Annotated in this window: 40 protein-coding genes; 18 read left to right on the forward strand and 22 right to left on the reverse strand. The window is 66.7% G+C overall.

What is annotated here, in order from left to right:
- Nucleotides 1-94 precede the first annotated feature (94 nt).
- The 3 genes from HB724_RS15900 to HB724_RS15910 are packed head-to-tail and all read left to right on the forward strand — an operon-like array spanning nucleotide 95 to nucleotide 2,517.
- Nucleotides 95-304, forward strand: coding sequence for an SPOR domain-containing protein (locus HB724_RS15900; protein WP_256731564.1), 210 nt, complete (start codon nucleotides 95-97; stop codon nucleotides 302-304).
- A gap of 28 nt (nucleotides 305-332) precedes the next feature.
- On the forward strand, nucleotides 333-1,496 hold the full coding sequence (locus HB724_RS15905) for a D-alanyl-D-alanine carboxypeptidase family protein (RefSeq protein ID WP_213981927.1): 1,164 nt from the start codon (nucleotides 333-335) through the stop codon (nucleotides 1,494-1,496).
- A gap of 43 nt (nucleotides 1,497-1,539) precedes the next feature.
- Nucleotides 1,540-2,517, forward strand: coding sequence for a DNA polymerase III subunit delta' (locus HB724_RS15910; RefSeq protein ID WP_213981928.1), 978 nt, complete (start codon nucleotides 1,540-1,542; stop codon nucleotides 2,515-2,517).
- On the opposite strand, the gene HB724_RS15915 is transcribed toward HB724_RS15910, so the two are convergent.
- The 8 genes from HB724_RS15915 to HB724_RS15950 all read right to left on the reverse strand — a co-directional run bounded on the left by HB724_RS15915 (nucleotide 2,518) and on the right by HB724_RS15950 (nucleotide 10,633).
- On the reverse strand, nucleotides 2,518-4,110 hold the full coding sequence (locus HB724_RS15915; RefSeq protein ID WP_213981929.1) for a pectate lyase: 1,593 nt from the start codon (nucleotides 4,108-4,110) through the stop codon (nucleotides 2,518-2,520).
- A 77-nt stretch (nucleotides 4,111-4,187) separates the two neighbouring features.
- The gene (locus tag HB724_RS15920; RefSeq protein WP_213981930.1) at nucleotides 4,188-5,186 is read right to left on the reverse strand and encodes an ATP-binding protein; all 999 of its coding nucleotides are present in this window, start codon (nucleotides 5,184-5,186) and stop codon (nucleotides 4,188-4,190) included.
- A 61-nt stretch (nucleotides 5,187-5,247) separates the two neighbouring features.
- Nucleotides 5,248-5,460 (reverse strand): hypothetical protein, encoded by a 213-nt coding sequence (locus tag HB724_RS15925; protein WP_213981931.1) that lies wholly within the window; start codon nucleotides 5,458-5,460, stop codon nucleotides 5,248-5,250.
- A gap of 64 nt (nucleotides 5,461-5,524) precedes the next feature.
- Nucleotides 5,525-6,778 carry an N-succinylarginine dihydrolase gene (locus HB724_RS15930; protein WP_213981932.1) on the reverse strand — a complete coding sequence of 418 codons (1,254 nt, stop codon included), beginning with the start codon at nucleotides 6,776-6,778 and terminating at the stop codon, nucleotides 5,525-5,527.
- A 116-nt stretch (nucleotides 6,779-6,894) separates the two neighbouring features.
- On the reverse strand, nucleotides 6,895-7,908 hold the full coding sequence (locus HB724_RS15935) for an arginine N-succinyltransferase (protein ID WP_213981933.1): 1,014 nt from the start codon (nucleotides 7,906-7,908) through the stop codon (nucleotides 6,895-6,897).
- Complete coding sequence (locus HB724_RS15940; RefSeq protein ID WP_213981934.1) at nucleotides 7,905-9,116, reverse strand: hydrolase; 1,212 nt, start codon at nucleotides 9,114-9,116, stop codon at nucleotides 7,905-7,907. The genes HB724_RS15935 and HB724_RS15940 overlap by 4 nt, the downstream gene beginning before the upstream one ends.
- 71 nt (nucleotides 9,117-9,187) lie before the next feature.
- Entirely contained in the window at nucleotides 9,188-10,075 is an 888-nt protein-coding gene (locus HB724_RS15945; protein ID WP_213981935.1) for a DUF481 domain-containing protein, read from the reverse strand.
- Nucleotides 10,076-10,153: 78 nt separating this feature from the next.
- Nucleotides 10,154-10,633 carry an RNA pyrophosphohydrolase gene (locus HB724_RS15950; RefSeq protein ID WP_213981936.1) on the reverse strand — a complete coding sequence of 160 codons (480 nt, stop codon included), beginning with the start codon at nucleotides 10,631-10,633 and terminating at the stop codon, nucleotides 10,154-10,156.
- Nucleotides 10,634-10,678: 45 nt separating this feature from the next.
- Here HB724_RS15950 and HB724_RS15955 point away from each other — a divergent pair, with 45 nt between their 5' ends.
- From HB724_RS15955 to HB724_RS15975, 5 genes are all read left to right on the forward strand, one after another.
- Nucleotides 10,679-11,593: a histone deacetylase gene (locus HB724_RS15955; protein ID WP_213981937.1), complete on the forward strand. Its 915-nt coding sequence runs from the start codon at nucleotides 10,679-10,681 to the stop codon at nucleotides 11,591-11,593.
- A gap of 81 nt (nucleotides 11,594-11,674) precedes the next feature.
- Nucleotides 11,675-13,618 carry a 2-oxoacid:acceptor oxidoreductase subunit alpha gene (locus HB724_RS15960; protein ID WP_213981938.1) on the forward strand — a complete coding sequence of 648 codons (1,944 nt, stop codon included), beginning with the start codon at nucleotides 11,675-11,677 and terminating at the stop codon, nucleotides 13,616-13,618.
- Between the two features lie 94 nt (nucleotides 13,619-13,712).
- A complete protein-coding gene (locus HB724_RS15965) occupies nucleotides 13,713-14,747 on the forward strand; it encodes a 2-oxoacid:ferredoxin oxidoreductase subunit beta (RefSeq protein ID WP_213981939.1) in 1,035 nt (344 codons plus the stop codon).
- Nucleotides 14,748-14,807: 60 nt separating this feature from the next.
- A complete protein-coding gene (locus HB724_RS15970; RefSeq protein WP_213981940.1) occupies nucleotides 14,808-16,043 on the forward strand; it encodes a cyclopropane-fatty-acyl-phospholipid synthase family protein in 1,236 nt (411 codons plus the stop codon).
- Nucleotides 16,043-17,212, forward strand: a complete 1,170-nt coding sequence (locus HB724_RS15975) for a serine hydrolase domain-containing protein (RefSeq protein ID WP_256731562.1) — start codon at nucleotides 16,043-16,045, stop codon at nucleotides 17,210-17,212. The genes HB724_RS15970 and HB724_RS15975 overlap by 1 nt, the downstream gene beginning before the upstream one ends.
- A gap of 6 nt (nucleotides 17,213-17,218) precedes the next feature.
- On the opposite strand, the gene HB724_RS15980 is transcribed toward HB724_RS15975, so the two are convergent.
- Entirely contained in the window at nucleotides 17,219-17,929 is a 711-nt protein-coding gene (locus tag HB724_RS15980) for an SDR family NAD(P)-dependent oxidoreductase (RefSeq protein WP_213981941.1), read from the reverse strand.
- A gap of 22 nt (nucleotides 17,930-17,951) precedes the next feature.
- The gene (gene purF, locus HB724_RS15985) at nucleotides 17,952-19,409 is read right to left on the reverse strand and encodes an amidophosphoribosyltransferase (protein WP_213981942.1); all 1,458 of its coding nucleotides are present in this window, start codon (nucleotides 19,407-19,409) and stop codon (nucleotides 17,952-17,954) included.
- A gap of 129 nt (nucleotides 19,410-19,538) precedes the next feature.
- On the opposite strand from purF, the gene HB724_RS15990 reads away from it, so the two are divergent.
- The 5 genes from HB724_RS15990 (at nucleotide 19,539) to HB724_RS16010 (ending at nucleotide 23,111) form a co-directional block, all read left to right on the forward strand.
- Nucleotides 19,539-19,787 (forward strand): Rho termination factor, encoded by a 249-nt coding sequence (locus HB724_RS15990; RefSeq protein ID WP_213981943.1) that lies wholly within the window; start codon nucleotides 19,539-19,541, stop codon nucleotides 19,785-19,787.
- A 70-nt stretch (nucleotides 19,788-19,857) separates the two neighbouring features.
- Nucleotides 19,858-20,220 (forward strand): phosphoribosyl-AMP cyclohydrolase, encoded by a 363-nt coding sequence (hisI, locus tag HB724_RS15995; RefSeq protein WP_213981944.1) that lies wholly within the window; start codon nucleotides 19,858-19,860, stop codon nucleotides 20,218-20,220.
- The gene (locus HB724_RS16000; protein WP_213981945.1) at nucleotides 20,217-20,711 is read left to right on the forward strand and encodes a hypothetical protein; all 495 of its coding nucleotides are present in this window, start codon (nucleotides 20,217-20,219) and stop codon (nucleotides 20,709-20,711) included. The genes hisI and HB724_RS16000 overlap by 4 nt, the downstream gene beginning before the upstream one ends.
- 158 nt (nucleotides 20,712-20,869) lie before the next feature.
- The gene (locus HB724_RS16005) at nucleotides 20,870-21,298 is read left to right on the forward strand and encodes a MerR family DNA-binding transcriptional regulator (RefSeq protein ID WP_213981946.1); all 429 of its coding nucleotides are present in this window, start codon (nucleotides 20,870-20,872) and stop codon (nucleotides 21,296-21,298) included.
- 10 nt (nucleotides 21,299-21,308) lie between these two features.
- Nucleotides 21,309-23,111, forward strand: a complete 1,803-nt coding sequence (locus tag HB724_RS16010) for an acyl-CoA dehydrogenase C-terminal domain-containing protein (protein ID WP_213981947.1) — start codon at nucleotides 21,309-21,311, stop codon at nucleotides 23,109-23,111.
- A gap of 15 nt (nucleotides 23,112-23,126) precedes the next feature.
- Here HB724_RS16010 and HB724_RS16015 read toward each other — a convergent pair whose 3' ends face one another.
- The 7 genes from HB724_RS16015 to HB724_RS16045 form a co-directional block, all read right to left on the reverse strand.
- A complete protein-coding gene (locus tag HB724_RS16015; protein WP_213981948.1) occupies nucleotides 23,127-24,503 on the reverse strand; it encodes a cell wall hydrolase in 1,377 nt (458 codons plus the stop codon).
- A 165-nt stretch (nucleotides 24,504-24,668) separates the two neighbouring features.
- Nucleotides 24,669-25,589, reverse strand: coding sequence for a cysteine synthase A (cysK, locus tag HB724_RS16020; RefSeq protein WP_213981949.1), 921 nt, complete (start codon nucleotides 25,587-25,589; stop codon nucleotides 24,669-24,671).
- On the reverse strand, nucleotides 25,586-26,908 hold the full coding sequence (locus tag HB724_RS16025; protein ID WP_213981950.1) for an MFS transporter: 1,323 nt from the start codon (nucleotides 26,906-26,908) through the stop codon (nucleotides 25,586-25,588). The genes cysK and HB724_RS16025 overlap by 4 nt, the downstream gene beginning before the upstream one ends.
- Before the next feature lie 66 nt (nucleotides 26,909-26,974).
- Complete coding sequence (locus tag HB724_RS16030; protein ID WP_213981951.1) at nucleotides 26,975-28,348, reverse strand: MFS transporter; 1,374 nt, start codon at nucleotides 28,346-28,348, stop codon at nucleotides 26,975-26,977.
- Nucleotides 28,349-28,769: 421 nt separating this feature from the next.
- Nucleotides 28,770-29,408, reverse strand: a complete 639-nt coding sequence (locus HB724_RS16035; protein ID WP_213981962.1) for a Bax inhibitor-1/YccA family protein — start codon at nucleotides 29,406-29,408, stop codon at nucleotides 28,770-28,772.
- 90 nt (nucleotides 29,409-29,498) lie between these two features.
- On the reverse strand, nucleotides 29,499-29,720 hold the full coding sequence (locus HB724_RS16040; RefSeq protein ID WP_213981952.1) for a YdcH family protein: 222 nt from the start codon (nucleotides 29,718-29,720) through the stop codon (nucleotides 29,499-29,501).
- Nucleotides 29,721-29,982: 262 nt separating this feature from the next.
- Nucleotides 29,983-30,507, reverse strand: a complete 525-nt coding sequence (locus tag HB724_RS16045) for a glycine zipper 2TM domain-containing protein (protein ID WP_213981953.1) — start codon at nucleotides 30,505-30,507, stop codon at nucleotides 29,983-29,985.
- Between the two features lie 206 nt (nucleotides 30,508-30,713).
- Here HB724_RS16045 and HB724_RS16050 point away from each other — a divergent pair, with 206 nt between their 5' ends.
- A complete protein-coding gene (locus HB724_RS16050; RefSeq protein ID WP_213981954.1) occupies nucleotides 30,714-31,073 on the forward strand; it encodes a WYL domain-containing protein in 360 nt (119 codons plus the stop codon).
- A 503-nt stretch (nucleotides 31,074-31,576) separates the two neighbouring features.
- On the opposite strand, the gene HB724_RS16055 is transcribed toward HB724_RS16050, so the two are convergent.
- The gene (locus HB724_RS16055; RefSeq protein WP_213981955.1) at nucleotides 31,577-31,723 is read right to left on the reverse strand and encodes a type II toxin-antitoxin system prevent-host-death family antitoxin; all 147 of its coding nucleotides are present in this window, start codon (nucleotides 31,721-31,723) and stop codon (nucleotides 31,577-31,579) included.
- Nucleotides 31,724-32,486: 763 nt separating this feature from the next.
- Nucleotides 32,487-34,796 (reverse strand): UvrD-helicase domain-containing protein, encoded by a 2,310-nt coding sequence (locus HB724_RS16060; protein ID WP_213981956.1) that lies wholly within the window; start codon nucleotides 34,794-34,796, stop codon nucleotides 32,487-32,489.
- Between the two features lie 87 nt (nucleotides 34,797-34,883).
- Here HB724_RS16060 and HB724_RS16065 point away from each other — a divergent pair, with 87 nt between their 5' ends.
- A complete protein-coding gene (locus HB724_RS16065) occupies nucleotides 34,884-35,078 on the forward strand; it encodes a hypothetical protein (protein WP_213981957.1) in 195 nt (64 codons plus the stop codon).
- Nucleotides 35,079-35,139: 61 nt separating this feature from the next.
- Nucleotides 35,140-36,780, forward strand: a complete 1,641-nt coding sequence (locus HB724_RS16070; RefSeq protein ID WP_256731563.1) for an inorganic phosphate transporter — start codon at nucleotides 35,140-35,142, stop codon at nucleotides 36,778-36,780.
- A 28-nt stretch (nucleotides 36,781-36,808) separates the two neighbouring features.
- Here the strand turns inward: HB724_RS16070 and HB724_RS16075 are convergent, their stop codons facing one another.
- A complete protein-coding gene (locus HB724_RS16075; RefSeq protein WP_213981958.1) occupies nucleotides 36,809-36,988 on the reverse strand; it encodes a hypothetical protein in 180 nt (59 codons plus the stop codon).
- An 84-nt stretch (nucleotides 36,989-37,072) separates the two neighbouring features.
- The gene (locus HB724_RS16080; RefSeq protein ID WP_213981959.1) at nucleotides 37,073-37,237 is read right to left on the reverse strand and encodes a hypothetical protein; all 165 of its coding nucleotides are present in this window, start codon (nucleotides 37,235-37,237) and stop codon (nucleotides 37,073-37,075) included.
- A gap of 147 nt (nucleotides 37,238-37,384) precedes the next feature.
- On the opposite strand from HB724_RS16080, the gene HB724_RS16085 reads away from it, so the two are divergent.
- Together HB724_RS16085 and HB724_RS16090 are read left to right on the forward strand one after the other, a co-directional pair.
- Nucleotides 37,385-38,650, forward strand: a complete 1,266-nt coding sequence (locus HB724_RS16085; protein ID WP_346344744.1) for an MFS transporter — start codon at nucleotides 37,385-37,387, stop codon at nucleotides 38,648-38,650.
- Nucleotides 38,651-38,711: 61 nt separating this feature from the next.
- Entirely contained in the window at nucleotides 38,712-39,866 is a 1,155-nt protein-coding gene (locus tag HB724_RS16090) for an aspartyl protease family protein (RefSeq protein ID WP_213981960.1), read from the forward strand.
- On the opposite strand, the gene rsmD is transcribed toward HB724_RS16090, so the two are convergent.
- On the reverse strand, nucleotides 39,863-40,402 hold the full coding sequence (gene rsmD / locus HB724_RS16095; protein WP_213981965.1) for a 16S rRNA (guanine(966)-N(2))-methyltransferase RsmD: 540 nt from the start codon (nucleotides 40,400-40,402) through the stop codon (nucleotides 39,863-39,865). The genes HB724_RS16090 and rsmD overlap by 4 nt on opposite strands.
- Nucleotides 40,403-40,415 lie beyond the last annotated feature (13 nt).

Raw genomic sequence — 40,415 nt, forward strand, 5'->3', positions numbered from 1 at the left:
CCCCACCCCCGCCCCCCCCGCCCCGCGGCCGACGCCGCCCGGCGCGGGCCCGGGCCCGCCGCGTGAGGCGGCAAAGGCCGCCCGTCCCGCCGCCATGGGCCGCTATTTCGTTCAGGTCGCCGCACTTTCTTCCGCGGCACGCGCGCAAGCGCTTGCCCAATCCATGAACGGGTTCGTAAAGGCAGGGGGCAGGCTCTACCGCGTCCAGCTCGGACCCTTCGCCACACCCGGCGAGGCCCAGGCGGCGCGAGGCAGGGCCGCCCGGGCAGGATATGGGGATGCGCGCATATTCACGGCCCGGTGAGAGTACACGCCGCGTTGGGACCGGAAATATGAAGAAGTTCGCTGCCGTTTCGTTGCTGGCGCTGGCCGTCGCCACACCGCTCACCGCTGCGAACCCGACGTTCGATACGCCCGCGCCGATCGCCTATATGGAGGATCTCTCCTCCGGCGCGGTGCTGTACGAGAAGGACGCCGATCGCCGCATCCCGCCCGCCTCGATGGCGAAGATGATGACGGTCTATGTCGCCTTCGATCTCATCAAGAAGGGCGAGCTCAAGCTCGACAAGCAGATCGAGGTGATGCCCGAGACCTGGAGGAAATGGCATTCGCAGGGCTCGACCATGTTCCTGGCCGTCGGCGAGAAGCCGACCGTTTCCGATCTGCTGAAGGGCATCGTCACGCTCTCGGGCAACGATGCCTGCGTGGTGCTGGCGGAAGGCGTCGCCGGCAACGAGGAAGCCTTCGCCAATCTGATGAACCAGCAGGCCAAGCGGCTCGGCCTGACCAACAGCAATTTCGGCACGTCGAACGGCTGGCCCGATGAAGGCCGGACCTATGTGACCGCGCGCGATCTGGCGCATCTCGCCGCCGCGACGATCCGCGACTTCCCGGACCTCTACAAGCAGTACTATTCGCTGCCGAATTTCACCTGGGGCAAGACGCTGGGCGCCGGTGCCGACATCAGCCAGGCCAATCGCGATCCGCTGCTGGGCAAGGTCCAGGGCGCCGACGGCCTCAAGACCGGCCATACCGACGAGGCCGGATACGGCTTCACCGGCTCGGCCGAGCAGGGCGGGCGCCGCCTGGTAATGGTCGTCGCCGGGCTCGATACCTATAATGGCCGCGCCGCCGAATCCGTGCGCTTCATGAACTGGGGCTTCGGCGCCTGGAAGGCGAAGCCGATCGTCTCCAAGGGCCGCAAGCTCGGTGAAGTGACGGTGCAGGGCGGCGATTCGAGCGAAGTCGGCGTCGTCGCGCCGCGCGACCTGAACGTCACCATCCCGGCGGGCACCACGCCCGATATGAAGGGCAAGATCGTCTATCAGGGGCCGGTCAAGGCCGGTTTCAAGGCGGGCGATCATATCGCCGATCTCGTCGTCGAATCGCCCGGCATGCCGGCGCAGATGCTGCCGCTGGTCGCCGAGAAGGATGTCGGCAAGGCCGGTTTCTTCCGCCGCGCCTGGCTGGGCTTCTGGTCGCTGTTCGGGGCATAAGCGCGCGTCCGCCCGAGCGGCGGAGCGGGGTGGGGGCAAGTCGTTGGCGGAACTGATCGGCAATATCCCCGCCCGCGAGGCGCTGGCCGCCGCCATGGCGAGCGGCTCGCTCCATCACGCCTGGCTGATCGCCGGGCCGGAGGGCGTGGGGAAGGGCCGCTTCGCCCGCATGGCGGCGCTGCGCATGCTCGCCGAGGCGGCCGAGCCGGAGAAGCTCCGCCCCGGCTGGGACGTGCTCGAGACGACGCGCACCTGGCATCTCTCCGAGGCCGGATCGCATCCCGATTTCCGCGTGCTGGCCCGGCTGCCCAAGGATCCCGAGAAACCGGATGAAGCGCTCGCCCGCTCGATCACGATCGCGCAGGTACGCGGCCTTCAGCCATTGTTCGCCACCAAGCCTTCGCTGTCCTCGCGCCGGGTGGTGGTCATCGATTCGATCGACGATCTCGAGCGCGGCGCCGCCAATGCGCTCCTCAAGAACCTGGAGGAGCCGCCCGCCGGCACGATCTTCATCCTTGTCAGCCATACGCCCGGCCGCCTGCTCCCCACGATCCGCTCGCGCTGTCGCTTGTTGCGCTTCGAGCCGCTGCCGCCTGCCGAAGTTGCGATGGTGCTGCGTGCCGAGCTGCCCCAGGCCAGCGCCGCCGAGATCGACGCGCTGGTGCGGGCAGGGGAAGGATCGCCTGGCCGCGCGCTGGGCTTTGCCGGGCTCGACATTGCCGCGCTGGAGACGGACATGGCTCGGCTTGCCGATACCGGCGATCCCGGCAACGCGATCCGCAGCCGCCTCGCCAGGCTGCTCGGCGCCAAGGCCGCCCAACCGCGCTACGAGGCGTTCTTGGAGCGCGCGCCGACCTTCATCGCCGAACGCGCCCGCAATCTCTCGGGCGAAGCGCTTCGTACCGCGCTCGACGCCTATGCCGCCGCGCGCGAGCTGGGCGGCGCGGCGATCGGCCTGTCGCTCGATGCCGGCGCCACCGTGTTCGAGATGAGCGGCCTCATCGCCCGGCTGGCGCGATAGCTATTTCCCCAGCGCGCCGATCAGCACCTTCATGTTCTCGATATAGGTGCCGGTCGAGATGCCGATCACCGGATGATCGGTGTCATAGGGCGAAGTGTCGCTGGGATCGCCCACCCGCGTCATGCTGAAATCGCCCGGGGGCGGCGTCGCGGGGCCGTCGCCGATATAGGGATTGCTGGTCGCCTTGAGCTCGGTCGGCCACCAGCCCTGGGCATTGAGCGTCTTCACCAGCGTCGCGGTGTCGCGCTTGCCCTCGGCAGTGTTCAGGTCCGAGGTCGAGAAATCCTCGACCAGGAAATAGCGCGGCAGCGCATGGGCCGGGCCGGGCATGAGGGGCGAATCCTTGGAGATCTCGGCCGGATCGGAGGCTTTCAGCGCCGCATATTCGCGGCGCAGCGCCGGCACGTCGATCGCCCGGGTCGAGCCGTAATGGACGATCGTGTTCTCCGGATTATAGTCGACATAATAGGCGCCGTTGACGACGTTCGAGCCGCGGCGATGGACGTAGAGCGGCCGATTGGTGCCGATCTCGATGAAGGTGGGATAGGCCTTGCCGCCCTTCACCTTGTCCGCCGGCAGCTTCACGGACTCCAGCCAGTCGAGCGCCTCGGGAACGCGTGCCAGGAACTTGCCATCGCCGGTCAGGCGATAGAAGCGCATGAGCTGCCGGATATTGGAGGCGGTAGTGTGCGTCACCAGCGCGGTCGGCTCATAGGTGCGCGCGCCGATCGGCTTGAGGTCCAGCGTATATTGCAGTCCCCAGCCCGCCTGGGGTGCGGCCTGCTGCGTCACGATGAAGACGTTCATGGCCCGGACGATCGCGTCATATACCCGCTGGTCGCCCCCCAGCGCCTGATAGCAATAGATCAGGAACTGGATGTTCTCGCCCGCGACATCGTCGTTGAAGGTGATGAAGCTGGTATAATCGGGCTTGCCGTGATGGCTGAACTCGCTCTTTAGCGGATAGCGTTGCGGCCAGCCTCCGATCGGATATTGGCTCTCCAGCACGAAATTCAGCGCCTTCCGGAGCGCAGGTAGGTATTTCGGATCGAGCTTCTCGACATAGAGGCGCAGCAGGAACTGCATGCTCTCGGACGTGCCGGCATCGTCGAAGGTCGCATTGCCCCAATAATGCTGGAATTCCTCGAGCCGCCACGCATTCCTGCCGATCGTCTCGTACCAGCGCTTCGTGGACGCCTCGCCGCCGAAATCGCCGAAATAATGCCAGCCGCCACTCTCCTGCTGGATCGCGATCAGCGCATCGGCGGCCTTCTCGGCGGCGGCCAGGTAATATTCGTCGCCGGTCGCATGGTAAGCATCGAGGAACAGATGGCCCATCGTCGCAGTACCCGGCGGCTGGACCCAGATCATCGTGGGATAGGCTTCCATCTCGCCCCAGCGGCGCGACATGTCGGGGAGGTAGGACCAGACATAGCCGCCATTGTTGGCGACCTTCTCGACCATGAAGCGCGTCGCGCGCTTCATCGTGTCCTCGATCTTCCGCCGGTCCTGCGCCGTCGCCGGCTGGACCATCGCCAGCAGCGCGAGCGCCGCGCACAGCCACGCCATGGCCCTTTGAAATGCCGATCGCATCCTCGCCTCCCTCGATTCTCTTCTTATTGGAAGCAGGCTTAGCAAAACCGGTATGACACCGGTAGCACCAACTTGGCTCAACTGGTCGGCGAACGGATCGGCAGCACCACGCTGACGCGCAACCCGCCGATCGGCGAGGCGCTCGCCTCCACGCGGCCATGATGCGCCTCCACGATCGCCCGGGCGGTCGCCAGCGCCAGAGGAGAAGCCACATTGTCGCCTCCGGCGCTGCGATAGAAGGGATCGAACAGGCTCTGCGCCAGCCCGACATCGACGCCCGGCGCGCTGTCGTCGACAATCAGCCGCCAGGCATCGCGCGCGCCTTCCAGGCCGATCGAAATCCTGCCGCCGGCGGGCGTATAGCGCAGGGCATTGTCGATCAGCGCGTCGAGCACCTGCGCGATCCGGGCCGCGTCCCATTCGACCGGGATCGAATGTTCGGGCAGTTCCGCCGCGATCAGCTCGACTCCCTGGGCCTGCGCGCGCGGCTGGTGATCGAGGACCGCATTATGGGCGAGCGCCCGGGCGTCGGTTTCCTCCGGCGTGATCGCGAACCGGCCGAGATCGGCGAGCGCGACCGCGTCGAGATCGTCGGCGATGTTGATGAGCCGGCGCGCATCTTCTTCGATCGCGTCGAGCAGTGCTTCGGGCAAAGGCGGGCGGAGCGCGCACAGTGCGATGAAATGCTCGCCGAAATTCACGGCCGGCCGCTTGAGCTCTTCCGAGATAGAGACGAGCCAGGTGCGCCGCGCATTCTCCAGCCTGTTGAAACGGCTGGCCGCGAATTGCAGGTTGCGCATCGTCGCTACCGTCTCGGGCGGGCCGATTTCCTCGAACGCCAGTTCCTCGTCGCCCTCGGCCGCTGCGCGGCTGAGGCGGTAGAGCTCGACATGCGGCCGCGTCCAGCGCCGGGCCAGGAGATTGGCGGCCACCAGCAGGATGGCAAAAATCCCGACAGCGGCTCCGGCGATGACGGTGGGGTGGCCCAGGATCGCGGGATAGCGCGTGGCACCGAAAAGAAGCCCCCCGATCGCCAGCGCGACCAGCAACGCCTGCACGGCGAGAGCCGAGAACATGCCCCTGAACAACTTGTCTGCCCCTCAAACCAGCGAACTGCCGGGGCCTAACCTCGCACAATCATTCGGGGATGTCGAAGCTGTCGATGATCTTGGAGCCGGCCATGAACACCGCGACCGGGCAGGCGGCGAACAGCAGCCAGCCGCCCCAGCCGGGATATTGCCCGAGATAATGGACACCGCGCTCCACCGCGCCGTTGGCAAGGCCGAAGATCACGAGGAAACCCTCGAACTTGGACTTGATGACGAAGAGGCGGCCGATGCGGGTGAGCATAGCCGCTATCAAGCAATTCCCGCACCAATGGCGGAAAAGCGCCATTCCACCTTAACGCTTATGGTTACCTGTCAATTAATTCGACAGTTCCGAGCGCTTCGAACAGCGCACGCCGGGCATCCTCGATCTGGGAGATCAACCCGGGATCGGCGATGGCCCCCGCCGGGATCTCCTCGGGCCAATGCGACGCCACCACCTCGGCGATACGATCCAGCCTGGCGCCATCGACCAGGAAGCGCGGATCGACCGTCGCCGGATCGGCCACGACGCGCAGCCTGAGACAAGCCGGGCCGCCGCCATTGGCCATGGACTCGCGCACATCGACCACTTCGAGCCGCCGGATCGGGCCGTTGCCGGCGACATGTTCCTCCAGCCAGTTCCACACGCCGGGCGTGGCGCGCGCCTCGCTGGGCAGGATCAGCGCCATCTCGCCCGAGGAGAGCGTCACGAGCTGCGCGTTGAACAGATAGGAGGAAATGGCATCGACCAGGCTCACCCGCGCGGCCGGCACCTCGACGATCTCGACTTCGGGCATGGCCCGGCGGAGCGCATCGTAGAAGCGCGCCTTGTCCGCGAAAGCCTGTTCGTGTGCGAACAGCACGTGCCCGTTGGCGACCGCGACGACGTCATTATGGAAGGCACCCGCCGCGATCGCGGCTTCGGATTGCTGGACGAACAGCGTGCGTGCCGGATCGAGGCCATGACGTCGTGCGACCGCGGCGCTGGCGTCGGGGTGCTGGCGAGCAGGGAAGGGACCGCCGGCGATGCCGTAGACGAAGATCTCGACACCCGGCGCGCCATGGTTCGGCGCCAGCCGCATGTGATTGGCCGCACCCTCGTCGCCGAACGGCGCGGGCACCGGCCCATGCACCGCAAAGGCCGGATCGGCAAAGGCCAGGCGGAGCTGCGCCAGCGTCTCGGGCCATTCATGGCTGCGATGCGGCATGGTGACGAGGTTGGCGACGCTCAGATGGCAGCGCCCATCGGCGGTGTCGGGCGCGGGCGAGACGGTGGCGGCATTGGCCGCCCACATCGCCGAGGCGGAAAGCGCCTGGGCCTGGCTGTGCGGCGGTGCATGATCGTAGCTGGTGCCAAGCGCCGCGAGCCAGTGGCGATCGGGCCGGGCATGGGGGAGGAGGATGCCCTGGGTCAGCCCGAGCGCGAGATTGGCGCGCATCTTGGCGATCCCCTGGAGCGCGGCGGCGCGCGGATGCGAGGTCTCGCCACGGTTCTTCGTCGCGGCAAGGTTGCCCGGGCTCAAGCCGGCGTAATTGTGGCTCGGCCCGATGATCCCGTCGAAATTGATCTCAGTAAGCATCTAGCCCCTCCCCTTTAGGGGAGGGGTTGGGGTGGGGCAGTAATTGCAGGCGAAGGGCTCGGTGAGACTTCCCCCACCCCAAAACCCCTCTCCTGAAGGGGAGGGGCTTATTGTCCTCACCGCGCGACATGCATCACCTCGTCGCCAATCCCCACACCCAGGGTTTCCGCCGCCACCGGATCGATCGTCACGCCGCCCTCGGCCACCTTCACGCGCCCCTGCGTCACCTGGAACTCGGCAAGATGGCCAGTCGCGATCAGCGCGGCCTCGCCACCCGCCTCGATCCCGACGATCTCTGCCGTCACCGCGTCGCGCACCGTTCGCACCTGATCGATGCGGGCGGTCATCGTCGGCCCGCCGTCGAAGATGTCGATATAATTCTCGAACGCGAAGCCCTCATTCTCCAGCATCCGCATCGCCGCGCGGCCCGAGGGGTGGGGCAGGCCGATCACGGCGCGGGCATGCTCGCTCAGCATCGCGGTGTAGACCGGGTGCTTGGGCATCAGATCGGCGATGAACTGGTTGCCATGGGTGGCGTTGAACTCGTCCGCCTGCTGGAAGCTCATCCCGAAGAAACGGCCGGCCACCCCGTCCCAGAAGGGCGATCCGCCCGCCTCGTCGATCACCCCGCGCAGCTCGGCCAGGATGCGATCGGCGAAGCGCGCGCGGTGGCGGGCGATGAACAGATAGCGGCTGCGCGCGAGCAGCATGCCCAGCCCGCCGGCCCGTTCGCCCGGATGGAGAAACAGCCCGCCCACCTCGCTGCCCCCTTCCAGATCGTTGACCAGGCTGAGGATCTCGGCGCGGAAAGTACGATCCAGCTCCTGGCTGTGCTTCGTCTCGGTGGCGATGCGATAGCTGTAGAAGGGCCATTTCTGGCCGACGCGCGTGAAGATCTGGCAGGTGCCGCGCACCTCGCCGGTCTCGGCATTCTCCAGGATCAGCACGAACAGATCGTCATGCGCCCCGCCGTCCTCGGGCCGTTCGAACGCGGCATGGCTGCGGACCAGCTTGGCGCGCAGCGCGTCCTTCTCGGGCGGCAGGTTGGTGAAGCCGCCGCCGGTGAGCTTCGCCATTTCGTAGAGATGCTGGAGATCCTCGTCGCGCGCGGCGCGGATGCGGAAGCTCATGGCCGGAAGCTCCCATCGGCGATGCGGAGCAGCGTGAGCACGGAGAGCGCGGCGCGCTCGGGCAGGCTTTCGGGGATCAGATATTCCTCCGCGGAGTGGATGGCGCCGCCGCGCGCGCCCATCGTGTCGACCACGGGCACGCCGCACGCGGCGATGTTGTTGCCGTCGCAGACGCCGCCGGTGGCCTTCCAGGCGATCGGGATGCCCAGATCGGCACCCGCCTGCTGCACCAGCGCGAACAGTTTCTCGGCGCCCGGGTCGATCGGCTTGGGCGGGCGATTGAAGCTGCCATGGACTTCGATGCGCACGTCATGTGCTGCCGACACAGCGGCGGCGGCGTCATCAAGCGCCGTCTGCGCGCGGGCGATCGACTCCGGGTCGCGGGGCCGGAAATTGACGTGCAGGATGGCGAGATCGGGGACGACGTTGTTCGGCCCGCCGCCGTCGATCCGGGCGGGGTTCACCGAAAGGCCGGGCGCCCTGGCATCGGCCAGCCGCACCGCCAGCGCGGCCGCGGCGACCAGCGCATTGCGGCCCTCCTCGGGATTGCGGCCGGCATGGGCGCTCCTGCCGTGCACGACCAACGAGAAATTGCCGGTGCCGCCGCGCGCGCCGGCCAGCGTGCCATCGGGCAGGGCTGGCTCATAGGTGAGGGCGGCCGTCTTCCCCCGTGCCACCTGCTCGATCAGCACGCGCGACGAGAGTGAGCCGGTCTCCTCGTCCGAATTGATGAGCACCTCATAGCCCAGCCGGGCGGCAAGCGGACTCGCCTCGACCGCCTCCAGCGCCGCGAGCATCAGCGACAGCCCACCCTTCATGTCGGCGGCGCCGGGTGCGTTGAGGTTGCCGTCCTCCAGCCAGCGGCCCTGCTGGAAGGGATGATCGGCACCGAACACCGTATCCATATGCCCGGTGAGCAGCACCTGCACCGGCGCATCGGGGCGCACCGCCAGATGCAGGTGCCGGCCATGGCCGATCGCCTCGACACGGCCGTCGGCGGTGACGGTCTCCACCGGTGCGGGAGGCACCAGGGTCAGGCGGCCGGGAAGCGACGCGAAGGCGCCCGCCAGCATCTCCGCCATCGTCGCCAGCCCGGCCAGGTTGCGCGTGCCGCTGTTGATCGCCGTCCAGGCCTGGGTCCGTTCCAGCATCGGAGCATCCCGCGCCTGCTCGATCGCGGCCTGCTCGATTGCGGAAAACTTGGTCATGCTGGGGCTGGTAGCGCGGAAGGGCGGGGATTGAACACCCCCGGCCCGTTGCACCGCCTATAGCCACAAGCTCAGAAGTCGATGACGAGGCCGGCGCGGCTGATCGTGTCGGTGGTCTTGCGGCCGATCGGCGGCGTGCTTTCATACTGCATCGAATAGCTGAATTGCGCGGAAAGCGGCCCAATCAGTTTCGCGAGCAGCGCGGACTTGGTCGAAACCGTGCTGTTCGCTTTCTCGACATAGGCGGAGGCATTCTGCGTCACCGACAGGCCGCGCATGAGCTTCCACCCGAAATCGAGCGATCCGCGCGCGGCGACATTACTCTCGACAGTCTGGTCGATGAAATTGGTGTGGCGGAATGCCGGCCCGAGCTCCAGATCGAGCTTCATCGCCTGCGACTTGATCGCGCTATAGCCCGCCCCGGTCGAGATCGAGAAGCGATCGGTGAAGCCGGAGAAGCGATCGCTCTCGAATTGCGCGGCGCCGTAGAGATAGGCGCGGTCGTCGAACTTCCAGTTGGGCTCGTAGGCGGCGAGGTAGCGTTCGCGCGTCGTGACGCCCAGGCTCTCCTGGTAATCGGCCTGGAACCGCAGCTTGTGGCGCCATTCGATCGCCTCGCGCTTGATCTCGATCGCGGCGGACAGGCCGATATTTTCGGTATTGCCGGTCGAGATATAGCCGCCAAGCTCGGCATGGCCCTTCACCAGATCGAGGAAATCGGCCTCGCGCAGCTTGCGCTGGGCGGTCTGCTGGCGGTCGCTGCGCCACGCGGCCGCGATCTTCATCACCTGGTCCGCGCTCGCCGGATCGGCGGTCTTGGCGTATTTCACGATCGTCGCGACATCGGATTCGCTGCCCGATTGCATCGCCGCATCCAGCATCGACTTGATCGTCGGCGGGATGGTCGGATCCTCGGCATTGGCGAGGAGCAGCGGCAGGGCGAGAAGCAAGGCGCGCATGAACAAGTCCTAAGCCACAGTTTTTTGGCGTCAAAAAGGCAGCGTATTTCCCCGTTGTAACAATTCCGGAGCCCCCGGCTATGCCAGTTCCCCGGCGAAGACACGCAATATCTCGCGATAAAGCTCGCGCTTGAACGGCACGATCAGTTCGGGAAGGTCCGCCGGCTCGGCCCAGCGCCACGCGCGGAACTCGGGCTCGGCGGTGGCGATGTTCACGTCGCCGTCCTCGCCCAGGAAGCGGAACAGGAACCAGCGCTGCCGCTGCCCGCGCCACCGGCCCTTCCACACCTTGCCGATCAGCTCGTCGGGCAGGTCATAGGTCAGCTCGTCCGGCGCCGAGGCAACCAGCTCGACATGGTCGCGGACCACGCCGGTCTCTTCCCACAGCTCGCGATAGGCGGCGTCGAGCGGATCCTCGCCCGGATCGATCCCGCCCTGCGGCATTTGCCACGCCTCCAGCGTCGAATCGAGCCGCTGGCCGACGAACACCTGGCCGTCGCGGTTGAGCAGCATCACCCCGGCGCAGGGGCGATAGGGGAGGGAGGCGATATCGGTCATGACGCCCCTCTAGCTGCGCAGAGGCCGCGCGCCTAGCTTAGGCATGTGATACCCGTCGTCCATCACCCTCGCTACGTCGCACCCGCGCCCGCGCGCAGCCAATATCAGTGGAACAAGAACGGCCTGGTCCGCGACCTGCTGCGCGAACAGGGCGACGTCTTCGCCTGGCACGAGCCCGAACCGATGCCGCGCCGCTGGCTGGAGGCGGTGCATGATCCGGATTATGTGGCGGAAGTGCTCGAAGCGCGCGTGCCGCCCCACAAGGCGCGCCGGATCGGCTTCCCGGTCACGCCCGAAGTCGCGGCGCGTGCCCAGGCCGTGCCCGGCGGCACCTGGCTCGCCGCGATGCTCGCGCTGGAGCATGGCTATGCCGCCAACAGCGCCGGCGGCAGCCACCACGCCCTGGCCGATACCGGCGCCGGCTATTGCGTGTTCAACGATCTCGCGCTCGCCGCCGTGCGGCTGGTGGAGGAGGGGACGGTGGGCCGCGTGCTGATCGTCGATTGCGACGTGCATCAGGGCGACGGCACCGCATCGCTCACCGCCGGCCATCCCGACATCGCGACCTATTCGATCCATGCCGATAAGAATTTCCCGGTACGCAAGGCACGCTCGACGCTCGACGTGCCGGTGCCCGACGGCACCGGCGACGCGGCCTATCTGGAGGCATTGGCCGAGACGCTCCCGCCACTGATCGATCAGTTTGCGCCCGATCTCGTGCTCTATCAGGCCGGCGTCGATCCCTTTGTCGAGGATCGTCTCGGCCGTCTCGCGCTCAGCTATGGCGGCTTGACGTCACGCGACACCTGGATCGCCGCCACGCTGCGCGCGCGCGGGATCCCCTTCGCCAGCGTGCTGGGCGGCGGATACGGCCTCGACGCGCTCGAAGTCTCGCGCCGCCATGTCGCCTCGATTCTCGCCCTGGGATCGGCGGCTGCAAAGCAACCGTTGCATGCCTGACGGCATTTTCTACTTTGGGTTGCGTGAAAGTGAGGCGTAGACCTCTCGTAACGATAGACAAACAGTGCAGGAGAACCGGCCATGGCAACTGCCGTCCGTCAGTTGACGCCCGAAGAGGCGTCGGCGCATCCGGTACCCGAAACGATTGTCGTCCGCTTTGCCGGCGATTCCGGCGACGGCATGCAGCTCACCGGCGGCCAGTTCACGCTCTCGACTGCACTGGCCGGCAACGATCTTGCCACTTTCCCCGATTTTCCCGCCGAGATCCGCGCGCCGCAGGGCACCTTGTTCGGCGTCTCCGCCTTCCAGATCAATTTCGGCTCGACCGAGATCGATACCGCGGGCGACGCGCCCGACGTGCTGATCGCGATGAACCCGGCGGCGCTCAAGGTGAATGTCGAGCAATTGAAGCCCGGCGGCCTCATCATCGCCGACGAAGGCGAGTTCGGCGAGCGCAACCTCGCCAAGGCCAAATATGACGCCGATCCGCTGGAGGATGGCTCGCTCGCCAAGTGGCATCTCCTCAAGCTCGACATCTCACAGCTCACCCTCGATGCCGTGAAGCCCTTCGGCCTGGGCAACAAGGAGGCACTGCGCTGCAAGAACATGTGGACGCTCGGCCTGGCGCTCTGGATGTTCGATCGCGACCGCCAGCCGCTGGTCGACTGGCTCAAGGCCAAGTTCGCCAAGGCGCCCGAGCTGGCCGAGGCCAATATCGCCGCATTGAACGCCGGCCATGCCTATGGCGAGACCGCCGAGCTCGGCGCGATGGGGATTTCGCAGCGCCATGTCTCGGCCGCGCCCTCCGAGCCGGGCCTGTACCGCACCGTCACGGGCGCCGAGGCGATCTCGCTCGGCCTGGTCGCGGGCGCACAGCTTGCGGGCCTGCCGATGTTCTTCGGCGGCTACCCGATCACGCCCGCCTCGGCGATCCTGCACCAGCTTGCCCGCTTCAAGGAATATGGCGTCACCACCTTCCAGGCCGAGGACGAGATCGCCGCGATCGCTTCGGCGCTGGGCGCTTCCTATGCTGGCTCGCTGGGGGTGACGTCATCGTCCGGCCCCGGCATCGCGCTCAAGGGCGAGGCGATGGGCCTTGCGATCATGACCGAGCTGCCGCTGGTGATCGTCAACAGCCAGCGCGGCGGCCCTTCCACCGGACTTCCCACAAAAACTGAACAGTCAGACCTATATCAAGCGGTTTATGGCAGAAACGGTGACTCGCCGATGCCGGTACTCGCTGCGCGCTCGGCCGCCGATTGCTTCGACGTCGCGATCGAGGCGGTGCGGATCGCCACCCAATATATGACCCCGGTGATGCTGCTGACCGACGGCTATATCGCCAATGCGGCGGAGCCCTGGAAGGTGCCCGACATGAGCACCTACGAGCCGTTCCCGGTGGAATTCCACACCGCGGTCCCGGCCGAGGGCGAGAAATTCCAGCCCTATGCCCGCGACGAGAATCTCAAGCGCCCCTGGGTCAAGCCCGGCACGCCCGGCCTGCTCCACCGCATCGGCGGCATCGAGAAGGCGCAAGGGTCAGGCAATATCGATTATTCGCCCGCCAACCACCAGGCGATGACCGACATCCGCCGCGACAAGGTGCTCGGCATCGCCATCCCCGACCAGAAGGTCGAGTACGGCCAGGAAGGCGGCAAGCTCGTGGTTGTCGGCTGGGGCTCGACCTATGGCCCGATCGCCCAGGCCGTCCGCCGTGCTCGCGCCAAGGGGCTCGACGTCAGCCATGTCCATATCCGCCACATCTGGCCGCTTCCGAAGAACTTAGGCATTCTACTCAAGAGTTACGAGCATATCCTCGTACCGGAAATGAACACCGGCCAGCTCAAGACGGTGCTCCGCGATCAGTTCCTCGTCGATGCCGTTCCGCTCAACAAGGTCTCCGGCCAGCCCTTCACCATCGCCGAGATCGAAGCCGCCATCACCCGCCACCTTGCCGGTGCGGGCGCCGAGGAGATCGGCCCCGACAATACGCAATTGCCCAGCCCGGAGGCGGTGAACCCATGAAAATCGAAACGCCTTCGCAGCGGAAACTTGCGCTCTTGTATCTCGCACTCTGTGCGGCGTTCGCTTTCCCCCTTCTTGGTTTGGTAATGTTCCAATGAACGAGATCACGACCATCCGCCCGAGCACCCCCAAGGACTGGGAGACCGACCAGGAGGTCCGCTGGTGCCCCGGCTGCGGCGATTATGCGATCCTCAAGGCCGTGCAGCGCACCATGCCCGAGATCGGCGCCACGCCCGAGAACACGGTGTTCGTCAGCGGCATCGGCTGCTCCTCGCGCTTTCCCTATTACATGGAGACCTATGGCTTCCACACCATCCACGGCCGCGCGCCGGCGGTGGCAACAGGGGTGAAGCTCGCCAATCCGGACCTCGACGTGTGGATCATCACCGGCGACGGCGATGCGCTGTCGATCGGCGGCAACCACACGATGCACCTGCTGCGCCGCAACCTGAACTGCCAGGTGCTGCTGTTCAACAACGAGATCTACGGTCTCACCAAGGGCCAATATTCGCCCACCAGCCACGAGGGCACGCGCAGCCCGTCCACGCCGTTCGGCTCGGTCGATCACCCCGCCAAGCCCTGCGCCTTCGCGCTTGGCTCGGGCGGCCGCTTCGTCGCGCGCGGGATCGATGTCCACAAGAACCTGCCATCGGTCCTGAAGGCCGCGCATGCGCACCAGGGCGCCGCGTTCATCGAGATCTTCCAGAACTGCATCGTCTATAACGACGATGTCTTCGAACCCTTTACCGCCAAGCCCAATGCGGTCGCCAACCAGCTCTGGGTCGAGCACGGTAAGCCGCTGCTGTTCGCGGGCGGCACCAGGGGCCTCGCGCTCGATATCGAGCGGCTGACGCTCAAGGTGGTCGATGTGACCGACGGCGACTGGGAAGCGGCGGGCGTGATCGTCCACAACGTCACCAATCGCGCGGTCGCCCATATGCTGGTCGAGATGCCGTTCGGGCCGTTCCCGATGGCGCTGGGGGTGCTCTACGACGATCCCGCACCGACCTTCGAAAGCGCCGTAATCGCGCAGAACAAGGCCGCGAGCGAAGGCAAGACCCCCGATCTCCAGAAGCTGGTCGCCCGGGGCCAGACCTGGATGGTCGAGAAGGAACCGCACGCGATCTGAGCGGCTTGCGGTGCGGAAAGCCCCTTGCCCTCGGCGCGGCTGCGTGCATTTAGCGCGATAATGAACGCACCGGCGCAAGACCAGGCCAGCGAAGGAAAACGCCGCTCCGGCGTCCTGCTCGCGCCGTTCGCATCGCTCTTCCATCGCCAGCTCGATCGTCTCGATACGGGTATCGTCGTGGGCGCGCTTGAAGTCATGACGCCGGACGGTCGGGTGCGGATGCTCGGCGGCCGCGCGCCGGGACCGGCTGCCGTCGTCGATCTCCGGAGCTGGCGCGCCCTGGTGCGGCTGGCGACCGGCGGCTCGGGCGGCTGGTACGAAGCCTGGGCGAAGGGCGAATGGGCCAGCCCCGATCCAGTCCAGCTCTTCGCGCTGTTCAGCCGCAATCGGGCCAGCCTCGCCGATCAGGCGCGCGCGACCGGTTTCTCGCTGCTGGCGCGGCGCTTCTGGCACTGGCTGCGGCGCAACCATCGCGGCGGATCGCGCAAGAACATCGCGTTCCACTATGATCTGGGCAATGATTTCTACCGGCCCTGGCTCGACGCAAGCATGACCTATTCGAGCGCGCTCTTCGCCGATCCGGCGCAGTCGCTGGAGCAAGGGCAGGCCGCCAAGCTCGAGGCGATGCTCGCCCGCACCGCCACCGCCCTCGGCGACGAGATATTGGAGATCGGCTGCGGCTGGGGCTCGTTCGCCGAGCTGGCGCTGGGGCAGGGGCGCCGCGTCCACGGCATCACCCTCTCCACCGAGCAGAAGGCCTGGGCCGAGGCGCGCACCGCCGGCCTGGAAGGCGCGCGCTTCTCGCTCACCGACTATCGTGACGTCACCGGCACCTATGACGCGGTCGTCAGCATCGAGATGGCCGAGGCGGTGGGCCGGGCATATTGGCCGGCCTATGCCGCCGCCATCGCCCGAGCCCTCAAGCCCGGCGGTCATGCGGCGCTCCAGATCATCACTTTCGACGATGCGATGTTCGACGGCTATGCCGCCAATGTCGACTTCATCCAGACCTATATCTTCCCGGGCGGGATGCTGCTCTCGGAGAGCGGTTTCCGGGAGATCGCCGCCGCGCACGGCTTGGCATGGCGCGATCAGGTCAATTTCGGCCTCGATTATGCGGACACGCTCAAGCGCTGGCGCGAGAATTTCGACGCAGCCGTCGCCGCCGGCGCGCTGCCCGCGCAGTTCGATGCGCGATTTATCGATTTGTGGCGCTATTATCTCATGTATTGTGAAGGCGGTTTCCGAGGAGGAGGCATAGACGTCATTCAAATGACGCTGACCAAGGAGGGGTGATGGGCAGGACATGGATGGCGGCGTTCGCCTTGCTCGCGAGCGGCCCGGCGGCGGCGCAGGCGGTCAATTCCCCCGACGTGCCGATCAACCCCCAGGATACCGCGGGGCTGCGGAAGGTCGGCGCCGAGGTGCTGTTCTGGAGCCAGGCCCAGCGCGACGCCAATTTCCCGCACATGGAAAAGATCTTCCCCGGCCACATCGTCAAGGCCGGCGGCAAGGTCCGTCCGCTGCCCGCCGGCAAGCCGCTCGCCATCGCCGACACCGATCTCGACGCGTTCATCCAGGCGCAGAACATCGCCGGCATCATCGTGCTTCAGGACGGCAAGGTGCGGCTGGAGCGCTATGCCCGCGGTTATGGCCCGGAGGGGCGCTGGACCAGCTTCTCGGTCGCCAAGTCGTTCACCTCCACGCTGGTCGGCGCCGCAATCCGGGACGGCTATATCAAGTCGATCCAGGAGCCCGTGACCCAATACATTCCGGAACTCGCTGGCAGCGGCTATGACGGCGTGACGATCCAGCAGCTCCTGACGATGACCTCGGGCGTCAAGTGGAACGAGGACTATACCGATGTGAAGTCGGACGTCGCCCGCATGTTCCTCGAGCCGGTGCCCGCGGGCGAGGATCCCACGGTCCACTATATGAAGAACCTGCCGCGTGACACCGCGCCGGGCAGCAAATGGGTCTACAAGACCGGCGAGACCAACCTGATCGGCGTGCTGGTGATGCGCGCCACCGGCAAGCCGCTCGCGACTTATCTCAGCGACAAGGTCTGGAAGCCGTTCGGCATGCAGCAGGACGCCTTCTGGATGATCGATCCCGCGGGCCATGAAGTCAGCGGCTGCTGCCTGTCGGTGTCGTTGCGCGACTATGCCCGGATGGGCCAGTTCGTGCTGGAGGGCGGCAAGGGCGTGGTGCCCACCGGATGGTTCGCCGAATCGACCAGCCCCCATGCCGACATCGGCGAGCCGGGGTTCGGCTATGGCTATCAATGGTGGACCTATCCGCAGGGACGGTTCGGCGCGCAGGGCATTTTCGGCCAAACGATCCGGATCGACCCGAAAACCCGGACGGTGATCGCCATCTCCGCCGCCGCGCCCAAGGCGACGGATGCCGATTATGGCAGGGCGCGGACGGCGTTCCTCAACAGGCTGTTCGAGGCGGCGCGCTAGTCTCGGTCAGTCGACCCGCGCGTAATGGCCGGTGTCAAATCCCGCCGCCATCAGCGCCGCGATCCGTTCCGCCACCACTTCGGGCACCTTCAGCGTCTGGGGATCCTCGCCCGGAAAGGCGCGCGCGCGCATCTTGGTGCGGGTGGCGCCGGGATCGAGCAGCCCCACGCGGACGCCGCTCAGATGGCGCACTTCCTCGCCATAGCTGAGGACGAGGTTCTCGAACGCCGCCTTGGACGCGCCGTACATGCTCCAATAAGCACGCGGCGTCCGCCCCACGCTGGAGGTGACCCCGAGCACGCGCGCCTGCCGCGCCTTGCGCAGCATCGGATCGAATGCCGCCAGGATCGCCGCCTGGGCGGTGACGTTCAGCGTCAGCACCTTGGCGAATTCCTTGAAGTCGATCGCCGCGACGGTGCTGAGCGTGCCGAGCGAAGCGGCGTTCAGCACCAGCATGTCGAGCGCCTGCCAGCGCTCGCCGATCGCTTCGGCCAGGCGGGCGACACTTTCGTTCTCGGCCAGGTCGAGCGGCGCGATCGTGGCCGAGCCCCCTGCGGAGAAGATCGCATCCTCGACCTCTTCCAACCCGCCGGCAGTCCGCGCGGTCAGGATCACATGCGCGCCGGCCTTGCCCAACGCCAGCGCGGTGGCCGCGCCGATGCCGCGGCTGGCACCGGTGACGAGCGCGACTTGGTCGGCGAAGGGCTTGTCGGTCATGCGGGCTCCGGGAAAGTCAGGGTCAGCCGACCCGTTCCTCCAGAAGCGCGAACTGGTCAACCGGCGCGAGCTCGTCCTGGTCGGTCAGCGTCGTCGGATAGTCGCCGGTGAAGCAAGCGTCGCAATATTTGGGGTGGATATCGGCGCGATGCACCTCGCCCAGCGCCTTGTAGAGCCCGTCGATCGAGACGAAGGCCAGGCTGTCGGCATGGATGAAGTCGGTCATCCCGCCCACATCGAGCTTGGCGGCGAGCAGCTTGGCACGTTCGGGGGTATCGACGCCGTAGAAGCAGCTATGCCGCGTCGGCGGCGAAGCGATGCGCATATGCACCTCGGCCGCGCCCGCTTCGCGCATCATCTGCACGATCTTGAGGCTGGTGGTACCGCGCACGATCGAATCGTCGATCAGCACCACGCGCTTGCCCTTGATGAGCTCGCGATTGGCGTTGTGCTTCAGCTTGACGCCCAGGTGCCGGACCTTGTCGCCCGGCTGGATGAAGGTGCGGCCGACATAATGCGAGCGGATGATGCCCAGCTCGAACGGGATGCCGCTCTCCTGCGCATAGCCGATCGCGGCCGGCACGCCCGAATCGGGCACGGGGACAACCAGATCGGCCTCGACCGGCGATTCGATCGCAAGCTGCGCGCCGATCGCCTTGCGCACCGAATAGACCGAGCGATCCTCGCTGATCGAATCGGGGCGCGAGAAATAGACATATTCGAAGATGCACGGCCGCGGCGCCAGGGGCGCGAAGGGCTTGTGCGACGTGATCTCGCCGCCCTTGACGATCACCAGCTCGCCCGGCTCGACATCGCGGACATAGTCGGCGCCGACCACGTCGAGCGCGACCGTTTCCGAGGCGAAGACGATCGTGTCGTCGAGCTTGCCCATCACCAGCGGACGGATGCCGAGCGGATCGCGGCAGGCGATCATGCCCTCGGGCGTCATCACGATCAGCGAATAGGCGCCCTCTACCTGCTTGAGCGCATCGATGAAGCGATCGATCAGCGTGCGATATTGCGAGGTGGCGACGAGGTGGATGATGACCTCGGTATCCGAGGTCGACTGGAAGATCGCGCCGCGCCGGACGAGATCGCGCCTAAGCCGCATCGCGTTCGAGATATTGCCGTTATGCGCCACCGCGAAGCCGCCGCTCGCCAATTCGGCATAGAGCGGCTGGACGTTGCGGATCGCGGTCTCGCCGGTGGTCGAATAGCGGACATGGCCGGCGGCGGTGGTGCCCACCAGCGCGCGAATCACGTCGTCGCGGTCGAAATTGCCGGCGACATGCCCCATCGCGCGATGGGTGTGGAACTGGTGTCCGTCCCAGCTCGTGATGCCGGCAGCCTCCTGGCCGCGATGTTGCAGGGCATGGAGCCCCAGCGCGACGAGCGCGGCTGCGCCCTCTGCGCCGGAAACGCCGAATATGCCGCACTCTTCGCGCAGCTTGTCATCGTCAAACGGGTGCGTGGTAAGCATCGGCCCTCAGGGGGGTTCGGTCTCGTTCGCGCCATATAGGGGCTTCGTCGCCATTTGTCGCCGGTTCGTCACAAAGAAAAGGAGCGTTTCCGTTTTTTGATGGTTTTTCAGTCGGAAAGGAGATTTTCGATGCCCGGACGCGACCATGGACCCCAGATCAAGAACGACGCGCTGTACGAGAAGCTGCGCGGCGACGGCGCCTCCAAGGAGAAGGCGGCGCGAATCGCCAATGCCAGGGAAGCCGGCACGCTCGATCACAAGGGACGGCTCGACAGCCGCAGCAAGCAGGATCTGTACGACGAAGCCAGGGAGATCGGCATTGAGGGCCGGTCGAAGATGGACAAGGAAGCGCTGATCGACGCGATTCGCCATCATTGAGCGCCCCCAATCGTCACTCCGGCACTTCGGCCGGGGTGACGGAAGGGGGCGGGCCAGCTAAACCCACCAGGTGACCAACGAACGCGAAGCGGGCACCACGCTCGATCCGAAATATGACGCCGCCGGCCTGATAACGGCGGTCGCGACCGATGCCGCCAGCGGCGAGGTGCTGATGCTCGCCCATATGAACGCCGAGGCGCTGGCCGCCACGCTGGAGACCGGCGAGGCCACCTTCTGGTCGCGCAGCCGCGGGCGGCTGTGGAAGAAGGGCGAGACCTCCGGCCATATCCTGCGCGTCGTCGAGGCGCGGATCGATTGCGACCAGGACGCGGTGTGGCTCCGCGTCGAGCCGCACGGCCCGGCCTGCCACACTGGCGAGCGGAGCTGCTTCTATCGGCGCATCGAAGGCGGCAAGCTGGTGCGCGAGGCGTGAGAGCGGCGCTGGCGCTCGCGCTGCTGCTGGCGGGGTGCTCCGGCAATCAGCCCCGCGAGAACGCCGCGCAGCCCCAGGATCTGGAGAGCGCCGCGATCGAACGCGGACTGGTCCGCGATCCGAAGGATACCGGGATCGTCGGCCTCTATGCCCGCGACACCGATCGGATCTGCATCGTGCCCGCCGGGGACGGATACCGGATCGGCGCCTATGTCGATTATGGCGAGCGCATCACCTGCAGCGGCGCGGGCAGCGTGACCAGGGTGGGGGAGGTGCTCCACATCCGGCTGGGCGACAAGGATGCGTGCAGCTTTGATGCGCGTTTCGACGGCGACCATATCCGCTTTCCCGGCGCCCTTCCCGAAGGATGCACGGCCTTCTGCGCGCGGCGAGCCTCCTATGCGGGCCTGGAAGTCTCGCGGCTGAGCGAGTCGACCGCCGAGGCCAGGGCGATGCGCGACGCGGCCGGCCGGCGCCTGTGCGGCGAGTGATCTGCATGCCGCTGGCAAAATAGGATTTGCCGCGCGATGGTCCGGCCATGCGAGCGTCCGACACGACCCGTCATCTCACGCGTGGAACCCATGACTTTTGTGACTTTAGGCACGCGCACCACGTTGACGTTCACGTAAAGGTAAAGTAGGAAAAGCGCATGACCGCTACCGCCTTTCCGATCGAGGCCCTGGCGCCGATCGAGCCGCGCCCCGACCGCGATGCCTTTTCCATTTCCGATCTCTGCGCCGAGTTCAGCGTGACGCCCCGTGCGCTGCGCTTCTACGAGGACGAGGGGCTGATCGCCCCCGAGCGTCGTGGCACAGCGCGCATCTATTCCCACCGCGATCGTGCCCGGCTCGCCTGGATCCTGCGCGGCAAGCGGGTCGGCTTCAGCCTGGGCGAGATCAAGGAGATGATCGATCTCTACGATGTCGGCGACGGCCGCCGCGTCCAGCGCCAGGTGACGCTCGAGCGCTGTCTCGATCGCATCCGGCTGCTCGAAAACCAGAAGCACGATATCGACGCCCATATCGCCGAGCTCCAGCAATTCGTCGGACTGCTAAAGAGCAGCGACTCCGAACACTGAGGAACCTGAAATGCCGCAATATACGCCGCCCGTGCGCGACACGCGCTTCGTCCTCGATCGCGTGATCGGGCTGGACCGCTATGCCAATCTGCCCGGCTTCCAGAATGCCACGCCCGATGTGGTCGATGCGGTGCTGGAGGAGGGCGGCCGCTTCGTCTCCGAGGTGCTGTTCCCGCTCAACCATTCGGGCGACCAGCAGGGCTGCACCCGGCACGACGACGGCAGCGTGACCACGCCCGACGGCTTCAAGGAAGCCTACAACCAGTTCGTCGAGAGCGGCTGGGGCACGCTCAGCGCGCCGGCGGAATTCGGCGGGCAGGAAATGCCGCACATCGTCTCCACCGCGTTCCAGGAATATATGATATCCTCGAACATGGCCTTCGCCATGTATCCCGGTCTCACGCACGGCGCGATCGCCGCGCTGCTGGTCAAGGGATCGCAGGAGCAGAAGGACAAGTACGTCCCGAAAATGATCTCGGGCGAATGGGGCGGGACGATGAACCTGACCGAGCCCCAATGCGGCACCGATCTCGGCCTGATCCGCACCCGTGCCGAGCCGCAGGCGGACGGGTCTTACTCGATCACCGGCACCAAGATCTTCATCTCGTCGGGCGAGCATGACCTGACGAGCAACATCATCCATCTCGTCCTCGCCAAGACGCCCGGCGCGCCGGAGAGCACCAAGGGCATCTCGCTGTTCGTGGTGCCGAAGTTCCTGGTGAACGAGGACGGTTCGCTGGGTGAGCGCAACGCGGTTTCGTGCGGCTCGATCGAGCACAAGATGGGCATCCACGCCAATTCGACCTGCGTCATGAACTATGACGGCGCCAGGGGATGGCTGGTCGGCGAGGAGATGAAGGGCCTCGCGGCGATGTTCATCATGATGAACGCGGCCCGGCTCGGCGTCGGCCTGCAGGGTCTCGGCATCGCCGAGGTCGCGCTCCAGAACGCCGTCCAATATGCGCAGGACCGCCGCCAGGGCCGCGCGCTCACTGGCCCGGCCGAGCCGCAGGAAAAGGCCGATACGCTGTTCGTCCATCCCGACGTGCGCCGCATGCTGATGGAGGCCAAGGCGCAGTCCGAAGGGCTCCGTGCGCTCTGCCTCTGGGGCGCGCTCCAGGTCGATCTCGAAACCGGCGCCGCATCGGAGGAGGAGCGCCAGCTCGCCGCCGATCTGGTCGGGCTGCTCACCCCGGTCATCAAGGGCGTGGGCACCGATATCGGCTATAAGATCGCCACCGACGCGCAGCAGGTCTATGGCGGCCATGGCTACATCGCCGAATGGGGCATGGAACAATATGTCCGCGATGCCCGCATCTCGATGATCTATGAGGGCACCAACGGCATCCAGGCGATGGACCTGGTCGGCCGCAAGCTGGCGATGAACGGCGGCCGCGCGGTCCAGGCGTTCTTCAAGGTCGTGACCGAGGAAGTCGCCGCCGCCAAGGCGGACGATAAGCTCAAGGGCTTTGCCGAGGCGCTGGAGAAGGCGCTCGGTCATCTCCAGGGCGCGACGATGTGGCTGGCGGCGAACGGCTTCCAGAACCCCAACCATGTCGGCGCGGGCGCTTATCCGTACATGCAACTCACCGGCACGGTCGCGCTCGGTCTGATGTGGCTGCGCATGGCCAAGGCGGCGGTCGATGCGCTGGCCGAGGGCGCCGAGGACGCGAAGTTCTTCGAGGCCAAGCTGGTGACGGCGCGCTTCTATGCCGAGCGCTTCCTGCCCGATGCCGGATCGCTCCGCCGCAAGATCGAGGCGGGCAGCGATGCCGCGATGGCGCTGGACCCGGAGATGTTCCGCGCGGCCTGAACGCCGCGCACCGGTTCAGTTCTTGGGAGAAGGCGTGAGGGTCGGCGACGGCCTGGGTGCCGGCAGCGTGAGGTTAACGGGCGGCTTGGCGATCGCCGGTGCGGGATCGCCCTTGCGGCGCACCCCGCTCAGGCCGGCCGGCCCCTCCTTGGCCTCGGGTGTTGGAGAAGGGCTAGGTGCCGGCATCGGCTCCGGCGCACCAAAGGCGATGCGCCGCATGCACTGGACCGGGCTAGGCCGCTTGAACTGGTCGCAGTTCCACAGCGCCTTGGCATAGGCGGCGCTGTCGTCGCGCAGGTAGCTGAACGACATCGCCGCCGCCTGTTCGCCGCTCGGCGGCAGCTTGGGCGGCTTCTTCGAAGCGTCGGACCAGGCCATGAACTTGCAATAGGGCCGCTCGCCGCAGGTCTTGATCGCAAGCGCCGGGAAATTGTCCGGCACGATGCCCTTGGGCAGGACGATCAGGAACACGTTCGGGTCGCCCGCCACCGATGCGGGGATCGCACTGTCGGGGATGGCGGCCAGATTGACCTCCAGCCCGGCCAAGTCACCGACTGCGATTGCGGGCGCGGGCGCCGCCCCGTCGCCGACATGCGAGGGCGACAGCCGCGCCATCAGCGGAACGTTCGGCTCGACGCCGGCATAGCCGCGGTTGAACGCCGGCGGCGTGCCCCACCAGCCGGCCCAGCGGAAGAAGAGATGGGTATGGACCTCGGTGATCTTGTCGAGGCTGGCGCTCCAATAGGGCACCACCCAATCGGTATGGTAGTGCGTCGCGTGGCCCACCGGGCGGAACACGGTGCCGCTCAGCGCCATCCGCGCCACTTGCCGGGCGCGCGTCCAGGCCGCTTCCGTGGGCGTGTAGCGCAATATCGCGCCGTCGCAGGTGAAGGTGAACTGGCAACCGGTGCTGCGCTCTGCCCCCTGGAACACGACGCCGCAGACCGTCTTGGGGAAGGCGGGGTGGCGCATCCGGTTGAGGATGACCTGCGCCACCGCACGCTGGCCGAGGCTATCGTCCCCGGCCTCGTAATAGACCGCCGCGGCGAGGCAATCGATCGCCCGAGCCTGGCTGTCCGCCGCGCCGGACAGATGGAAGGCCCGTGCCGCCGGATTGGGCGCGAGCGAGAAGGGGATCGAATCGTTGATCGCCCGGGCATCGTCGGGGCTCAGCGCCTGGAGCTCGACCGGCTCGACCGGCGGCAGCTCCTGCTGGGGCACGACGCGCTTGGAGAGCACCACCGGCGGGCGCTTATGGGCGACGATGTGCGGCGCGTTCGAGACCAGCAGGACCGGCACGACGATCGCCGCCAGCGCGATGACGCCCAGCAGCAGCCGCAATAGCGGGCTGACGCTCGGATTGCGCCGCACGGTCGCTTCGAGGGTTCCCATCAGCATGGCTTTCGCGACGCGCGGCTCAGCCTTGCCGCGACGCGGGCAGAAGGCGGAAAGAGGCAGTACGGCGAAAGGGCAAGATTTGCTCCATGGACAGGGTCGCCGCCCATAACGCAGATCTCACCAACTGGGAACCATCGGGCCGCGGCACGGCCCCGGTGCTCAGCTCTCCGGCAGGAAATCGGGAACGCTGAGATAGCGCTCGCCGGTGTCGTAGTTGAAGCCGAGCACGCGGCTGCCCTGGGGCAGCTCGGGGAGCTTCTGCTGGATCGCGGCCAGAGTCGCACCGGAGCTGATGCCGACCAGCAGCCCCTCCTCGCGCGCGGCGCGGCGGGCGAATTCCTTGGCGACCCCGGCATCGACCTTGATGACGCCGTCGATCGCATCGGTATGCAGGTTGCGCGGCACGAAGCCGGCGCCGATGCCCTGGATCGGATGCGGACCCGGCTGGCCGCCCGAGATCACCGGCGAAAGCTCGGGCTCGACGGCATAGACCTTGAGGTTCGGCCAGCTCTTCTTGAGCGTCTCGGCGACGCCGGTGATGTGGCCGCCGGTGCCGACGCCGGTGATGACCACGTCGATCGGCGTATCCGCGAAGTCGTTCAGGATTTCCTGCGCCGTGGTGCGGGCGTGGACGTCGACATTCGCGGGGTTCTCGAACTGCTGCGGCATCCAGGCGCCGGGCGTGGTCTCGACCAGCTCCATCGCCCGCTCGATCGCGCCCTTCATGCCCTTTTCGCGGGGCGTGAGGTCGAAGGTCGCGCCATAGGCGAGCATCAGGCGGCGGCGCTCGAGCGACATGCTTTCGGGCATCACCAGGATCAGCTTGTAGCCCTTCACCGCCGCGACCATCGCCAGGCCGACGCCGGTGTTGCCGCTGGTCGGCTCGATGATCGTGCCGCCGGGCTTGAGGTCGCCCGAGGCCTCGGCCGCCTCGATCATCGCCAGCGCGATGCGGTCCTTGATCGAGCCGCCGGGGTTCGAGCGCTCGGACTTGATCCAGACCTCGGCACCCGGGAACAGCTTCTGGACGCGGATATGCGGCGTGTTGCCGATCGTTTCGAGGATCGTGTTGGCCTTCATGTCGTCATCTCCTTGGGAGGAATCTCAAGATTGGCCGGTGGATCGAACGTGCGAGCCCGCCTCAGCTCGGGGAATAGCTTGGCCCATATCACCGTGACAAGCACCGCGCCCACGCCGCCGCCGACGACTGCGGCCACCGGCCCGATCAGCGCGGCGAGGAAACCCGATTCGGCCTCGCCCAGCTCGTTCGACCCCGAGACGAACAGCGTCGACACCGCGCCGACCCGGCCGCGCATCTCGTCCGGCGTATAGAGCTGGATCAGCGACTGGCGGACATAGACCGACACCATGTCGGCCGCGCCGAGCACGAACAGGGCGACCAGCGAAAGGAGCACCGCCGGCGCGAAGTCGCTACCCACCGCGCCGGGGCCGAGCGCGGGCAGCAGCAGCGGCGCGGACAGGCCGAACACCACTGTCGCCACGCCGAAGATGCCGACCGCCGTCAGCATCTTCTTGCCGACCTCGGTCCTGAGCGGGCGCCAGGAGAAGAAGATCGCGGTGACGACCGCGCCCAGCGCCGGCGCCGCGCGGAGATGGCCCAGCCCCGCCGAGCCGACCAGGAGGATGTCGCGGGCATAGACCGGCAGCATCGCCGTCGCCCCGCCGAGCAGCACGGCGAACAGGTCGAGCGAGATCGCACCCAGCACCAGCCGGTTGCCCCGGACATAATGGAGCCCGTCGATCATCTGCGCCCAGGGGCTGCCCACGAACTTGCGGGCGGGACGCGGCACCGGCGAGATCAGCATGAGCATCAGCAGCGAGAGCAGGAACAGTCCGCTTGCGACGGCATAAGCGAGCCAGTCCGCGGCGGCATAGAGATAGCCGCCCATCGCCGGGCCGATCACCGTGCCCGCCTGCCAGGCGAGCGAGCTGAGCGCGATCGCGGTCGGCAGGATCGCCTTGGGCACCAGGTTCGGCGCCAGCGCGCCGAGCGCGGGGCTGGCGAAGGCGCGGGCGACGCCGAGCAGCGCGGCGATGCCGAACAGCGAGGTCAGGCCGATCGTGTGGCTATAGGTCAGCCAGGCGAGGCTCAGCGCGCAGAACGCCTCGAGCGACACCGAGGCACGGGCGATCCAGCGCCGGTCGATACGATCGGCGACCCAGCCGGCGAACAGCGACAGGACAAGCAGCGGCAGGAACTGGGCGACGCCGATCAGGCCGAGCTGGAACGACGCCTCCTTCACGCTCATCGTCTTGCGGGCGAGATCATAGACCTGCCACCCAATGACGATGACCATCGCCATCTGCCCCAAAGTGGCGGCGAGGCGAGCGACCCAATAAGCTCTGAAATTGGGGACGGCGAACGGATGCGAAGCCATGGCCGGCCTCTTGGCGCGCCGGGGCCGCCAGCGCAACGGTCGATTGTCCCGGTCTATACGAAAGCGTTAGCGCACCTGGGCCGGCTGGACCTGCTCGGTCTCCTCGCGGCGCGGGTTGCGGATTGCGGGGTTGAGGCGGGCAAGGCTGCACGCCCCGGCGACCAGCGCCAGTCCGGCGGCGACCAGTGGCGGGACCGAGCCCGAACCGATGCCGAGCGCCAGCAGCGCCGCGACCAATGTGGCGCCCACGGTCTGTCCCACCATCCGCGTCGTCGAGATGAGACCGCCCGCCGCGGCGGCACGGTCGATCGGGGCCGAACCGATGATGAGGCGGGCATTGGGCGAAAGGAACATGCCAAAGCCCGCGCCGGTGAGCGACATGCGCCAGGCGATGTCGATCCAGCTCGGGTGGACGGGCAGAAAGGCGAGCAGCACCAGCCCGGTGACGGCGATCGCCATGCCGATGCCGCCCAGCGCACCGGCGGGGTAGCGATCCGAGAGCGAGCCCGCGATCGGCGCCACGAACATCGTCGTGAGCGGCCACGGGGCGATTACCGCGCCGACCTCGGACGGAGCGAAGCCGTAGCTGTGCTGGAGGCGGAAGGGGAGCGAGAGCAGCAGCGTCATCGTCGCGATGAAGGCAGTGAAGGCGCCGATCGTGGACAGCGCCAGCACGGGCCGGCCGAGCAGGTCGACCGGCAGGATCGGCTTCGGCTCGTGGCGCTCGCGGCGCACGAAGATCAGGCCGATGAACGCGCCCGCCACGACAATCGCGGCGGAGACCACCGGGCTGTCCCCATGGACGCCGCTTTCGAGACCGCCGATCACCAGCCCGAACATCGCCGCGCAGAGCAAGGCGCCGAGTATGTCGAACGGCGCGCTGCTGCGCGGCGTATCGGGCAGTGCGCGGCCGAGCGCCAGGCTCAGCACCGCAAAGGGAACCGCCGAGGCGAAGACCCAGGGCCAGGGTCCGAGGCCCAGCACCAGCCCGCCCAGCGTCGGTGCCAGCGCGGCGGCGCTCGACACCACCACCGAATTGAGGCCGAGGCCGCGCCCCAGATGCTGGGGCGGATAGACCTGGCGGATCAGCGCCGAGGAAACGCTGAGCGCCGCCGCGGCGCCCACTGCCTGTGCCGCCCGGACGATCAGCAGGAAGGGCAGGCTCTGGGCGAAGAAGCAGAGGATCGTGGCGATGGTGAAGACGATCTGGCCGCCCTGATAGAGCCGCTTGAGGCCGATCCGGTCTCCCAGCCCCGAAAAGGGCAGGAGCATCATCACCAGCACGAGCTGATAGACGGTCACCACCGCCACCGCCGCCGAGGAATCGACGTGCAGGTCACGGGCAATGGTGGGCAGGGCCACGGTGGCGATCGCGCCGTCGATCACCACCAAAGCGGTTCCGAACGAAATGGCGGCGATCGCACGGAGGCGGCGGGGCATGGGAAGGCCTTCGGTCACGAAGCGCTCATCGCTCGAACCGGCCCGCAGTTCCACCCCAAAGGAACCTGATCGCCGTCGGCTGGTTCGTATGTCCTGGAAATCAATCGGTTAGGAGAAAATCGAAATGGGCAAGGGTATCCTGTTGTGGCTGCTGGGGATTCCGATCCCGATCATCATCCTGCTGCTGTTGTTCTGGCACTAGGGACGGGTGCGCGGTGAAGTTGCCTGGTTCCTTCGTCACCCCGGCGGAAGTGCCGGGGTGACGGATAAGGGCCGGGCCGGTTGACCAAGTTGACTCGACTCGAGCGTCTTTCCACGCGGTTTGCCCGCACGTTTCCGGAATGCCGACGATGAGAAAGAGCCGGTCCTTCGCTCTGCTCTCAAATCCTATTTTGCAAGGCCGACGATCGCCACCGCCGGCTCATTCCTCGCGCTGGCCGATCAGTTGCAGCAGGAGCTGGAACAGGTTGATGAGGTTCAGATAGAGCGACAGCGCGCCCATGATCGCGAGCTTCTCGGTCCCCTGGGTTCCGGCATAGGCGAGATACTCGCTCTTCAGCCGCTGCGTGTCCCAGGCGGTGAGGCCGGTGAAGACCAGCACGCCGGCGACCGAGATCGCCGTCTGGAGCAGGCTCGATCCGATGAACAGATTGACCAGGCTCACCGCGATCACGGCGAACAGGCCGATCATCAGGAAGGTCGAGAAGCGCGAGAGATCGGTCTTGGTGGTGTAGCCCCACAGGCTCAGGCCCAGGAACAGCGCCGCCGCCGCGAAGAAGGCCGTGGCGATGCTGAGATCGGTGAAGACCAGGAAGATGCTGGCCATCGACACGCCCATCACCGCCGCGAAGGCGAAGAAGGCGGTCCGCGCGCCGGCGACGGTCATGCGATCGATGCGGAAGGTGAAGAAGAACACGAAGGCGAGCGGCGCCAGCATCGCCACCCATTTGAGCGGGGTGCCGAAGATCGGGCCGTAGAGCGCCGGCGTGCTCGCCACGAGCAGGGCGACCAGGCCGGTGAGGCCCAGGCCGAGCGCCATGGTGCGATAGATGCCGAGCATGTAGCGGCGCAGCCCCTCATGGAGCGCGGCGCCCTGGGCTTGGGACGACGGGACGCGATAGGATGCGGGTTCGAACAAGGCGGGTCTCCTTCAGATCCGGGCGGGACGGGCGCGGCCCAGCGCCAGGCGGGCGACGCTGCGCATCTCGGCGGCGTCGGGGAAATAGCGGAACAGCCGGTCCTTGATGGCCAGCCGCTCCTTCTTGAGCCGGTTCAGGCGGAGCTGGTCCGGCATGCGGCGGGCGAGCTCGCGCCGTATCTCGCGATTCAGGACGCGGTGGGCGGCGATCAGCCGCTCGATCAGGGTATTCATAAGCCTCTTTCCATCGATGTTGCATCGATCGAGCGGCTCGGCGGGGAGGGGCGGTTAGGGGGAAGGGCCACCGTCCTGCACCGAGCACGCTCGATGCGGTCCGACATCACGAGGGCTTGCTGTAAGCCCTCGCCAGAGGGGCCCGGTCCGCTCTTCGAGGATAGGGCGGGGGCAGGCGGGGTTCAAGGCGCCGCTTGTAACGAAATGTTGCTGTGGAAGCGATCGGGGTGCCGCCTTTTTCGGGTGGCACCCCGGGGGTTGGTTACTGGCAGGTGACCTGCTGGTTGTTGCGATCGACCGAGCTGCCGATCGCCGCGCCCGCGATCGCGCCGAGCAGCGTGCCGACGGTGCGCGAATGGCGGTTCGAGATGGCGTTGCCGAACAGGCCGCCCGCGGCGCCGCCGACGATCAGGCCGGTCGTGCCGTCGTTGCGGCGGCAATAATAGCGGCCGTCCTGCCCGCGATAGACGCGGTCCTCGGCGCCGAGCACGCGCTGGGGGCCGGGGCGATAATAGCGGGACGCATCGTAATCTCCCTCGTCGCGCTCGTCGTCATAGCCCGGGCGGGGCGGCGGGCCGTAATCGGCGCGGCTGGCGCGGAACTGGCGATAGCGCTCGATCGCGTTCTGGAACGCCTCATATTCGGCATCGAAGCGGCGCTGGGCCGCGTCGAACCGGGCCTCCTCGTCCTGCGGCCCCGCATAGCGCGTCGCGGTCTGCGCCGCGGCGGGGGCGGCGATGGCGAGGCAGCTCGCGGCCAGCGCCGCAAAGCCCATGACGTGTTTCATTGTCGTGCTCTCCTTCAGGTGCAGCCGGTACGGCTAGAGGCTGCGAAACGTTCCGGCAACATGCGTGAAGGGCGGCTGAATGACGGCCCCGGGCGAGCGAAAATCCTGCATCCAGGCCGGCGCGGGGCCGTGCAATGGACATCGCATAGTGGGTTAATCGGATTTCAGGCTTGCTGCATCGCAGCATCTTGCCCATAATTGTCTGTATGAAACTGAGCCTCGAACCCGATCCTGCGCCCGCGCCCGTGAACAACACGCCGACCGTGCTTGAGGGAATCGTGCGCCAGCGCTGCCTGTCCGCCACCTATAACCGCACGCGGATGATCCTGGCCCCGCACATTCTCTACACCCGCCACGGCGCGCTCTATGTCGACGGCGTGGTCGTCTCGCGCGAGGGCATGCTGCCGCGCGAGGAGAAGGTGGGAACGTTCAAGCTCGACGGGCTGAAGGATCTGACGGTGCTGGAGCGGGCGTTCGAGATCAGCACGCTGTACGATGCGGGGCTGGAGAAATACCAGGGCGAGACGCTGATGGCGGTGGAGCCGGGGGCGGCTGCGGCGAGCTGAAGGCAGGCGAGCTTGGCGAAATTGACTAAGTTCCTGGTAATGCGATTCATCTCGTAGGTTTCTTCCGAGGCAGTTCGGCGGTGTGGCGAGCGCGGCCAGCGCCATGCGGAAGTCCGGGCGGCGGATCGTGCCGATCTGCTTGCCGCGATAATAGCGCGGGATGGTGATGCCGTTAATCGCGTGGTCCATCGCTGCTCGAAGAGGTTGTCATAGCCCATCTGAAGCGCGCAGTCCCAAGCCGCGGCGAGGACTTCCGCGCCGGGGCGATCACGCAGCGCATCGGCGCGGCGGACTGCTTGCCCATCCCCATTGCACGGACGGCATGGGTGACGCTGCCGATGACGGCGAGCGCATGGATTAAGTCGCGCTGCCGGCGCGGCGTCCAGCTGTCATAGCGGGCAGACGCTGTGGGGACGGATGGGAAGGTGAGGGGACTCGCGCATCTGCGAGCGTATTTCAGGCGAAATCCTATTTTGGAAGGGCCGGTTCCCGGCCAAGGTTTCTCAGGTGGCAGAAGGTGTCGCGGGGATCAGCCGTGCCACGAGCTTTCCATTGCGCGTCAGGCCAATAACCTCTCCCGCTTCTACGCGATCAAGAAGCGTATCGAGCATCGCCGCTGCCTGATCGACTTCATAGAGCGCGATGCGCACCGTGCAGATCTCCCATCATCTTTGGAATAGAACTATGTTGTCGAGTTAAATGCACCCTTGAGCGGCTCGTTCCACCTTCCTATCCATACCAAGCATCGGTCCGGACTTTTTGTGCATCGTGATTGCCGATCCCGTGCCTCGCTCGTCAACATCAAGTACTATCACGGCATCTGACGTTTCGCCAAACGTAAATGCCGTTCCGGAAACTTTCGGTTGCGTGGACCAATATAGAGACTTGCTACCAGAGAGAGCCTCCGAAATACACCCAGACACCTGCTTCTCACTTTTTGGAGATTCCAGGATCAACGATGCAGGTTTTGCTCGCAACTCGCCGCTTGAAGCACAACTGCCAAGCACGAAGAGAAGAGCCATATTGAGAGCTTGGGCCAACTTCCCTTTACGCATCATTTTGTCCCTTCCATGCATTGCAATTTTGAAACGGTTCCATCGCCCGAAGCGGAGCTTTCACCGTGCTACCTGCTGCGGAAGATCCTTCAAACATGCACCGGCCCGAGCGTTGAACGATAATGCGCCGACGGCCCTCAGGATAGGGTTTGTTTGACCAAACCCAATGCCCATATGCGCAGTCCCGACAGTTTTCTGGAGGATAAGTTGGCATCCGCGAAACTCAAATAGCAGTGGTGAGCGCTGGGTATTTTCTTTGACAAGTCAATTCTTAGAGAATTTTCGAAAATACCGCAAATCGTTGACAGTCTTCCTTTAACGTTTTTCGTCCAGACTGCGCAAAAAAGTCGGGCTGTCTTCAGTCCAGGCTCACGAAACTGTCCATCACCCGCTTGCGCCCGGCGGTCTCGAAATCGATCTCCAGCTTGTTGCCTTCGATCTCGGCGATCAGGCCATAGCCGAACTTCTGGTGGAAGACGCGCATCCCCAGCGACAGGTCGCTGCGGGGCTTGGCGCCGAAGCTCACCGCCGAGGCGCGGCTTTCCAATACGCGCGCGGGTTCGCGAGTGAAGGTGCGGGGGGTGAAGCCGCCGCCGGGGTTCTTGGGGTCCACGCCCGCCGCGCGCTGCCAGCCAGGGCCTCGGCCGGTGCCGCGGCCGACATCGGCGAAGGGATCGGCGCGCTCCGACCAGTTGGCACGCCACAGGCTCTCGCCGCCGGACATGGTGCTTTCCTGCTCGGTGTGCTCGCCCGGCAGCTCGGCGATGAATCGTGAGGGCAGGCTCGACGTCCACTGGCCGTAGATGCGGCGATTGGCCGCATGGAGGATGGTCGCGCTGCGCCGGGCGCGGGTGATCGCGACATAGGCGAGGCGGCGTTCCTCCTCCAGCGACGCCAGGCCGCCCTCGTCGAGCGCGCGCTGCGAGGGGAAGATGCCTTCCTCCCAGCCCGCCAGGAACACGGTGTCGAACTCCAGGCCCTTGGCGGCGTGGATCGTCATGATCGTGACCTTGGGCTCCTCGGCATTGTTCTCATTGTCCATGACGAGGCTGACATGCTCGAGGAACGCGGTGAGGGACTCATATTCCTCCATCGCGCGGACGAGTTCGTTGAGGTTTTCGAGGCGGCCGGCGGCCTCTGCCGTGCGATCGGCCTGCCACATGGCGGTGTAGCCGGACTCGTCGAGGATGATGCGGGCCAGCTCGGGATGGGGGAGGGTGTCACCCATGCTCCGCCAGCGGGCGATGTCGCCGATCAGATTGCCTAGGCTGCGGCGGGCCTGGGGCGTCAGTTCGTCGCTGTCGAGGATGCGGGCGGCGGCGGTGGCGAGGGGGATGCCGGCCGCACGGGCATATTGGTGGACCTTCGCCAGCGCCTTGTCGCCCAGGCCGCGCTTGGGCGTGTTGACGATACGCTCGAAGGCGAGGTCGTCGGCGGGCTGCGCGACGATGCGCAGATAGGCGAGCGCGTCGCGGATCTCCTGCCGCTCGTAGAAGCGGAAGCCGCCGATGATGCGATAGGGCAGGCCGATCGCGATGAAGCGGTCCTCGAACTCGCGGGTCTGGTGCTGGGCGCGAACCAGGATGGCCGTGGCATCCAGCGAGAGCCCGCCGCGCTGGAGGCCCTCGATCTCCTCGCCCACGCGGCGCGCTTCCTCGGGGCCGTCCCAGACGCCAAGCACCTTGACCTTCTCGCCGACATCCTTCTCGGTCCACAAGGTCTTGCCGAGGCGGCCGCCATTATTGGCGATCACGCCCGACGCGGCGCCGAGGATGTGCGGGGTGGAGCGGTAATTCTGCTCCAGGCGGATCACCTTGGCGCCGGGGAAGTCCTTTTCGAACTTGAGGATGTTCTCCACCTGTGCGCCGCGCCACGAATAGATCGACTGGTCGTCGTCGCCCACGCAGCAGATGTTCTTGCGCTCCTGCGCGAGCAGGCGGAGCCAGAGATACTGGACGGCGTTGGTGTCCTGATACTCGTCGACCAATATGTAGCGGAAGCGCTGCTGATAGGATGCCAGCACCTCGCGATTGGTCTTGAGGATCGTGAGCATGTGGAGGAGCAGGTCGCCGAAATCGCAGGCGTTCAGCGTGCGCAGGCGATCCTGATATTGCGCGTAGAGCTTTTGGCCTTGGCCGTTCGCGTAGAGCTCCGACTCGCCAGCGTCGATGTCCGCGGGGATGAGGCCGCGGTTCTTCCAGCCGTCGATCAGCCCGCCCAGCTGGCGGGCGGGCCAGCGCTTCTCATCCAGGTCGGCGGCGGTGATGAGCTGCTTGAGCAGGCGGAGTTGATCGTCGGTGTCGAGGATCGTGAAATTGGATTGCAGGCCGACCAGCTCGGCATGGCGGCGGAGCATCCGGGCGCCGATCGCGTGGAAGGTGCCGAGCCACGGCATCCCCTCCACCGCATCGCCGACGAGTCGGCCGACGCGCTCCCGCATCTCGCGCGCGGCCTTGTTGGTGAAGGTGACGGCGAGCAGCTCGGACGGATAGGCCTTCCGCGTCCAGAGCAGGTGCGCGAGGCGCGCGGTGAGCGCAGCGGTCTTGCCGGTGCCAGCTCCCGCCAGGACGAGCACGGGGCCTTCGGTGGTGAGCACGGCTTCGCGCTGAGGGGCGTTCAGGCCCGCAAGATAGGGGGCGTCTTCAGGAGTGGGCGCGGGGAGACTCATCGGCGAACAGGTAGGGAACGCGAGCGCCGGGAGCAAGTTGCTTGCGCGCCCCGACACGGCTAGTCGGGCTGGTGAAGGAGCAAGGCGATGCAGTTGCGCAGCAGAAGGGTTCGGATCGCGGTCGTGCTGGCGCTCGCCATATTCGCGGCATTCCTCGCCTGGCGGACCAGCCAGCCCTCGGCGCGCAAGCCGGCCTGCGTGCCGGGGCGCCACGAGGAGAAGGATGCGAGCGGGAAGGTGGTGAAGATTACCCACACGACCTGCACGCCTTCGACGCTTTAGACGGCTTTGTAACGCAATTGTCATCATGCTGTCACAGGTCGGGGCCAGAGGCCCAAACATCATGGCCACACTCGCAATGGACCAAGCCCCGGCGGCTGAACTGCCCCGGAGCCCGCGATTCGACTATAACACGCATCCGCTAGCCAAGCTGCTGTTCGCCGCCATCGTGGTGGGCGGAATGGCCTTTGCCGGCTGGAGCGTGCTGACCGACACGCGGGGGGTCGGCGAGGAGCTGGCGCTGGGCGTGTTCGCCTTTCTGGGGCTGGCGCTGCTGATCGCGCTCGGCTTCGAGTTCGTGAACGGCTTCCATGATACCGCCAATGCGGTGGCCACCGTGATCTACACCAATTCGATGCCCGCCCATCTGGCGGTGGTGTGGTCCGGCTTCTTCAATTTCCTGGGCGTGATGGTCTCGAGCGGGGCAGTCGCCTATTCGATCATCACGCTGCTGCCGGTGGACCTGATCCTCAACGTCGGCTCCTCGGCAGGATTCGCGATGATCTTCGCGCTGCTGCTCGCGGCGGTGCTGTGGAACCTCGGCACCTGGTATGTCGGGCTGCCCAACAGCTCGAGCCACACGCTGATCGGTTCGGTGCTGGGCGTGGGCTTCGCCAACCAGCTCATCTCGGCCGGTTCGCGCGGCGGCACCGCGGGCGTCGACTGGAGCCAGGCGACCAAGATCCTCACGGGTCTCTGGATGGCGCCGCTGATCGGCTTCGGCGCGGCGCTGCTGCTCCTGCTCGTCATGCGGATGCTGCTGCGCAACCCCAAGCTCTACAAGGCGCCGATGGACAGCGCGCCGCCGCCCAGGGGCATCCGCGCGCTGCTGATCTTCACCTGCACCGCGGTCTCGTTCAGCCATGGCTCGAACGACGGGCAGAAGGGCATGGGGCTCATCATGCTGATCCTGATCGGCTGCGCCCCCACCGCCTATGCGCTGAACCGCACGCTGCCGGCGAGCGCGACGCCCGCCTTCGTCCAGACCGCGAACATGGCCAATGCGGCCTTCGATGCGCGCAGCGGCGGCCTGGCGATCGCGCCGGAGCAGGCGCGCGGCGTGCTGACCAATGCGCTCCAGCAGCGCAAGGCCGAGGGGCCGCAGGTGTTCGCGGCGCTCGACAGCCTCTCCAAGGATCTGACCCAGCGCGTGGCGAGCTATGGCTCGCTGAGCAAGGTGCCGGCCGAGGCGACCTCGAACGTGCGCAACGACATGTATCTGGTGCTCGACACCACCAGGCTCGCGATCAAGAAGCCCGAGGGCTATCAGCCCGCCGAGCTGAAGGCGCTGAAGGACTATCAGACGGACCTCGAGGCCGGCACGCGCTTCATCCCGATCTGGGTGAAGATCGTCGTCGCGCTGGCGCTGGGGCTGGGCACGATGATCGGCTGGAAGCGGATCGTCATCACGGTGGGCGAGAAGATCGGCAAGCAGCACATGACCTATGGCATGGGCGCATCGGCCGAGCTGGTGGCGGCGGGCACGATCCTGGCCGCCGACCACTTCGGGCTGCCGGTCTCGACCACGCATATCCTGTCCTCCGGCGTGGCCGGCGCCTCGGTGGCGAGCGGGTCGGGGCTCCAGGCGCGCACGGTGCGCAACCTGGCGCTGGCCTGGCTGCTGACGCTGCCGGCGGCGATGCTGCTCTCGGGCGGTCTCTACTGGCTGATGCTGACCGCGGTGAAGGCGTTCGGGCTGCACTGAGACGCGAACTGCCGGATTTCGGCGCCGTTCAGGCCAGTTGGACGAGCGCGGCGACGACCGCGATTATCGTGACCGCGCCGAGGATGAGGTTGAGCGGCTTCTGCGCGCCCAGCCAGTCGACGGCGGCCAACCACCAGCGCTTCAGGCGCGGCTGGGCAGGCCGGCCGTGGCGCGGGATGAGAAGATGATGGCGATGAGGGTCTATCATCCCGCCGATATGGTCCGGGCCGCCGTAAGGATTCGAGAGGGAAGGCGCCCGGTGGCGTGAGGATTCCGTAATGGTTCCGGGGCGCTACAGATCGTGCTCCACCAGGCGCAGGCTGTGCCTGAGGCCGTGGGTGTCGGCGTGGAGATCGGCCTTCACATGATCCACCGGATTCACGAACGCGACCAGCAGGCCGGCGAGCAGCGCGAACACGATGGCGAACAATAGGCGCCGTGCTGTCGGTCCGAGCATCGTCCGTCTCCCTCATGGCGGCGCTGTGTCGTGATCCTTTGATAGCCGCGCGCAACTGTCCTGCGGATGAACGGACTGGACCTTTTCCGACAATAGGAGAAGGAGAGCCGCTGCCCCGCGCCATCGGGGAGAGGGAGAGGGGAAACCGTGACCGTCCATACCGCACCAGCCGCATCGCATCGCCGCATCCTGTTCGCCAGCCTGGTCGGCACCTCGGTCGAGTTCTACGATTTCTATATCTACGCGACTGCCGCGGCACTCGTGTTCGGGCCGCTGTTCTTCCCGGCGCAGGAGCCGTGGCTGCAGCAGGTGGGCGCCTATGCCAGCTTCTCGGTCGCCTTCTTCGCGCGGCCGCTGGGCGGGCTGGTCTTCGGGCATTTCGGGGACCGGCTGGGGCGCAAGTCGACGCTCGTCGCCTCGCTGATGCTGATGGGGCTTTCCACCGTGCTGATCGCCTTCCTGCCGACCTATGCGATGATCGGCTGGGTCGCGCCGCTGCTGCTGTGCCTGCTGCGCTTCGGCCAGGGACTGGGGCTGGGCGGCGAATGGGGCGGGGCGAGCCTGCTCGCGGTGGAGAATGCCCCGCCGGGCTGGGCGAACCGCTATGGCAGCTTCCCGCCGATGGGGGCGCCGGTGGGCTTCATCTTCGCCAACGGCTTCTATCTGGTGCTGGGGGCGCTGCTCTCCGACGCGCAGTTCCGCGACTGGGGCTGGCGGGCGCCGTTCCTGGCGAGCGCGGTGCTGGTCGGGCTGGGGCTGTGGGTGCGCCTCAAGCTCACCGAGACGCCCGAGTTCGTCGCGGCGGGCGAGAAGGCCCCGCCGCCGGCCGTCCCGATCGGCGAGCTGCTGCGCGAGCATCCGCTCCAGACGCTGGCGGGAACGATGGGGACGATCGCCTGCTTCGCGCTCTTCTACATCTCGACGCTGTTCGTGATCGGATACGGCACCAAGGCGCTGCATTACGACCGCGAGACCTTCCTGGCGCTGGAGCTGGTCGCGATCCTGTTCATGGCCGGCGGCATCGCGACCGCCGGCATCTGGGCCGATCGGGCGAGCGCGGGGAAGATGCTGGTGCGCGGCTGCATCGTCACGATCCCGGTGGGGCTGACGATGGCGACCCTGCTGGTGCCCGGATCGCTGCCGAGCGTGTTCGCCTGGCTGGCCTTCGCGCTGTTCACGATGGGCTTCGTCTATGGGCCGCTGGGGGCATGGCTGCCGAGCCTGTTTCCGGCGCGGGTGCGCTATACCGGCGTGTCGGTGACGTTCAACATCGGCGGGATCATCGGCGGCGGGCTGACCCCGCTGATCGCCGAGACCTTGGTGAAGCAGGGCGGGCTCGCCTGGGTGGGCTATTACCTGTCCGGCGCGGCGCTGCTGAGCCTGGTGGGACTGGCGCTGGTGCGGAGGAAATAGCGTCTTTATCCGGTAATCTGGTTTGCCTAAAGTTTTCCTCTTGTTCACCGGGAAGGGCGGCATGATCGACAGGCGCAATCTGCTGGGCAGCGGCCTCGCCCTGGCTGCCGCGACGGGATTTCCACGCCGGGCTTTCGCGGACGCGGACCCGCCCGTGACCAATCCAATTCTGGTCGACAAGGGCCGGGTGTGGATCAGCGCGACGCTGAATGGCAAGGGCCCCTATCCATTCATCGTAGATACCGGCGCGGTGCTGAGCATCATCGATATAGACTTCGCCAAGAAGGCTGGCCTCTCGGCGACGACGGGAAGACCGATAGCAGGGGTGGGCGGCAAAGTGGCCTACCATAGCTGGTATATCGCCAAGGAAGTGCGGCTGACCAGCGGCATACGCTTCCAGAACACGCTGTTCGCTGGCATCGCCAAGCGCTTGAGCGCCGAAGCGGTGGGAACCTTCGGCGCGGGGCTGTTCACCACCTATGACAGCGACTTCGACTTCGCGAAGGGGGAGTGGCGCGCCTGGATCGACGGGCGGCCGAATTTCGACGGATTGACGCGCCTGCCGTCGCGCTTCCTGCGGGAGAGAGGGGGCCAGCGTCTCGTTGTGGAGGCATCGATCGACGATTTCGCGGGCGATTTCCTGATCGACACCGGTGCGCCGGGCTTGAGCCTGACCGGGCGCGCAGCCGATAAGAGTGGGCTGTGGGACAGCGACAAGCCCTATGCGCCGACACGTGCCCAGGGAATCGGCGACGGCGACGGCATCCCCGCGCGGATCTATCGCGCCGGGCGGCTGAAAATGGGGCGGTTCGTTTTCGAGAACTCGCTGGTGAAGCTGAACGAGCCGGGCACGCGCTCAGTCGGTTGGCAGGACGGCATCATCGGCCTCTCCACCCTATCCTTGCTCAATCTCAGCACCGACGTCTCGGAAGGGGCGCTCTACGCCACGCCCAACGGCCGCGCGGAGCCGAAGCTGGGCTATCCGCTCTCCGGCCTGTGGATCGACGAGGCGAAGGGACATGTGGTCGTCTCCGATGTCGGCATCGGCAGCCCCGCGGCGCAGGCCGGCGTGCGGAAAGGCGACGTGCTGCGGGGCGGCGACCTGCAGGCGATGATCCGCGCGATTACGGGCGGTCCGGGCAAGGAGGTGTCGCTCAAGATCGAGCGCGGCGGCGCCCAGCAGGACATGCGCTATACGCTGAAGCCCTGGTTCTAGCCCGCGCGCAGCAGCGTAAGCCGGGCCTTGCCGTGGACGCGGGTGACGTCCGCGGTGAAGCCGGCGACCTCGACCGTTTCGTCCTTCGCGGTTTCGATGCTGATCCAGGTGGCCGGCCCCGTCCAGCCGAGGCGCCCGAGCTTGTCGAGCGCCACCGCGCCGGCGCCGGTGCCATAGGGCGGGTCCATCAGGATCAGGTCGAGCGGCTTGGGGGCCGGACCCAGTGCCAGAGCGGAGGTCGCGCGGACTTCGGCACCGATGGCGCCCAGCTTTGCGATATTGGCCCGGAGCGCATCGAGCGCGGCGCGATCCTGCTCGACGAACAGGCAGGAGGCGGCGCCGCGCGACAGCGCCTCCAGCCCCAGCGCGCCCGAACCGGCGAAGAGATCGGCGACCGCCAGCTCCTCGAAGCTGCCGATGCGGCTGGTGAGCATCGAGAACAGTGCCTCGCGCGTGCGATCGGCGGTGGGGCGCGTGGTGTCGCCCTTCGGCGCCACCAGCGGGCGGCCGCGCCAGGTGCCGGCGATGATGCGCATTATTTCCGCGTCC

The organism is Sphingomonas sp. dw_22 (assembly GCF_018449795.1).
GTDB lineage: Bacteria > Pseudomonadota > Alphaproteobacteria > Sphingomonadales > Sphingomonadaceae > Sphingomonas.

What these genes read in the sequence shown, in the direction of transcription:
- HB724_RS15900 (WP_256731564.1), top strand. Translation starts at nt 95, where the DNA reads ATGGGCCGCTATTTCGTTCAGGTCGCCGCACTTTCTTCCGCGGCACGC.
- HB724_RS15905 (WP_213981927.1), top strand. Translation starts at nt 333, where the DNA reads ATGAAGAAGTTCGCTGCCGTTTCGTTGCTGGCGCTGGCCGTCGCCACA.
- HB724_RS15915 (WP_213981929.1), bottom strand. Translation starts at nt 4,110, where the DNA reads ATGCGATCGGCATTTCAAAGGGCCATGGCGTGGCTGTGCGCGGCGCTC.
- HB724_RS15920 (WP_213981930.1), bottom strand. Translation starts at nt 5,186, where the DNA reads ATGTTCTCGGCTCTCGCCGTGCAGGCGTTGCTGGTCGCGCTGGCGATC.
- HB724_RS15925 (WP_213981931.1), bottom strand. Translation starts at nt 5,460, where the DNA reads ATGCTCACCCGCATCGGCCGCCTCTTCGTCATCAAGTCCAAGTTCGAG.
- HB724_RS15930 (WP_213981932.1), bottom strand. Translation starts at nt 6,778, where the DNA reads ATGCTTACTGAGATCAATTTCGACGGGATCATCGGGCCGAGCCACAAT.
- HB724_RS15935 (WP_213981933.1), bottom strand. Translation starts at nt 7,908, where the DNA reads ATGAGCTTCCGCATCCGCGCCGCGCGCGACGAGGATCTCCAGCATCTC.
- HB724_RS15940 (WP_213981934.1), bottom strand. Translation starts at nt 9,116, where the DNA reads ATGACCAAGTTTTCCGCAATCGAGCAGGCCGCGATCGAGCAGGCGCGG.
- HB724_RS15945 (WP_213981935.1), bottom strand. Translation starts at nt 10,075, where the DNA reads ATGCGCGCCTTGCTTCTCGCCCTGCCGCTGCTCCTCGCCAATGCCGAG.
- HB724_RS15950 (WP_213981936.1), bottom strand. Translation starts at nt 10,633, where the DNA reads ATGACCGATATCGCCTCCCTCCCCTATCGCCCCTGCGCCGGGGTGATG.
- HB724_RS15960 (WP_213981938.1), top strand. Translation starts at nt 11,675, where the DNA reads ATGGCAACTGCCGTCCGTCAGTTGACGCCCGAAGAGGCGTCGGCGCAT.
- HB724_RS15965 (WP_213981939.1), top strand. Translation starts at nt 13,713, where the DNA reads ATGAACGAGATCACGACCATCCGCCCGAGCACCCCCAAGGACTGGGAG.
- HB724_RS15970 (WP_213981940.1), top strand. Translation starts at nt 14,808, where the DNA reads ATGAACGCACCGGCGCAAGACCAGGCCAGCGAAGGAAAACGCCGCTCC.
- HB724_RS15975 (WP_256731562.1), top strand. Translation starts at nt 16,043, where the DNA reads ATGGGCAGGACATGGATGGCGGCGTTCGCCTTGCTCGCGAGCGGCCCG.
- HB724_RS15980 (WP_213981941.1), bottom strand. Translation starts at nt 17,929, where the DNA reads ATGACCGACAAGCCCTTCGCCGACCAAGTCGCGCTCGTCACCGGTGCC.
- purF (WP_213981942.1), bottom strand. Translation starts at nt 19,409, where the DNA reads ATGCTTACCACGCACCCGTTTGACGATGACAAGCTGCGCGAAGAGTGC.
- HB724_RS15990 (WP_213981943.1), top strand. Translation starts at nt 19,539, where the DNA reads ATGCCCGGACGCGACCATGGACCCCAGATCAAGAACGACGCGCTGTAC.
- HB724_RS16005 (WP_213981946.1), top strand. Translation starts at nt 20,870, where the DNA reads ATGACCGCTACCGCCTTTCCGATCGAGGCCCTGGCGCCGATCGAGCCG.
- HB724_RS16010 (WP_213981947.1), top strand. Translation starts at nt 21,309, where the DNA reads ATGCCGCAATATACGCCGCCCGTGCGCGACACGCGCTTCGTCCTCGAT.
- HB724_RS16015 (WP_213981948.1), bottom strand. Translation starts at nt 24,503, where the DNA reads ATGGGAACCCTCGAAGCGACCGTGCGGCGCAATCCGAGCGTCAGCCCG.
- cysK (WP_213981949.1), bottom strand. Translation starts at nt 25,589, where the DNA reads ATGAAGGCCAACACGATCCTCGAAACGATCGGCAACACGCCGCATATC.
- HB724_RS16025 (WP_213981950.1), bottom strand. Translation starts at nt 26,908, where the DNA reads ATGGCTTCGCATCCGTTCGCCGTCCCCAATTTCAGAGCTTATTGGGTC.
- HB724_RS16030 (WP_213981951.1), bottom strand. Translation starts at nt 28,348, where the DNA reads ATGCCCCGCCGCCTCCGTGCGATCGCCGCCATTTCGTTCGGAACCGCT.
- HB724_RS16035 (WP_213981962.1), bottom strand. Translation starts at nt 29,408, where the DNA reads ATGCTCGGCATCTATCGCACCATGGCGCTCGGCCTGGGCCTCACCGGC.
- HB724_RS16040 (WP_213981952.1), bottom strand. Translation starts at nt 29,720, where the DNA reads ATGAATACCCTGATCGAGCGGCTGATCGCCGCCCACCGCGTCCTGAAT.
- HB724_RS16045 (WP_213981953.1), bottom strand. Translation starts at nt 30,507, where the DNA reads ATGAAACACGTCATGGGCTTTGCGGCGCTGGCCGCGAGCTGCCTCGCC.
- HB724_RS16050 (WP_213981954.1), top strand. Translation starts at nt 30,714, where the DNA reads ATGAAACTGAGCCTCGAACCCGATCCTGCGCCCGCGCCCGTGAACAAC.
- HB724_RS16060 (WP_213981956.1), bottom strand. Translation starts at nt 34,796, where the DNA reads ATGAGTCTCCCCGCGCCCACTCCTGAAGACGCCCCCTATCTTGCGGGC.
- HB724_RS16065 (WP_213981957.1), top strand. Translation starts at nt 34,884, where the DNA reads ATGCAGTTGCGCAGCAGAAGGGTTCGGATCGCGGTCGTGCTGGCGCTC.
- HB724_RS16070 (WP_256731563.1), top strand. Translation starts at nt 35,140, where the DNA reads ATGGCCACACTCGCAATGGACCAAGCCCCGGCGGCTGAACTGCCCCGG.
- HB724_RS16075 (WP_213981958.1), bottom strand. Translation starts at nt 36,988, where the DNA reads ATGATAGACCCTCATCGCCATCATCTTCTCATCCCGCGCCACGGCCGG.
- HB724_RS16080 (WP_213981959.1), bottom strand. Translation starts at nt 37,237, where the DNA reads ATGCTCGGACCGACAGCACGGCGCCTATTGTTCGCCATCGTGTTCGCG.
- HB724_RS16090 (WP_213981960.1), top strand. Translation starts at nt 38,712, where the DNA reads ATGATCGACAGGCGCAATCTGCTGGGCAGCGGCCTCGCCCTGGCTGCC.
- rsmD (WP_213981965.1), bottom strand. Translation starts at nt 40,402, where the DNA reads ATGCGCATCATCGCCGGCACCTGGCGCGGCCGCCCGCTGGTGGCGCCG.